Annotated in this window: 59 protein-coding genes and 7 pseudogenes (2 of these 66 cut by a window edge); 30 read left to right on the forward strand and 36 right to left on the reverse strand. The window is 61.0% G+C overall.

Translation table 11 applies throughout. The annotated features are described in order from the left end of the window. On the reverse strand, positions 1–543 hold the beginning of the coding sequence (locus QTH86_RS20085; protein ID WP_286647976.1) for a saccharopine dehydrogenase family protein. It extends 597 nt beyond the left edge of the window; 543 of the gene's 1,140 nt are visible here — the first part of the coding sequence; it begins with the start codon at positions 541–543; the stop codon falls past the left edge of the window. Between the two features lie 289 nt (positions 544–832). Between QTH86_RS20085 and QTH86_RS20090 the strand changes: the two genes are divergently transcribed. Further along, complete coding sequence (locus QTH86_RS20090; RefSeq protein ID WP_286539711.1) at positions 833–1,339, forward strand: winged helix-turn-helix transcriptional regulator; 507 nt, start codon at positions 833–835, stop codon at positions 1,337–1,339. A gap of 31 nt (positions 1,340–1,370) precedes the next feature. Here the strand turns inward: QTH86_RS20090 and QTH86_RS20095 are convergent, their stop codons facing one another. The 4 genes from QTH86_RS20095 to QTH86_RS20110 form a co-directional block, all read right to left on the reverse strand. Beyond that, positions 1,371–1,508 carry a hypothetical protein gene (locus QTH86_RS20095; RefSeq protein ID WP_286539712.1) on the reverse strand — a complete coding sequence of 46 codons (138 nt, stop codon included), beginning with the start codon at positions 1,506–1,508 and terminating at the stop codon, positions 1,371–1,373. Positions 1,509–1,717: 209 nt separating this feature from the next. Then, on the reverse strand, positions 1,718–3,283 hold the full coding sequence (gene tnpC / locus QTH86_RS20100; protein WP_286624988.1) for an IS66 family transposase: 1,566 nt from the start codon (positions 3,281–3,283) through the stop codon (positions 1,718–1,720). A gap of 71 nt (positions 3,284–3,354) precedes the next feature. Beyond that, the gene (gene tnpB / locus QTH86_RS20105; protein ID WP_286624978.1) at positions 3,355–3,699 is read right to left on the reverse strand and encodes an IS66 family insertion sequence element accessory protein TnpB; all 345 of its coding nucleotides are present in this window, start codon (positions 3,697–3,699) and stop codon (positions 3,355–3,357) included. Further along, a complete protein-coding gene (locus QTH86_RS20110; RefSeq protein ID WP_286624977.1) occupies positions 3,687–4,067 on the reverse strand; it encodes a transposase in 381 nt (126 codons plus the stop codon). The genes tnpB and QTH86_RS20110 overlap by 13 nt, the downstream gene beginning before the upstream one ends. Positions 4,068–4,123: 56 nt before the next feature. Here QTH86_RS20110 and QTH86_RS20115 point away from each other — a divergent pair. Then, a pseudogene (locus QTH86_RS20115) lies at positions 4,124–4,284 on the forward strand (IS3 family transposase); the annotation flags it as partial. Between the two features lie 144 nt (positions 4,285–4,428). Here QTH86_RS20115 and QTH86_RS20120 read toward each other — a convergent pair. The 8 genes from QTH86_RS20120 to QTH86_RS20155 form a co-directional block, all read right to left on the reverse strand. Further along, positions 4,429–5,481 (reverse strand): NAD(P)-dependent alcohol dehydrogenase, encoded by a 1,053-nt coding sequence (locus QTH86_RS20120; RefSeq protein WP_076196669.1) that lies wholly within the window; start codon positions 5,479–5,481, stop codon positions 4,429–4,431. A 374-nt stretch (positions 5,482–5,855) separates the two neighbouring features. Further along, complete coding sequence (locus QTH86_RS20125) at positions 5,856–6,674, reverse strand: acetoacetate decarboxylase family protein (protein WP_353506010.1); 819 nt, start codon at positions 6,672–6,674, stop codon at positions 5,856–5,858. A gap of 143 nt (positions 6,675–6,817) precedes the next feature. Then, a complete protein-coding gene (locus QTH86_RS20130; RefSeq protein ID WP_286539714.1) occupies positions 6,818–7,912 on the reverse strand; it encodes an enolase C-terminal domain-like protein in 1,095 nt (364 codons plus the stop codon). A 123-nt stretch (positions 7,913–8,035) separates the two neighbouring features. After that, positions 8,036–8,896, reverse strand: coding sequence for a fumarylacetoacetate hydrolase family protein (locus QTH86_RS20135; RefSeq protein ID WP_286647977.1), 861 nt, complete (start codon positions 8,894–8,896; stop codon positions 8,036–8,038). Between the two features lie 54 nt (positions 8,897–8,950). Then, positions 8,951–9,715: a 2-keto-4-pentenoate hydratase gene (locus QTH86_RS20140; RefSeq protein WP_286647978.1), complete on the reverse strand. Its 765-nt coding sequence runs from the start codon at positions 9,713–9,715 to the stop codon at positions 8,951–8,953. Positions 9,716–9,828: 113 nt separating this feature from the next. After that, positions 9,829–11,058: a CaiB/BaiF CoA transferase family protein gene (locus QTH86_RS20145; RefSeq protein ID WP_286539717.1), complete on the reverse strand. Its 1,230-nt coding sequence runs from the start codon at positions 11,056–11,058 to the stop codon at positions 9,829–9,831. A 2-nt stretch (positions 11,059–11,060) separates the two neighbouring features. Beyond that, positions 11,061–11,843, reverse strand: coding sequence for an enoyl-CoA hydratase/isomerase family protein (locus QTH86_RS20150; protein ID WP_286539719.1), 783 nt, complete (start codon positions 11,841–11,843; stop codon positions 11,061–11,063). 116 nt (positions 11,844–11,959) lie between these two features. Next, entirely contained in the window at positions 11,960–12,973 is a 1,014-nt protein-coding gene (locus QTH86_RS20155) for a tripartite tricarboxylate transporter substrate binding protein (RefSeq protein ID WP_286647980.1), read from the reverse strand. Between the two features lie 270 nt (positions 12,974–13,243). On the opposite strand from QTH86_RS20155, the pseudogene QTH86_RS20160 reads away from it, so the two are divergent. From QTH86_RS20160 to QTH86_RS20175, 4 genes and pseudogenes are all read left to right on the forward strand, one after another. Further along, positions 13,244–13,593 (forward strand): annotated as a pseudogene (locus QTH86_RS20160) (integrase core domain-containing protein); the annotation flags it as partial. Positions 13,594–13,861: 268 nt separating this feature from the next. Next, entirely contained in the window at positions 13,862–14,314 is a 453-nt protein-coding gene (locus QTH86_RS20165; protein ID WP_286539725.1) for a cupin domain-containing protein, read from the forward strand. 38 nt (positions 14,315–14,352) lie between these two features. Beyond that, complete coding sequence (locus tag QTH86_RS20170; RefSeq protein ID WP_286621144.1) at positions 14,353–14,748, forward strand: VOC family protein; 396 nt, start codon at positions 14,353–14,355, stop codon at positions 14,746–14,748. Positions 14,749–14,830: 82 nt separating this feature from the next. Then, positions 14,831–15,808, forward strand: a complete 978-nt coding sequence (locus QTH86_RS20175) for a helix-turn-helix domain-containing protein (protein ID WP_286621146.1) — start codon at positions 14,831–14,833, stop codon at positions 15,806–15,808. A gap of 248 nt (positions 15,809–16,056) precedes the next feature. On the opposite strand, the gene QTH86_RS20180 is transcribed toward QTH86_RS20175, so the two are convergent. The 5 genes and pseudogenes from QTH86_RS20180 to QTH86_RS20200 all read right to left on the reverse strand — a co-directional run bounded on the left by QTH86_RS20180 (position 16,057) and on the right by QTH86_RS20200 (position 19,675). Then, on the reverse strand, positions 16,057–16,488 hold the full coding sequence (locus QTH86_RS20180; RefSeq protein WP_286621148.1) for a nuclear transport factor 2-like protein: 432 nt from the start codon (positions 16,486–16,488) through the stop codon (positions 16,057–16,059). Between the two features lie 568 nt (positions 16,489–17,056). Beyond that, complete coding sequence (locus tag QTH86_RS20185; protein ID WP_286621150.1) at positions 17,057–18,061, reverse strand: aldo/keto reductase; 1,005 nt, start codon at positions 18,059–18,061, stop codon at positions 17,057–17,059. After that, positions 18,058–18,249, reverse strand: coding sequence for a hotdog family protein (locus tag QTH86_RS20190; RefSeq protein ID WP_286541502.1), 192 nt, complete (start codon positions 18,247–18,249; stop codon positions 18,058–18,060). Before QTH86_RS20190 ends, QTH86_RS20185 begins: the two co-directional genes overlap by 4 nt. Then, a pseudogene (locus QTH86_RS20195) lies at positions 18,191–19,128 on the reverse strand (acetyl-CoA C-acyltransferase); the annotation flags it as partial. The gene QTH86_RS20190 and the pseudogene QTH86_RS20195, both read right to left, overlap by 59 nt. Further along, the gene (locus QTH86_RS20200; protein ID WP_286539740.1) at positions 19,115–19,675 is read right to left on the reverse strand and encodes a PaaI family thioesterase; all 561 of its coding nucleotides are present in this window, start codon (positions 19,673–19,675) and stop codon (positions 19,115–19,117) included. The pseudogene QTH86_RS20195 and the gene QTH86_RS20200, both read right to left, overlap by 14 nt. Before the next feature lie 60 nt (positions 19,676–19,735). Between QTH86_RS20200 and QTH86_RS20205 the strand changes: the two genes are divergently transcribed. The 4 genes and pseudogenes from QTH86_RS20205 to QTH86_RS20220 all read left to right on the forward strand — a co-directional run. Then, entirely contained in the window at positions 19,736–20,239 is a 504-nt protein-coding gene (locus tag QTH86_RS20205) for a MarR family winged helix-turn-helix transcriptional regulator (RefSeq protein ID WP_286539742.1), read from the forward strand. Between the two features lie 65 nt (positions 20,240–20,304). After that, positions 20,305–21,045: a haloacid dehalogenase type II gene (locus QTH86_RS20210; protein ID WP_286539744.1), complete on the forward strand. Its 741-nt coding sequence runs from the start codon at positions 20,305–20,307 to the stop codon at positions 21,043–21,045. Between the two features lie 132 nt (positions 21,046–21,177). Then, positions 21,178–21,387: pseudogene (locus QTH86_RS20215) on the forward strand (helix-turn-helix domain-containing protein); the annotation flags it as partial. A gap of 63 nt (positions 21,388–21,450) precedes the next feature. Further along, positions 21,451–21,753, forward strand: a pseudogene (locus QTH86_RS20220) (dihydroxy-acid dehydratase); the annotation flags it as partial. Positions 21,754–21,813: 60 nt separating this feature from the next. On the opposite strand, the gene QTH86_RS20225 reads toward QTH86_RS20220, so the two are convergent. Continuing rightward, positions 21,814–22,437 (reverse strand): TetR/AcrR family transcriptional regulator, encoded by a 624-nt coding sequence (locus tag QTH86_RS20225; RefSeq protein ID WP_286539746.1) that lies wholly within the window; start codon positions 22,435–22,437, stop codon positions 21,814–21,816. Positions 22,438–22,569: 132 nt separating this feature from the next. On the opposite strand from QTH86_RS20225, the gene QTH86_RS20230 reads away from it, so the two are divergent. The 6 genes from QTH86_RS20230 (at position 22,570) to QTH86_RS20255 (ending at position 28,646) form a co-directional block, all read left to right on the forward strand. After that, positions 22,570–23,415 carry an alpha/beta fold hydrolase gene (locus QTH86_RS20230; protein ID WP_286539748.1) on the forward strand — a complete coding sequence of 282 codons (846 nt, stop codon included), beginning with the start codon at positions 22,570–22,572 and terminating at the stop codon, positions 23,413–23,415. Positions 23,416–23,513: 98 nt separating this feature from the next. After that, a complete protein-coding gene (locus QTH86_RS20235) occupies positions 23,514–24,602 on the forward strand; it encodes an alkene reductase (RefSeq protein WP_286539750.1) in 1,089 nt (362 codons plus the stop codon). 62 nt (positions 24,603–24,664) lie between these two features. Beyond that, a complete protein-coding gene (locus tag QTH86_RS20240; RefSeq protein WP_286621151.1) occupies positions 24,665–25,453 on the forward strand; it encodes an SDR family NAD(P)-dependent oxidoreductase in 789 nt (262 codons plus the stop codon). Positions 25,454–25,503: 50 nt separating this feature from the next. Next, positions 25,504–26,466: an alpha/beta fold hydrolase gene (locus QTH86_RS20245; protein WP_286539754.1), complete on the forward strand. Its 963-nt coding sequence runs from the start codon at positions 25,504–25,506 to the stop codon at positions 26,464–26,466. A 177-nt stretch (positions 26,467–26,643) separates the two neighbouring features. Next, positions 26,644–26,853, forward strand: coding sequence for a hypothetical protein (locus QTH86_RS20250; protein ID WP_286539755.1), 210 nt, complete (start codon positions 26,644–26,646; stop codon positions 26,851–26,853). A 1,121-nt stretch (positions 26,854–27,974) separates the two neighbouring features. Further along, positions 27,975–28,646 (forward strand): GntR family transcriptional regulator, encoded by a 672-nt coding sequence (locus QTH86_RS20255; protein ID WP_076196726.1) that lies wholly within the window; start codon positions 27,975–27,977, stop codon positions 28,644–28,646. 117 nt (positions 28,647–28,763) lie between these two features. Here QTH86_RS20255 and QTH86_RS20260 read toward each other — a convergent pair whose 3' ends face one another. Continuing rightward, positions 28,764–29,066, reverse strand: a complete 303-nt coding sequence (locus QTH86_RS20260; RefSeq protein WP_286622419.1) for a hypothetical protein — start codon at positions 29,064–29,066, stop codon at positions 28,764–28,766. A 177-nt stretch (positions 29,067–29,243) separates the two neighbouring features. Between QTH86_RS20260 and QTH86_RS20265 the strand changes: the two genes are divergently transcribed. From QTH86_RS20265 to QTH86_RS20280, 4 genes and pseudogenes are all read left to right on the forward strand, one after another. Beyond that, positions 29,244–29,843: a TetR/AcrR family transcriptional regulator gene (locus QTH86_RS20265; protein ID WP_076196730.1), complete on the forward strand. Its 600-nt coding sequence runs from the start codon at positions 29,244–29,246 to the stop codon at positions 29,841–29,843. An 89-nt stretch (positions 29,844–29,932) separates the two neighbouring features. Further along, positions 29,933–30,745: an oxidoreductase gene (locus QTH86_RS20270; RefSeq protein WP_286619662.1), complete on the forward strand. Its 813-nt coding sequence runs from the start codon at positions 29,933–29,935 to the stop codon at positions 30,743–30,745. 65 nt (positions 30,746–30,810) lie between these two features. Continuing rightward, complete coding sequence (locus QTH86_RS20275; protein WP_286621154.1) at positions 30,811–31,812, forward strand: NADP-dependent oxidoreductase; 1,002 nt, start codon at positions 30,811–30,813, stop codon at positions 31,810–31,812. Between the two features lie 34 nt (positions 31,813–31,846). Then, positions 31,847–32,537: pseudogene (locus QTH86_RS20280) on the forward strand (SDR family oxidoreductase); the annotation flags it as partial. Positions 32,538–32,667: 130 nt separating this feature from the next. On the opposite strand, the gene ggt reads toward QTH86_RS20280, so the two are convergent. Together ggt and QTH86_RS20290 are read right to left on the reverse strand one after the other, a co-directional pair. Next, complete coding sequence (gene ggt, locus QTH86_RS20285) at positions 32,668–34,254, reverse strand: gamma-glutamyltransferase (protein ID WP_286621156.1); 1,587 nt, start codon at positions 34,252–34,254, stop codon at positions 32,668–32,670. An 8-nt stretch (positions 34,255–34,262) separates the two neighbouring features. Beyond that, on the reverse strand, positions 34,263–34,727 hold the full coding sequence (locus tag QTH86_RS20290; protein ID WP_286539762.1) for an Lrp/AsnC family transcriptional regulator: 465 nt from the start codon (positions 34,725–34,727) through the stop codon (positions 34,263–34,265). Positions 34,728–35,006: 279 nt separating this feature from the next. On the opposite strand from QTH86_RS20290, the gene QTH86_RS20295 reads away from it, so the two are divergent. From QTH86_RS20295 to QTH86_RS27060, 8 genes are all read left to right on the forward strand, one after another. Next, complete coding sequence (locus QTH86_RS20295) at positions 35,007–36,086, forward strand: amino acid ABC transporter substrate-binding protein (protein ID WP_286539764.1); 1,080 nt, start codon at positions 35,007–35,009, stop codon at positions 36,084–36,086. Between the two features lie 130 nt (positions 36,087–36,216). Next, positions 36,217–37,338, forward strand: a complete 1,122-nt coding sequence (locus QTH86_RS20300) for an amino acid ABC transporter permease (RefSeq protein ID WP_286539765.1) — start codon at positions 36,217–36,219, stop codon at positions 37,336–37,338. A 49-nt stretch (positions 37,339–37,387) separates the two neighbouring features. Continuing rightward, complete coding sequence (locus QTH86_RS20305; protein ID WP_286541425.1) at positions 37,388–38,485, forward strand: amino acid ABC transporter permease; 1,098 nt, start codon at positions 37,388–37,390, stop codon at positions 38,483–38,485. Between the two features lie 4 nt (positions 38,486–38,489). Further along, entirely contained in the window at positions 38,490–39,269 is a 780-nt protein-coding gene (locus tag QTH86_RS20310; protein WP_436411625.1) for an amino acid ABC transporter ATP-binding protein, read from the forward strand. 14 nt (positions 39,270–39,283) lie between these two features. Next, positions 39,284–39,934 carry a LysE family translocator gene (locus QTH86_RS20315; RefSeq protein WP_286539768.1) on the forward strand — a complete coding sequence of 217 codons (651 nt, stop codon included), beginning with the start codon at positions 39,284–39,286 and terminating at the stop codon, positions 39,932–39,934. A 178-nt stretch (positions 39,935–40,112) separates the two neighbouring features. Continuing rightward, positions 40,113–41,345, forward strand: coding sequence for a diaminopropionate ammonia-lyase (locus QTH86_RS20320; protein ID WP_286539769.1), 1,233 nt, complete (start codon positions 40,113–40,115; stop codon positions 41,343–41,345). Between the two features lie 23 nt (positions 41,346–41,368). Then, on the forward strand, positions 41,369–42,805 hold the full coding sequence (locus tag QTH86_RS20325) for a M20 family metallopeptidase (RefSeq protein WP_286539770.1): 1,437 nt from the start codon (positions 41,369–41,371) through the stop codon (positions 42,803–42,805). A gap of 127 nt (positions 42,806–42,932) precedes the next feature. Next, on the forward strand, positions 42,933–43,226 hold the full coding sequence (locus QTH86_RS27060; protein WP_353505970.1) for a PLP-dependent transferase: 294 nt from the start codon (positions 42,933–42,935) through the stop codon (positions 43,224–43,226). A 135-nt stretch (positions 43,227–43,361) separates the two neighbouring features. Here QTH86_RS27060 and QTH86_RS20330 read toward each other — a convergent pair whose 3' ends face one another. From QTH86_RS20330 to QTH86_RS20370, 10 genes and pseudogenes are all read right to left on the reverse strand, one after another. After that, entirely contained in the window at positions 43,362–45,311 is a 1,950-nt protein-coding gene (locus QTH86_RS20330; RefSeq protein WP_286621158.1) for a DUF3363 domain-containing protein, read from the reverse strand. Between the two features lie 372 nt (positions 45,312–45,683). Continuing rightward, positions 45,684–46,190: a S26 family signal peptidase gene (locus tag QTH86_RS20335; protein WP_286539775.1), complete on the reverse strand. Its 507-nt coding sequence runs from the start codon at positions 46,188–46,190 to the stop codon at positions 45,684–45,686. Between the two features lie 23 nt (positions 46,191–46,213). Then, a complete protein-coding gene (locus QTH86_RS20340; protein ID WP_444812963.1) occupies positions 46,214–46,732 on the reverse strand; it encodes a DUF2840 domain-containing protein in 519 nt (172 codons plus the stop codon). Further along, positions 46,729–46,992: a ribbon-helix-helix protein gene (locus QTH86_RS20345; RefSeq protein ID WP_286621165.1), complete on the reverse strand. Its 264-nt coding sequence runs from the start codon at positions 46,990–46,992 to the stop codon at positions 46,729–46,731. The genes QTH86_RS20340 and QTH86_RS20345 overlap by 4 nt, the downstream gene beginning before the upstream one ends. Continuing rightward, entirely contained in the window at positions 46,989–47,738 is a 750-nt protein-coding gene (gene parA, locus QTH86_RS20350) for a ParA family partition ATPase (RefSeq protein ID WP_286539778.1), read from the reverse strand. The genes QTH86_RS20345 and parA overlap by 4 nt, the downstream gene beginning before the upstream one ends. 233 nt (positions 47,739–47,971) lie before the next feature. Further along, positions 47,972–48,790, reverse strand: a pseudogene (locus QTH86_RS20355) (replication initiator protein A); the annotation flags it as partial. Positions 48,791–48,810: 20 nt separating this feature from the next. After that, positions 48,811–49,107 carry a helix-turn-helix transcriptional regulator gene (locus QTH86_RS20360; RefSeq protein ID WP_286539780.1) on the reverse strand — a complete coding sequence of 99 codons (297 nt, stop codon included), beginning with the start codon at positions 49,105–49,107 and terminating at the stop codon, positions 48,811–48,813. Positions 49,108–49,199: 92 nt separating this feature from the next. Continuing rightward, a complete protein-coding gene (locus tag QTH86_RS20365; protein ID WP_286539782.1) occupies positions 49,200–49,796 on the reverse strand; it encodes a DNA -binding domain-containing protein in 597 nt (198 codons plus the stop codon). Beyond that, complete coding sequence (locus tag QTH86_RS27065; protein ID WP_338053085.1) at positions 49,753–49,998, reverse strand: transcriptional regulator domain-containing protein; 246 nt, start codon at positions 49,996–49,998, stop codon at positions 49,753–49,755. The genes QTH86_RS20365 and QTH86_RS27065 overlap by 44 nt, the downstream gene beginning before the upstream one ends. Before the next feature lie 104 nt (positions 49,999–50,102). Then, on the reverse strand, positions 50,103–50,444 hold the full coding sequence (locus tag QTH86_RS20370) for a DUF2958 domain-containing protein (protein WP_076196765.1): 342 nt from the start codon (positions 50,442–50,444) through the stop codon (positions 50,103–50,105). Between the two features lie 197 nt (positions 50,445–50,641). Here QTH86_RS20370 and QTH86_RS20375 point away from each other — a divergent pair, with 197 nt between their 5' ends. Beyond that, positions 50,642–50,932 carry a helix-turn-helix domain-containing protein gene (locus QTH86_RS20375; protein WP_076196767.1) on the forward strand — a complete coding sequence of 97 codons (291 nt, stop codon included), beginning with the start codon at positions 50,642–50,644 and terminating at the stop codon, positions 50,930–50,932. 45 nt (positions 50,933–50,977) lie between these two features. Here the strand turns inward: QTH86_RS20375 and QTH86_RS20380 are convergent, their stop codons facing one another. Beyond that, positions 50,978–51,325 carry a DUF2958 domain-containing protein gene (locus QTH86_RS20380; protein ID WP_286621167.1) on the reverse strand — a complete coding sequence of 116 codons (348 nt, stop codon included), beginning with the start codon at positions 51,323–51,325 and terminating at the stop codon, positions 50,978–50,980. 574 nt (positions 51,326–51,899) lie between these two features. On the opposite strand from QTH86_RS20380, the gene QTH86_RS20385 reads away from it, so the two are divergent. Continuing rightward, positions 51,900–52,568, forward strand: coding sequence for a DUF6988 family protein (locus tag QTH86_RS20385; protein WP_286556183.1), 669 nt, complete (start codon positions 51,900–51,902; stop codon positions 52,566–52,568). A gap of 51 nt (positions 52,569–52,619) precedes the next feature. Here QTH86_RS20385 and QTH86_RS20390 read toward each other — a convergent pair whose 3' ends face one another. The 3 genes from QTH86_RS20390 to QTH86_RS20400 all read right to left on the reverse strand — a co-directional run. Beyond that, positions 52,620–52,925 carry a DUF736 domain-containing protein gene (locus tag QTH86_RS20390; protein WP_076196773.1) on the reverse strand — a complete coding sequence of 102 codons (306 nt, stop codon included), beginning with the start codon at positions 52,923–52,925 and terminating at the stop codon, positions 52,620–52,622. A gap of 591 nt (positions 52,926–53,516) precedes the next feature. Continuing rightward, complete coding sequence (locus QTH86_RS20395; RefSeq protein WP_286539787.1) at positions 53,517–53,966, reverse strand: thioesterase family protein; 450 nt, start codon at positions 53,964–53,966, stop codon at positions 53,517–53,519. Positions 53,967–54,209: 243 nt separating this feature from the next. Then, positions 54,210–54,597 carry the 3' end of a ParB/RepB/Spo0J family partition protein gene (locus QTH86_RS20400; protein ID WP_286621170.1) on the reverse strand. It continues 1,619 nt past the right edge of the window, so the window shows 388 of its 2,007 coding nt (coding positions 1,620–2,007); its start codon lies off the right edge, out of view; its stop codon occupies positions 54,210–54,212.

A 54,597-nucleotide genomic window follows, 5' to 3' on the forward strand; every position in this document is an offset into this window, starting at 1 on the left:
AGGGCCGCCTTGCATGGCCCGCAGCCGAGCTTTCACGTGCGGCGCGGGGGCGCCCAGCGTCGCCTTAGCCGTCTCTTGGGCGTAATAGACTCCAAGCTCGAACACCAGCGAATCGAACCCGCATGAGAATAAGATCCGTGCGCCAGACGCCTTCGCCGTCGCCTCGTGCGTATCGATCATCTGACGAATCCAGGCGGGCTCGCCACACAAGTCTAAATAATCGACCCCAGCAGCCGCGCAGGCGGCCACCAAGTTTGAGCCGTAGAACTGATAGGGTCCGACGGTCGAGACAATCGCCTTGGTCCGCGCGATCATCGAGGCGAGTTGAGCCGGGTCGTTCGCGTTGGCCTCCACCAGCGGCATGTCCTTCGGCGCCCCGAGCTGATCGCGCACCTCTGCCAATTTCGCTTGGCTGCGACCGGCGATGGCCCACTTCACCTTACCGCCCACGCCATAGTGCCGCGCGTAGTGCTCCGCGACGAGTCGGCCGATGTAGCCGCTCGCCCCAAAGACAATAATGTCGAACTCCGCCGCCGGGTTCATGGCAGGCTCCCTCTAGCTAATCGCATGTGCTCTTCGCTCCAATTTGCCCGAGCTGGCAAGCATTCCTCGCAGGCGTCATCGGGGCGCCCCATCGCGAAATGCCTCAACAAATCGGTTTAACTTTACAACCACCGCCCAGATGGTACTCTGTCTGGTTTATTTTTGCAACCTACGGCTTGAGTACGAATCGATGCAAACCAGGACACCACAGTGACTGCGGCGCTGTCGGAACGTGGATCGTCTATAGCAACAAGCCACTGGCATGCACACATCGGCATGAAGGAGTGAGATGAAGGGCAAGCGTACAACGCTGGAAACCAGCACTTGCGCGATCGCGCGATCCCTCGAGTCAATTGGTGACTGGTGGTCGCTGCTGATTGTTCGTGACGCCTTGGCGGGAACGCGGCGTTTTGGGGAGTTTCAACGGAGCTTAGGACTAGCGAAGAACATCTTGACCACGCGTCTGCGGAAGCTGGTTGCCTGCGGCGTTCTCACCACGGCACCCGCCTCCGATGGATCGTCCTATAGAGAGTATGTCTTGACCGAGAAAGGTGAACGGCTCTACCTAGTGGTCGCCTCGCTTTGGCAATGGGGAGAAGAATTCTGTTTCCCTCCCGGGCAACTCTCCTATGATCTGGTGGACCGACAAACGCACGAAAAACTCCGCCCACTTGAGTTGAAATCACAGGACGGTCGCACGCTCGGCCCGCACGACTTCGTTTCGCGCGCGCTCGAACGAGAAGACAGAGATCCTTCTTCAACCGCGCTGAGCTCAGGGGATCCGCTAGGAAAATGAGCGCCTGACAAGCATCCACGTCAGCGTAGCTTCACTTCGCGAGATGTTGCGGGTCAACAATTGGTATTTTTGCTCGCTCGCGTATGCGAGCCACGCTCTTGCCCTCGCGTCTGGCCCGCTGCAGGTGCGGCTGCCAACGCTTCGGGTCGATCTTGGGGATGCTGGTCAATACGTGCTCCTTCATGTTTGATGAAGCTCGAACATCTATCGCCTTCTCGATCAATGCGGTAGGGCGTGGCTTATTGACGGCTTACGTATCACCTGCAGCATGAGCCGCGGAGACAAGGACAACTCGGCGATGGAGAGCTTCTTCAGTAAGCGCGCGGCGAACACATCTTGACGAGGGCCGCGCATGCGGCGGTGAGCGCGAGGGGGTGCTCAGCTCTGCTGCCAGCGATGCGGCAACAGTTCGTCGATCCGGCTGTGCGGCTGCGTTGGCAGGCGCAAGAACACATCTCTCAGATAAGCATGCGGATCGTGCCCATTGAGCTTGGCTGACTGGATCAAGCTCATGACGGCGGCAGCGCGCTGCCCTGCACGAAGGCTGCCGGCGAACAACCAGTTGTTGCGACCTACGGCGATCGGCCGGATCTGGTTCTCCACCCAGTTGTTATCGGCTGGCAAGTTGCCGTCGTCCAGGTAGCGCGTCAGCGCGGCCCAGCGCTTCAGGCTGTAGTTCAACGCCTTGGCTGTCCCTGAACCTTCCGGAACCTTGAGCCGCTGCGCGATCATCCAGGCTTGCAGCCCCTCGGCGATCGGTCGACCCCGCGCTTGGCGGATCCGACGCCGTTCATCGGAGTCCAAGTCTTTCACTTCGCGCTCGATCTCGTAGAGCCGAGTGAAGTACTGGATCCCGGCTTCGGCGACCTGGCTCTTGTTGGCCGTGTGCAGTTCGACGAACTTGCGTCGAGCGTGTGCGAGGCAGCCCGCTTCGACGACACCCTTGCCCAGCATGGCCTTGTAGCCGGAGTAGTCGTCACAGACCAGCGCACCGCGCCAGTCGCCCAGGAAGTCCTGCGCATGCTGACCGGCCCGGCTGTCGGCGAAGTCGTAGACCACCGCCTTCATGCCTTCGAAGGCGCCTGGTGTGTAGGCCCACAGATACGCACGGTGAGTCTTGCCGGTGCCGGGCTTGAGCATCGCTACCGGTGTCTCGTCGGCATGCAGAACGCGGTGAGCGAGGATCGCTTCCTTGAGTGCGTCCACCAGTGGTTGCAGGCGCACGCCACAGGCGCCGACCCAGGCCCCGAGCGTCGAACGCGGAATGGCCAGGCCAGCGCGCCCGAAGATCGCTTCCTGCCTGTACAGCGGCAGATGGTCGGCGTACTTGGCGACCATCACCTGCGCCAGGAGGCCGGCTGTCGGGATGCCCTTGTCGATCACCTGTGCGGGCACCGGCGCCTGGATCAGCGTCTGGCACTTCGCGCAGGCCCACTTGCCCCGAACATGCCGCTCGACGGTGAACACGCCGGGAACGTAGTCGAGCTTCTCGGCCACGTCCTCGCCGATGCGCTTGAGGGCGCAGCCGCATGCACAGGTGGTCGACTCGGGTTCGTGGTGAACGTCGACGTGCGGCAGGTCTGCCGGCAGCGCCGTGCGCCGCGGCTGCTGCTTGTCCTCGGTCTTGGGTGGCGAGCGAAGCTGCTTCAGCTCCTCTTCGATGGCGGCCAGGTCGGCATCGAGCGTTTCATCCAGTAGGCTGGCCTGCGCCGCGTCGAGCTTCTCGCTGCTCTTGCCGAAGCGCAGGCGCTTGTACTGCGCGAGTTCGTGGGTAAGCTGATCGACCTTGGTGGTCTTGAACGTGACCTCGCGCGTGAGCGTCTCGATCGAGCGATCCTTGGCCTCGAGCTGGCTTTGCTGCTCTGTGAAGTCCTTGATGAGCCGGAGGGTCACCTCGCGCAGTTGCTCTGCACTGAGGCCCTTCAATTGTTCGGCATCCACCATGAGCACGTATGGTGCCGCGCGACCGTGCGAATGTCATCGGCGTTTGCAGCAATTGCACCGCCGCCCTCCGATCACACCACGGTGATGACGCCCGCTGCACCGACGCGCTGCCAGGGCAGTCCGAGCACGAGTGTGTCGAGCTGCTCACGCGTCATCGCCATCTCCGTGCCCAGGCTTGCGTTAGCCCAGAGGAAGCGGCCGTGGTGCAGACGACGTGCGCACAGCCAGATGCCGATGCCATCGTGCACGAGCACCTTCATGCGGTTCGCCCGCCGATTGGCGAACAGGTAGGCATGGTGCGGATGCGCGGCACCGAACACCTTCACGACGCGTGCCAGCGCCGTCTCGGTGCCAGCGCGCATGTCGATCGGCTCGGTGGCCAGCCACACGGCGTCGACGCGGATCAACGCAGCCACTCGCGCAGCCAGGCTGCGCACGACGAGGCCGACTCGACTGGCCAGTGCACCACCGCAGTGGCGCTGCCCCTCTTAAGCTCGATGCGAATGTCGCGAATCGGTCTCTCGGCTTCGGGCTGCACATCGAGTGCGACGAAGGCTGGCGTCGGCAACTTGGGAACCTCGACCGCCTTCGGCGCCGCCGCCTTGCGATCGTCGGCGCGCCAACGATGCACCACGTTCGCGTTCAGGTTGTACAGCCTCGCGATCGCCGCGGCAGACGCATCCGGTTGGCGGCATGCCTCCAGAACCTCCGCCTTGAACCTCGCGCTGTGCTTGCGACGGGTGGCCCGCTTAACCACACCATCTATTGCGTCCACATCATTCATCGCGGACACGATGCCTGCCGACTCTCAGGCAATCAAGATGACTTCACCGCGCGCTTACCTTCTTCAGTTCATTGAAGACCGAGCGCCGAGCGCACGGCCAGGAAGGTGTACCGGTGTACCAGTCACGTGCGGACGTGTTCAACTACATCGAGCGGCTCTACAACCCTACTCGACGTCAATTGAAACTCGGCTGGTCAGTCCGATTGAGTTCAAGAAGCTTGGGTCGGTGTCCACGCAATCGGCAGCAGCCCATGGCGCAGGTAAGTTCGATCGAACCGGCCAATATGCTCGCAAGCTCTGACACGGTTGGTCCACCCGCCGATTCCACTTCAACTAACACAGCCAGATTGACTAGCGCGAGTTAACGCACCGTTGCCATGTCGATGACGAAGCGGTACTTGACATCACTTTTGAGCATCCGCTCATAGGCCTCGTTGATTTGCGGCATCTTGATGATCTCGACGTCAGAGACGATGTTGTGTTTCGCGCAGAAGTCCAACATCTCCTGAGTCTCAGCAATGCCGCCGATCATCGACCCGGAGATACTGCGTCGTTTGCTGATGAGGCCAAATGCGCCGGGCGAAGGATTCGGCGAACTCGGTATCCCAACCAAGACCAAAGTGCCGTTCATCTTAAGCAGTGTCACTAGCGGATCCAAGTTGTGAGCGACCGCGACCGTATCGAGAATGAAGTCAAAGCTGTTGCGATGGATCGCCAATGCGTCGGCATTCTCCGAAACAACGACTTCCTTGGCTCCCAACCGCAGCGCGTCCTCGGTCTTGCTAGGCGAAGTGGTAAATAGGACGACGTGCGCACCCAGCGCTGTCGCGATCTTTATCCCCATGTGCCCAAGCCCGCCCAGCCCAACAATACCCACCTTCTGGCCCGGACCAACCTTCCAGTAGCGCAGAGGCGAATAAGTTGTGATGCCCGCACACAACAATGGCGCTACAGCAGCTAGGGCCTTTTCGTGGTGTGAGATTCTTAGGACAAATTTTTCAGATACCACGATGTGGTCCGAGTATCCGCCCAACGTATTGGCGCGCGACACTTGTTCCTGGCTGTTGTAGGTCCCGGTCATGCCGTTGTCGCAGTACTGTTCGAGACCTTGAGCGCAAGGTTGACAATGCTGGCAACTATCCACCATGCAGCCCACGCCGACGAAGTCACCCACTTTGAATTTTGAAACGTCCGTTCCCACTTCACTCACACGTCCGACGATCTCATGGCCAGGCACACAGGGATATACCGACGGGCCCCATTCGCTCCTTGCGGTGTGCAGGTCAGAGTGGCAGACGCCGCAGTACAAAATGTCAATGGCAACATCCCGCGCCGTCAGAAATCTACGCTGGAAAGTGAACGGTGCGAGTGGGGTGGTGGCGGACTGGGCCGCATAAGCATGCGCGAGTGTCATAGCGTTTCCGATGTGGACGTTCTAGAAGGTGAACTCTATTTTTGACTTTATGAATGCCAGAACAAGCAGGATCCCCTGATATGCCGTTCTATTGAGAGTTTGATTAAAGATGGTCTGCGTAAGCTGCTTCAAGTTGCATCGATGTTCTGATTCGCATCGATTCGTATGCTCAGGCGCCTGGTATCAATTCGCCTGGCGAGTTCAATCTGCCTGCATTCCCATCAAACTGCACTGCGCAATCCAAAGGTTGGACAACGCAACCGCGTGTGCACCTGCATTGCGATCTTTGAAGCGGGCCAACTAACAAACCTGTCCAATAGTTCAAGCCGCGTTGGATACATCGCATGGGACTCAGAATGCACATGCCAAATCGATCATCCCAGTACTCGCTGCTCAGAAAGATCGGTAGCGCCTCGCACTTCGGCGATATAGCTAAAACGCGGTGAAAGCACCGGCAGACTTTCAAGTGCATTCACTATGTGAAACATAGTTGGAAGCTCCTCCCATGTAGAGCGGATAAATTTGACTTCTCCAATACCTGAAACAAAAGAGGTATATCGAGGCTTGGCTGAACTGACTTGTGGAGACAACACCATTTCGTCAACAGCCGCTTCGCCTACTTGGCGCAGGCTAGGGATGTAGCGATGGTGCAGAATTCCATCACTTTCCGGTGACTTCGGCGGCGCCCCGACCACCAAGTCGCTGAATGCCATCCGGATAAATTCGTGCCCTTCCCAAACGGCCGTGTGGAGTCGAGTCCCTTGTAGGATTCGGGGCTCTGGCAGCTCACAGTACAGCTTCGAAAATCCTAGTTCCTCACGGCCAGTAAGGATTGGTTCACATCGGTTTTCCCATAGGACAGACATGAATGACCCGCGAACTGATTCGCTAGCGCCGCGGTAGCGGACTGGATATGAAACCGAAAGCAGTGAATAACCGCGCCCGGCGAGCCACTCAAGTTCTGTCAACGTCACATGTTCCACAGTGACGATGGGTTCACCGTCGAGTTCGCAATTCGGCGGCAGCAATTTGCGAAGCTCAGCTTCATCCGTTAAAAAGCTGATTGAAGCGATAGTGCGCGGCGCATCACTAAGGTCAAATCTTTCTCCATTCGGTCCTTGGCGCGGTCCGGGACTGGGTCCAAACACCGTCGGCATTCTGTAACGCGAAGGAGTATCTATGCTATTTGTCATGATCAATTAAATACGAAAAGTGAAATATATGCTGCAGGCTCTAATCGTCACGGGATTAGGTCCAATTAGCGCTTTAAGTTGCAGCCGCAACCTGAGTGGGGAAAGATGTGAAATGATGTGTATGCAATGCTCCGCGTGGGCTGCTAGATTAGATAATGCTGAACAGCTTTTTCATCCCATTCCAATCCCACGCCGGGGACATCGGGAATTAGGAGATTTCCGCCCTTGACCTCATACGGGGTCTGCAATATTACGTTGTGCCAGTCATTCCACTCTAGCCAATGGGCGGTTTCCGACACTCGCATCATATGTGCTGAAACCTCGGGATAAACGTGGGACGATAAGGGCAACCCTGCGGCACCCGCAATAGCAGCCGCTCGCGTCCATCCAGTTACGCCGCCGATGCGCATTAGATCCAGCATGACTAGATCAGATGCCTTCTTTTGAATTGATTTGTACAGCTCCCGCGACCCGTAAATGTTCTCGCCCATTTGCAGAGGAGTTTTAAGATCTGCCGCTAGGCGCGCATATCCATCAAAGTTGTCATAAAGCAGTGGTTCTTCGATCCAGATCAGTCCATGATCGTCAATCAAATGACATCGCTGTAGAGCCTCGGCGAGGTTAAGACCCTGATTAAAATCAACCATTAAATCAACTTCATCACCAACCGCCTCTCGAACTGCATCGAGAGTGGCAAGGTCATCAGCTATCTTTTCTCGACCCAATCTCATCTTCAAGCTGGTGAATCCACCTTCATCCATAAGTTCCTTAGCTTCTTCGGCCGCGGCCCTTGGTTCCTGAAGCCAAAGACCGTTAGTGTTGTAGCATTTGACTGAGCCGACAGAGCCACCAAGCATTGCACACAACGGGAGTTGCGCGCTCTTTGAAAGCGCATCCCATGCCGCCATGTCGACACCTGAAGCAGCAATCATTGAGAAACCTTCATAACCAATTAAATGAAGCGATTTCCGGACTGCATTGAACAAGTCAATCGGCGACACAGCTTGACCTTTAAGCATCGCCCCGACATCTTCAAGAGCAGCTACCAAATAACGCATAGATTTAATGATGTAAGGCTGCAGATAGCTGCGACCAATCACACCATCTTCCGTCATCAAATCAACCAAGACAATGGGCCAATCAGCAAACGAACCCATTCGCGTAACAATGGGTCGTTTGAGCTTGATGACGATTGGCCTGGCGGAAATGCTTCGGATTTTCAAAGATCTGTTGATCATTGCTTTAACCTCAAGTCTGGTGTTCAAAAAGGAAGTAGAGATTACCGGGCGATGCGTAGATCTCTTCGCAGGAATATTCCCCTCGCTAGGTGGAGCGACCTCTTATCGGTCAGCGTCATTCCTTTAACGCGCAGCGACAATCGGATTTCGAAGAGTTCCTAGCCCGCTTGCACTGATCTCGCAAACATCGCCAGGGACCATCCACAGCGGCGGCTTGCGTGCAGCGCCCACGCCAGCTGGCGTTCCTGTGACGACAACATCACCTGGGCGCAAAGTCATAACCGCACTCAATTCGGCGATCAGCGTAGGAATATCGAAAATCAGATCGTCCGTGTTTCCGTCTTGCACCAGATTGCCATTTAGGCGAGTTTGCAGCGACAGTCCCTTTGCACCTTCGGGCAACTCGTCAGCTGTCACGAGATACGGGCCAAAAGCACCTGTTTTGTCGAAATTTTTGCCGATAGTCCATTGTGGCGTCCGGGTTTGATAGTCACGCAATGACGCGTCATTGAACAATGAATAACCAAAAACATGTTTGAGCGCTGTCGATTTTGAAATGTTTCGCCCGCCGATTCCAATCACAAATGCAATTTCACCCTCGTAGTCAAGCTGCTCTGACGTCTGAGGCCTTTCAATCGGATCTCCATGGCCGATCAAACTTGAATTGAAACGAGAGAATACAGTCGGATAAGCTGGCGGCACAAATCCACTTTCAGCCGAATGATCCACATAATTCAGACCAATACAAATGATTTTTTCTGGCGAGAGCAGCGGCGGTCTAAGCGAAACCTGCGCCAAATCAACATCTTCGCCAAGTGAAAGAGTGCGCGTCAATTTTCGGATGGCGTTCGGGCCACCTTCCAGCGCGGTCTGCAGATCGCCAGCGATGCCCAATTTATCTAAGAAAAGTCCTTTAAAGTCCATTCCATCAAGGGCTACGGCCAAGCCTTCGCGACCGTGCTCTGAGAAGCGCGCAATCTTCATATTAATTCCAATTTCGTAAGTATTTAAAACAATTCACCCGTGGAAAAATTTAATCTAATTAACCACATTAACGTCCACAACACCGAGCCCGGAGAACTCGGCTCGAATGTGATCTCCCGATGAAACAGGAAGCTGACGCAGAAATGAACCAGTCATGACGACCATGCCTTCAGTAAGCTGACGCTGGTATTTCTCCAGCCGCTGCTTTAGCCACAAGATCGAATTCAGCGGATTTCCCAACACAACCTCACCGGGAGCGGAGTCAATCAGTGATGTGTTTTTGAACAACGTACAAACGACTTGCCTGTAGTCTCTATCGATTTGATGCCTGACGGGCTGGCCTAGAACGATTCCCGTGTGTTCCGCGTTGTCAGCAAAAGCCACGCCCATATCGAGAACCGTTACACGCTTCTCGATGTATTCGAATGCTGGGTATACAAAATCAACAGACTCAGCCATGTCTTCAAGCGTACGGGCAGATTTGATATTTTTGTTGAGCAAAAATGCCAGCTCGCATTCAATGTGCGGCTGAATAAGCTGGCTCGAAGCTAAGGCAGCCCCAGACCAAAGCACTTTATTTTCATAAATCGATCCGAATCCAGGCTCGGAAACTCCGAGTTGTTGCTGAACAGCCTTGTTGGTTGCTGCAACCTTCCAACCAAATCGGCGAATTCCGTGGGCTTCATAGCGATCTCCCACTTGAATCTGAATAAGACTGCCTTCATCAACAGAAAGTTGGCCAGCCCATTGCATAGGCGTAGGCGTTCGTTCCCAAGCGGATCTCCAGAAAGATTCAAGTACTTCGTGCTTTTCAGTCATGATGCTGGATCCTGTAAAAAATCTGACAGAGCTATCTGGTTATGTGACGCGGCATGTACGATGCCGTTGCTTGGAGTCAGTACTCTCGGCTGGGCCGCGGCATTCAAGAATTCTCAATTTATTTGCGAGAGGTTTTCTGAGTCGATGAGTAGTGCGCCAGCATCAAAGAGCGAATTAACATGCTCCTCTGACACTCCGATACTCGAAAGTACCTCTCGGTTGTGCTCGCCTCGGAATGCAGGCGATCCAGGAGGCGTTAGTTCATCCTTGGAAAACCGCCACGGACGACCGGGCAATATGTACTCTCCGCCGCGGCGGTTCGGCACACGCTCTACTGCGCGCCAATGTTCAGCCCACACTGAGGTAGTCAAGGCAGACGCCGTACGGATCACACCCATCGCGATTTTCGCTTCGTCCAATTGGCAATCGAGAGCTGCAATGCCCTGAAATGTGTAGAACCATGTCTGCACTATCCGATGCAAGTCGGCCACATTCTGTTTTCGAGCGGTCGCCGTTGCAAAGCGCACGTCAGACGCTAGGTCAGGTCGACGCATCGCTTTAAGAAAGAATGGAAACGTAAGAGAGCCAACCAAGCTCGCACTCAACACGATCTGCTCACCGTTCGGTCCTTCAAAGAAAGGACAATCCGCCGCGCCGAGAATGGGTGGTTCGTCGTTAAGTTCCTCCGGATTCAGATCGAAATGTGCACGCTCACTCGTTGCGAGCATCGTGGCAGCCATCGGAACATCGACGTGCTGACCAACACCGGTCAGGGACCGCCGGTTCAACGCCGCCAATGCGGCGATTGCGCCTTGCAAGCCGGTATACACATCAGCATGCGAGAGACTGTCGGTCATTGACCGCTCTAACGCTGCGCCGTAATGGTCCAGACTATTACGCGTAAATCCGGACTCTGCCTGAATTACAGGTGCGTATGCCATCCTGCTGGCCCAAGGTCCGAGTTGGCCATACCCGGAGATGGATACATAGATCAAGCGCGAATTGCGCGCTGCCAAGGTCTCATAATCCAATCCCAGAAACTTCATCGTTCCGGCGCGGAAATTCTCAACGACAACATCTGCTTCGTCACATAGCTTGAGGATGACGTCGAGTGCTCCCGGCACGTTGAGATCAATGCAGACGTTGCGCTTTCCAGCGTTCTGCTGCGCGTAGTATCCCGACATGCCCGAAGTCCTTGGGTAGGCGAACCGGGAAAGGTCTTGCCGTGGCGGTTCGACCTTGATCACATCGGCACCCAGATCCATCAAGGTTCGGGCACACAATGGGCCGGCGAGCACACGTGAAAAGTCAACGACTCTGATTCCACTTAGTGGGCCGCTCATGGCTAAACCCCCTCGTATTTGGTCGAGCCCAAGTCGCCTGCTTTGTACGCAGCAAGCCCGAGCACGAGGTCCTTGGAAGCCCAGATTGAGGCCTGAAGCTGCGTCATCGCCGCGTCTGCGGCGGCTACTCCCTGACTCACAGAAATGCGAATTAGTTGCTTTGATGCGGTGTGAGCGACAGTGGGGCCGGCAGCGATTTCGTTAGCAATGCTCAGCGTGGCCGACTGCAATCGGTCGTCTGGGACCACCAAGTTAAGCAAGTTCCATCGCTCCAGAGTAGAGGCGTCGTATCTGCGTCCAAGAATCGCCATCTCACTTGCGCGCAATGCACCGGCGCGTTGGGTAATCCGCTGGACTGCACCCATCAACGGATGCAAGCCGACGACCACTTCAACACATCCCAGCTTCGCCGACTCGGATGCAATGATGTAGTCGCAAGCGATTGCCAATTCCAATCCCCCCCCCACGCAGATGCCGTGCACGCTAGCGATTACTGGCAATCGACATGATTCGAATCGAGTGAGAAAGCCGGGAAGGTCATACGGATGTGCACGACCCGCGATAGCGGCGTTTCGCACTTCATTCAAATAGTCGACGTCCGCGCCTGCAGAGAAATTCTTGAGACCGCTGCGCAGAATGACCGCTCGTGACCCTGCGGACTCAGCTGCGGACAAACCATCCAGTACCGCGTCCAAAAATGCAATACTCATAAAATTGTGCGGGCGTGCTTCCATCGACAAAATGGAAACTGGGCCGTCAACACTATGCTTAATCAAATCATTCACAATTCCGCCTCTTTCTGTCATACGTTAGATACTTTGGGTCACATAAAATTTGGAGCCAGCCGCGGTGCACTCCGAGCTACAAAAATTTCTTTCGGCAAAGACCGCGCTTCTAGAGATCACTGCGGCTGCAATTTGAACTTGACCGCCATATCTGCGTACTGCTTGATAGCTGATGCGTAAAAGACATCAGCTTCTTTCAGCGACATACCGAATGGCTTGGCGGCACTATCTTTGGCAAATCTTTGGAATTCAGGCGTTTCAATCGCCTTGCGAATAGCGATGTTTAGCCTTTCGGCAACGCTCTCAGGCACATCCCGCTTCACCATAATCACACTCCAGGAGGCGTATTCAAACGTGCGATCACGCCCCTCCGCGAGAGTTGCTACATCGGGAATCTCTGCGTTGCGCTGCGATGCAGCTAGGCCGACTGGAATGATCCGGCCTTCTTTGATCATAGAAATGCTGTTGGCTGCAATAGGCAAAAAGGCTAAGTCGACATGGTTCCCGAGAAGATCCTGAATGATTGGCGCCCCTCCCTTATAGGGCACTCCTGTGATTTGCATTCCGGCGAACGAGGCAAAATCTTCACTGGCCAAATGCGATAGCGATCCAAGACCCTGGTGCGCGATGGATAGCCCCCCCTGCGCTGTTTTACTCATCTCAACTAAATCTTTGAGCTTTTTTCCTGCAAGCCCTGGCCGAGCTACAAGAATGAAGTCGCTGCGAGATAATGGGGTGATCAGCCTAAAGTCGCTCGCCTTGTATTGGGCGGACGACAACACAAGTGGCGCGAGAATCAGATCGTTCGCGTGGGCAAGCAGCGTGTATCCGTCCGACGACGCTCTCGCGACGTTCATGGCGCCAATAGCACCACCTACGCCCGGAAGGTTTTCAACTACGACGGGCTGACCAAGCGAACTTTGAAGCGCTGCGAGAATTTGCCTGACAACCCCGTCTACTCCACCTCCGGCCGGAAACGCCACCTTGACTACTATTGGCTTTGACGGATATTGCTCGCTACCAGCGCTGTATTGCGGCAGAGAGAAAGCCATTGCGATCAGACTGAATATGACCGCCTTCCAACATGCGGAAATTCTCTTGACCGAAGTGAGCGGATGATGGATTAACACTTTTGTCTCCTGGGCGTGTTGGATTGCGAGGCTTGACCCAAAGGGTCAAGCCGCCGGACCTCGACTAACGATCACCTTCCACTCATCCAGCGTCGGACAATGCTCGGTTGCGTCAGCCGTTTGTCGATATTACACAGAAAAATTTATTTTTTCAACAGGCTTGTGGGTGCGGCCATGAACTTCTGTTTTGCGAGGTCGCCGGCTCGCCATGTCAAACGCATGAGGGTGTGCGCAGCCAACGTGCACGACAAACACCCGCTGCCCGATCTGCTGGTTGTGAAGCCGTCGTACTCCAGGCCGCGCGTGAGCGATGACAACGCCTATGCCGAGTCGCGGTTTCGCACCGCCAAGTACCGCCCTGAGTTCCCTGCCAAGGGCTTTGGCGACCTGCACGCTGCTCGCCGCCTGGGCCAGGGCATTCGTGCGTTGGTACAGCGTCGAACATCGCCATCGCCATAGCGGCATTCGCTACGTCACGCCTGCACAGCGCCATGCTGGCCTTGATGCGGTGATCGCACGCGCTCTATACCCAGGCGCGCGAGCGCCATCCGGCGCACTCGGCGCGCAGCACGCGCAACTGGACGCCAGCGGGCGCGGTGACACTGAATCCGAAGCGTGACAACGTGGTCGCGGTCGACGTGGACCGCTTACCCCCCCCCGGTATTCGCGTTAACCCGGAGACCTTCAATCCGTGGAGTTCGCGCGCAGTCAAGCAGTACTTCCTGCAAGCCCCAGTCGTTCGCGCCCGCGCCGCCTATCGTTTGTGTGAGCGTGTTCCAAGACATGCCTTCGCGCAGTCCCAGGGCGCGCGTTTCGTCGGCTCGTCGTTGCGGGGGGCCGATGCCCGAGTAATCACTTGAAGCTCTTGCGAGCAAGGAGACAGAACAAATGGCCAAAATGAAAGCCAAGGAAGAGTACGTCCAGATAGACGACATGCCGTGGGCGCCTTTTCCTGACGCCTTTTCAAAGGGGGGCATCACCTGGAGGTTGCTTTACGTCTCGCCGGAGGCTGGCAGTTGGACGGCCGTGTTCGAGTGTCCGGAGGGCTCGTCCTTCAATGCGCACTTCCACACCGGGCCGGGCGAATATTTCCTCTACAAGGGCCGCATGGACGTGCGCGGGGGCAAGGCCGAAGGAGGCGATACGGCGCTGGCGCCGGGCTACGGCTTCGAGTCTTCCGGCGCGCGCCACGACAAGACCTACTTCCCCGTCCCGAGCGCGTTCTACATGACGTTTTCCGGGCCGCTCGCGTTCATCAACCCCGATGCAAGCGTGATTGCCAACATCGGCTGGGAAGAGGCGCAGGGCGCCTGGCAGGCGCACGTCGACGCGCATAGGTAGACGATCGAGTGCCTTGAATTCGGGCTCCAATTTCCCTCATGTCCAAGATCATCCACACCATGATCCGGGTAGCCGACCTGGATCGTTCAATGCGCTTCTACGCCGACCTGTTGGATCTATCCGAGTCCCATCGGCTGGACTTTCCGGATTTCGCGCTGGTTTACCTGCGCAGCGGCGAGTGCGAATTCGAACTGGAGTTGACGCTGAACAAGAGCAGGGAGGAGCCCTACACCCACGGCAGCGGCTACGGGCACATCGCCGCCGTGGTCGACGATGCGAACGCCGAAAGGGCGCGCCTATTGGGCATGGGTTATCAGCCCGGAGATGTGAAGGAATTCAAGCGCGGGGAGGAACTGCTCGCGCGCTTCTTCTTCATCCAGGACCCGGACGGGTACAAAATCGAAGTGCTAGAGCGCCACGGTCACTACCACTGAGTGCAAACCCCCTCGGCACCCGCGCTGCTCCCGGATATTCTGCATCGCGACCCATCGGGGTCACATGCACAACGGAGACAACATGCAAGCAAACGCCAGCATGAAGAGCCCCTTGACGGTACAGCACTGGTCGACCGCCGGCATCCGCAGGTCCGAGGCCACTGACGCGTGGCAAGCCGCCCTCACGCAGAACTACGGCCATTGGCAGGTCACAGAATCGGTCGCCGACGGTTTCTCGGCGAGCATTCGGAGCCGCGACATCAACGGCCTGCGCGCGGTCGAGTGCGTGTGCGACCCCTGCTCGGGAAGCCGGCTGCCGCAATTTGTCGGCCGTGAGCCCGTCCCCTACATCGGCGTGCAGATTACCAAGGCTGGGCGCGAGAGATTCCATTTCGCGGGAGAGGACATCAGCCTGGGTGCGGGAGACCTGGTGATCTGGACGAGCGCGCAGCCAGCCGAATTCACGGTGATGGAACGTCTGCACAAGGTGTCGCTAGTACTGCCTTGGGCGGAGGTCAAGGAGCGACTTCCCCGTGGCACGGGATTCACCGGTACGGTGATCGACAGCCGCGTCGGAATCGGTGCGGTTCTCTATTCGCACATCGACAGCCTCGCACATCAACTGGAACTCTTCACCGAAGGCGACAATGCCGGCGTACGGCGTGCCACGCTGGAGTTGCTGACCGCGGCGATGTGCCATCGCGTCGAGGCGCCACAGCGCGGACTGTCATCGCGCTACCTGAAGCAACTGCAGGACTACATTCTCGCCCACCTGCAGGACGACCACCTGTCGCCGACCAGTATCGCGGCAGCCAACAACATGTCGCCGCGGTACGTACACATGCTCTTTGCTCAGATCGGCGTGAGCGCTTCAGTGTGGATCAGAACGCAACGACTAGAGCGATGCAGGGACGACCTTCGCAGCCGGACCTATCGGGACTGCAGCGTCGCGGAGATTGCTTATACCTGGGGATTCGCGGACCCTTCGCATTTCACGAGGATCTTCAAGCTGCAGTATGGCGTCGGGCCCCGGGAGTTTCGCGTGACGGCTCCGCGATAGCTCGTGCGGGCCCCTTTCAAGACACGGCTGGCACGCAACTCGCGGTTCCACCGCGACTCACGGCTACCTAGCTCCTCGCTCAACTAGGCTGAGCGACAACCCGCTCTCATCAGAGTGCGCGCATCCGGCGCAAGTAGGTCCGGCGTGGGCGCCGCAGCAGCAGATGGAAATCTCGCCCGACGCGCATGCATCGCTGTTTCACTGGAAAGACCGCTATCGATTCAGTCCTTCAAAAGTTCGAGCAAGACCTAGCCGGCAGTGAACGTCTGAGCCGCGATCTTGCCCTTGCGCACCACCAGGGTGTCAGTCGCGATATTCACGAAGGGCTTCGCCTCCCAAACAAGATAGGCCACGTCGCCGTCGATCGCCTGCGCATTGATCTTGAAGGCTTCCCAGAAGCCTGGCTTGACCGACTTCAGGAAACCGTCGAAGAAGCCTCTGATCTCCTCCTTGCCGTGATACTTTTTGTCATGCGTGAGGAGGATCGAAGAGTCGGAATAGTCTTGCATGATTTCGTCCAAGCCTTTGGCAAACGCACCAAGGTGATGTTTCAGCACAGTTTCGGTAGAGGCATAGGCTGCGGCAGCCTCGCCGGAAAGGATAGCCAGCGGGGCTGCGGCAAGCACCAGCGCGCCTTGATGGAATGCGCGCCGCGGTGATGATTGAATATGTAGGGGCATCGTTGTCTCCTTTCGGCTCAGGGCCGTGAACTTATGAACCGAAGAACGATACGCAGCGCAACCGGGATGGACTGCGTTCAAAGGGAAGTCGTGCTTGACTGGACGCGCAAAGAGCGGGTTTTCCCGAGCAAAGGTCGGTGCGCCTCCTGGGACGCAGTGAACTGCTTCGAGAGAGCGGCTTCACGTCGTTGAAGCCCTGCGCAGTTGCCCATGTGCATCAATCTGATTGTTGGGCTAGGCGCCGATCGGGGTCGGGATCGAGCACACGCATCTGCCGCAACTGCCATGGTCGATCGGGCGGGTCCGGACTCATGACGGACCAACGGACCAAGAGGCTCTGGACGACGCTGGTCGGAGCGGTGCAAGAGGTCTGCGTCGAGCACGCCCAGCAGCAAAGCCACGAACGAGGAGGCTCTAGCGGCTCGACGGACGGATGGTTGGGCGATACCAGGCGAGCGCCAAGTTCTGCAAAAGCGAACGGCCACGCGATTGCACGTGGCCGTTCGTTGGCAGCGACCTCCAGGATGGATCGCCGACTATTGCTGCTATCTGCAGCGGCAGGCTCAGCTCAGGCGACGACTTCGGTGAGTTCTCCGGCCCAGGGAACCGGCGACCGTGACGGCGCCGATGGCACGAGGCTGCTTGCGGTATCAAGGCGATGGAGTTGTTCGGCCGAGAGGTCGACCGTCAGCGCACCGAGGTTGTCGATCAGTTGGGCAACCGAGCGCGGTCCGATGATCGGCACGGCCCCATGCGTGCCGGCCCAGGCAATAGCAACTTGGCCTGCGCTGACGCCCAACTCGCTTGCTACAGCCAGCACGGTGTCCAGAACCTGCGTGCGCTGCGCCGAGTTCTCCGGCTGGAAGACCCGGCCGCCAAAGCCTTCAGCCCGGCCCTTTTCTCCTTGCCGGTACTTGCCGGTCAACATGCCCCCGCCCAACGGTGACCAGGTCACCACGCCCAGGTCCAGGGCGCGCGCGGCCGGGAACAGGTCGGCCTCGGGCTCACGGCGCACCAGGCTGTGCTCGAACTGGGCCGCCGCAATGGGTACCGCGTGGGTCAGTTCAGCCAGGGTGACCGCACGGGCCAGGCGCCAGGCGGGGAAGTTCGACAAGCCTGCATAGAGGATCTTGCCCGTACGCGCCAGATCCTCGAAGCCGCGGACGATCTCCTCGATGGGCGTGACGCCATCGGGATGGTGCGCCCAGTAGATGTCGATCCTGTCGGTCTTGAGGCGCTTGAGGCTCGCCTCCACGGAAGCCACCAGTGCTTTGCGGCTGTTGCCGGTGACCAACCGGTTCGCGTTCGGCACGGCGCCGTTGGTGAACTTGGTGGCCAGCACAAAGTCCTCGCGCCGCCCCTGCAGCAGAGTGCCGAGCAGTTCTTCCGATTGGCCGAACTGGTAAACGTCTGCCGTGTCGATGAAGTTGCCGCCGGCCTCGGCATAGGCGTTGAAGACGGCCTCTGCGGCATCGGGGTCGGCACCATAACCCCAGCCCGTGCCGAAGTTGCCCGTGCCCAATGCGACTTGCGACACACGCAGGCCGGTTTTTCCAAAGACGGTGTATTTCATGCTTCGCTCCTTTGAGAAATATCGTGCTGCGGCTCACCCGACGATGCCGACCGGCGCGGAACCACCACATTGCCGACGGAAATCTGCACGACGCCCCCGTCCTGATTCAGGCTGTTCCTCCGCACCTTGACCAGCCCTTGCTCGGGCCTGGACTTGGACTGGCGAACTTCCAGCACCTTGCTTTCCACGTGCAACTAGTCGCCTGCCGGGCTCGACCCCGGCCACGCCCTGCGCGACGAGTCGCGCCCAAGGCTGGAGGCCTTGCTTCTCGGCAAAGCCGCGTTCCGCAAAGATCACCGCAGCCGCGCCGCTATTGAGTCCAGACGCGTTGCCGGCGGTAATGCTGCCGTCCTTGCGGAAAGCGGGCTTGAGCTTGGCCAGCGTTTCGATGGTCGTGTCGGGGCGGTTGGCCTCGTCGCGGTCGAAGCGCACCGGCCCCTTGCGGCCGGCCAGTTCGATCGCAACGATTTCCTCGTCGAACTTGCCTGCCCCCTGTGCCGCGCTGAAACGCTGTTGCGAGCGCGCTGCCCAGCGGTCCTGATCTTCGCGGGTGATCCCGTACTGGCTGACCAGGTCTTCGGTATGCCAGCCCGAATGCTGTCCGCTGAAGGCATCGTTGAGACCGTCTCGCAGCAGGCTGCGAGCATGGCGGCGTCGCCCATGCGACTGCCCCAGCGCGCACCAAGCGAGAGATACGGGGCTTGATCCATGTTCTCCATGCCGCCAGCGATCGCCGCCTTGGCGTACCCGGCGGCCACCTTCAGCGCAGCGCTGGCGATGGCCTGCGCACCAGAACCGCAAACGCGGTTGACGGTCACTGCGGGCACCTGCAACGGGAGGCCGCCGCCAATGGCGGCTTGACGTGCAGGGTTCATCTTGGCCCCGGCCTGGATCACCTGACCCAGCACCACGGTATCGACAGCCTCAGAAGGCAGGCCGGCGCGCCGGAGGGTTTCGCGCACTACAGCCGCGCCCAGCGTGGTTGCAGGGGTGTCTTTCAACGCACCACCAAAGGTGCCGATCGGCGTGCGCAACGGCGCACAAAGAACGATTTCAGGCTTGCTCATCGGAACTCCCTGTCGTGAGAGCGGGTTGGTCGAAGATGAGGCAGGTCGTGGTTGCATGCGCATAGATCTTTCCGTCGGGGCCGACGATCCGACCTTCGGCCACGGCAACTTGCCGTCCGGCGTGGATCAACTTGCCTTCCGCACGCACCAGCGGCACTTGATCGTTGAGCGCGCGAAGCATGTTCACCTTGAGTTCCAGGGTGGTGAAGCCTTTGCCGGCGGGTAGCGTCGAATGCACGGCACACCCCACGGCAGAGTCCAGCAGCGTGGCGAACCAGCCGCCATGCACGGTGCCGAGCGGGTTGTAGAGGCTCCTTTGCGGTCGCCCCTGGAAGACGGCGACTCCGGGTTCGATGTGGATCGCCAGGATGTTGACCGTGTCGTTGATCGGCGGAGGGGGCAGCTCGCCCGAGAAGATTGCCTCGAACATCTCCATGCCCGAGCGGCCAAAGACCTTTCCCTTGGGCTCTGCGCCCGGAGCACTTTGGCGCGCGCGCACGCGCGCTTCGTCCGCTTCCCAGCGGGCTACTACGTCGTCGACTTCCATCCGGCACTCCTTTCGCTCGACACGATTGCACATACAAAGGTTGCATATACAATGTAGCACATGAAGAACGCCGCCAAGCCGCAAGGGTGTACGAACCTGAAGCTCCGCCAGCTCACTCGCATGGTGACGCGTCACTACGACTACCACGTCAGCGAGACGGGACTGAAGAACACGCAATACGCGCTGCTGTCACACGTCGTCAGGCTTGGGCCTATCCGTCCGGGCGAACTGGCCAAACGCATGCACATGGATGCTTCGACGTTGACGCGCAACATGCAGCCGCTGGTGGCGCATGGGTGGCTGCAGATCGGTGCGGGTAGCGATGCGCGCAGCCGCTTGGTGGAGGCCACAGAAGCGGGTCGAGCCAAGCAGACCGAGGGGCAACGGGCCTGGAAGGCGGCGCAACTGGCGCTCAACGAGCGTCTGGGAATCGCGCGCGTCGCCGCGCTGCACGAGCTGCTGGACGCCTGCATCGAATGCCTCGATGACGATCCCCAAAGTTCCGCCGAAGACAACGCTGAATCAGTTGACAGCTGTAATCGCAGCAGGCGCTCCCGGAGATAACCCATTTCTATCTCCGGCATGGTGTGGCGCTGGCCTATCAAGAACACGGATCAAGGAGAAACTACATGAAGCTGCCAAAAGCGTTGGCGTTCGATGTCTTCGGCACAGTGGTCGATTGGCATCAGAGCATTGCTCGCGAAGCCCGCTCGTTCGTTGCGAACCATTTACCAGGCGTCAGCGCTGAACGGTTTGCATTGGAGTGGCGGATGCTCTACCAACCGGCGATGCAGCGCTGCCGCAGTGGCGATAGGCCGTTCGTGCCACTGGATGAGCTTCACCATGAAATGTTGCTGGAGCTGCTTGAGCAATACAACTTGCCCGCGAGCCGATTTGAGCCGTCAACGCTCCATGGTCTTTCCAGCGCATGGCGTCGGCTCGATCCCTGGCCCGACGTTCCACTTGGCTTGAGCCGACTGCGAACTCACCTTCCCGTGGTCACACTGTCGAATGCCAATGTGTCACTCATGGTGGCGATGAACCGCTTCAATGGGTTGCAGTGGGATGCCATCCTCGGCGCAGAACTCGCCAAGGCTTATAAGCCCCAGCCGACGGCATACCTCGCCACCGCCGGTGCACTCGGACTCCCGCCCCAGGAGCTGTGCCTGGTGGCCTGCCACCATAGCGACCTGGCGGCGGCAAGGGCTTGTGGTTTGCAGACGGCGTATGTGGATCGTCCGCTGGAGTACGGCGGCGCGCCCGCTCCCGATGCGTCTTCCCAGCAAGCATGGGATTGGCAGGCAGAGAGCCTGATCGATTTAGCCGACCAATTCGAACGTGCCGCCGCGAAAATTCACGATGGTGGATAGTATGCATACCGTTCTCAGTTACTCCGATGCCCCGGAGGTGCCGAGCTGAGTTCTGGCCCCGCGAGTCCTTCGGAGGCTGGGTAGCTATTCGACCGGGCTATTTCGCGCCTGATGGCTGCACAGTTTCGGGCGATGGCGCAAAACTACGAATGCGCCAGTTTGGACAGCCTTCCGGTACGTGTGGCGAGGCAGCTCTTGCTTTCCGGAACCATGCAACTGCGCACCGCAGAGCAAGACGATCCGGATCAGTCGCAGATACAGATGTCGCAGTCAGACCTGGCGGCGATGGTTGGCGCTTCGCGACAATCGGTGAATCGGGTTCTCCAGCAGCTGCGCGAGAAACACGTCATCGAAATCAGCTACCTGCCCAAGTACGCCGGCAATCTGGACATCATGGCTGCGGCGGCGAGCCGAACGGCCTACGGCACCGTGGGTACTGCATTCGGCCCCGAGGCCGCTGCCGGCGGCCCTCTCGCGGCCGTTCGTGATGGGGACCTCATCGAGCTGAGCGTGCCGCAGCGCCTGCTGCGCCTGCATGTCAGCGCCGAAGAGCTGGTCGCACGTCTCACCAAGTGGAAGGCGCCCACAGCGCCGCTGGAGAGCGGCTACTGGCGCCTGCATGTCGACCACGTCTTGCAAGCAGATGAGGGCTGCGACCTGGACTTCCTCGTTGGTCCACGAGGCGCATTCGTCCCGAGAAACAATCACCGAACACTGCGGATGGGCGCTCGCAGGCCGGCGACCGCCCATCCGCTCAAGGCCCGGAAATCAACTCGCGCTGCGCTCTCGCGCTGATGAGCGCGTTTTCGCAGACGGGCTCCCAGGCAGGTCGACCGACGCGAGGATCGCATCGCGGCACACCGTCAGGATCTCGTCGGCCAGCGGCGAATCGTCCGGGCAGGCGCGCGACAGGACGATGGCGCCCACCACGTGGGTCAGGATGCCGAGCGACCGGGCTCGCGCCTGTTCCGGATCTGCACCATCCAATGCAGTGCCCGCGCGGCTCAGCTCAGCCAGCAGGCTCTCGATGCCAGCCACGAACGTCGACCGGACCGCTTCGGGCTGACGGGCGGCGTCCCCGCCCAGCGCAGCCATCGTGCAACCGCTGGCGCGGGCGTCGCGATGCTCGCGCGAGACGTAGGCGCGCACGAAATCCGGGGTGTCTACTCCCGCGGTCAGCGCCGCTGTCTGCGCGATGCCGCACGCTGCGGATTCCGCCATCAGATCGGCCTTGGAGCCGAAGTGCTTGTAGAAGCCGCCGTGGGTGAAGCCCGCAGCGGCCATCAGGTCGGCAACGCCCACGCCGTCGTAGCCACGCTCGCGGAAGAGCGCCGAAGCTGTTTCGACGATGTGCGCCCGGTTCGCCTGCGCTTGTGCCTTGGTGACCTTCATATCGGAGTTGAGTTGATTTTTCGCTGTGCCAGGAGATCTCACTATACATTGATGTCGTTCATCATCAAACCCCTTGACAAGTTAGATTATGACCGTCATCATTGATGGGTCTCACTTGAAAGGACCCTGATCATGAGCAACACGCACCTGACCGCACCCACCCAGTTCGTCGAGGTCGATGGCGACAAGTTCGCCTACCGCCGCTGGGGCAACGCCTCGAGTTCGCAGCCGCCGCTGTTCTTCGTGCAGCACTTCCGCGGTGGCATGGATCACTGGGACCCGCTGCTGACCGATGGTCTCGCCACTGGCCGCGAGGTCATCCTCTTCAACGGCCGTGGCATTGCCTCGTCGAGCGGCACTCCGCGCAACCGCATCGAGGACATGGCCGACGACATTGCGCTGGTAATCCAGGCGCTGGGTCTGTCGCAGGTGGACCTGCTGGGCTTCTCGCTCGGGGGCTTCCAGGTGCAGGAGGTGACGCTGCGCCATCCGCAGCTCGTGCGCAAGTTGCTGCTGCTGGGCACCGGGCTGCGCGGCGGCGATCCGAACATGGAGCCCAAGGTGCTCGAAGTCGCGCCCCGACCGGTGCCCACGGTGGAGGACTTCCTCTACCTGTTCTTCGGGCGCTCCGAAGCCGCCAAGCAGGCTGGGCAGGCCTTCTGGAAGCGCCGCCACCAGCGTGTCGACCAGGACCCGCCCAGCTCCGCAGCGGTGGCCCAGGCGCAGGCCGAAGCACATGGCGCCTACCTGCCGCCGCTGGCTGGCGAGAACCCCTACGCCTACCTGAATGCCATCCAGCAGCCCACGCTGGTGCTCAACGGGGTCAAGGACGTGATGATCCCCACGATCAACTCCTGGCACCTGGCGCAGAACATCCCCAACGCCCAGCTCCTGGTCTACCCGGACGCCGGCCACGGCGCGCAGTTCCAGGACCCCGAGCGCTTCCTCAAGCACGCCATCCAGTTCCTGGCGGAGTGACGGTGCGCACGAGTACGTGCGCCACCAGCCATTGACTTCACTCTGCGGCCGCATCGCATCGGCCGCACGTCCATCCATTCAAGAGAACGTATACCGACATGAGCAAGAAAGCGCTCTTCGAGCCATACAAGCTGGGACCTCTGACCCTCGCCAATCGCATCGTCATGGCGCCGCTGACCCGCAACCGCGCCGGCGCCGGCTTGGTACCCAGCGAACTGGCCGCGACCTACTACGCCCAGCGCGCTTCGGCCGGCCTGATCATCACAGAGGCCACCCAGGTGTCGGCCCAGGCCCAGGGCTACCAGGACACCCCCGGCCTGTACACGCCCGAGCAGATCGCCGGCTGGCGCCAGGTCACGGACGCCGTGCACGCCCAGGGCGGGCGCATCTTCGTGCAGCTCTGGCACGTGGGCCGCGTGTCGCACGTCGATGTGCAGCCGGGCGGTGCCGCGCCGGTCGCGCCCTCGGCCATCCGCGCGGCGACCAAGACCTTCGTCAACAACGGCTTTGCCGACGTGTCCGAGCCCCGCGCCCTCGAATTGAACGAGCTGCCTGGCATCGTGAACGACTTCCGCCAGGCCGCTGCCAACGCCATCGCCGCCGGCTTCGACGGCGTGGAGGTCCACGGCGCCAATGGCTACCTGCTGGAGCAGTTCATCAAGGACGGGGCCAACCATCGCACCGACGCCTACGGCGGCTCGGTCGAGAACCGCGCCCGCCTGCTGCTGGAGGTCGTCGCCGCGGTGGCGAAGGAGATCGGTGCCGATCGCACCGGCGTGCGCATCTCCCCCGTATCGCCGGCCAACGGCATCTCCAGCAGCGACCCGCAGCCGCAGTACGGCTACATCGTCGAACAGCTCAGCACGCTGGGCATCGTCTACCTGCACGTGGTCGAAGGTGCGACGGGCGGCCCGCGCGACGTGGCGCCATTCAACTTCGCCGCGCTGCGCAGCAGCTTCAAGCAGACCTACCTCGCCAACAACGGCTACGACCTGGAATTCGCTGCCGCCCAGCTCGAATCGGGCAAGGCGGACCTGTTTGCCTTCGGTCGGCCGTTCATCAGCAACCCCGATCTTGTCGAACGATTGAAGAGCGGCGCGCCGCTGGCACAGCTCAACCCGTCCACGCTCTACGGCGGAGGCGCCGCGGGCTACACCGACTACCCCACGCTGGCCGAGGCCAGGTAAGCAAACAGGCGCCGGGCCCAACGCTGCGGCCCGGTGCCCTCTGATCTGCGGAGAACGTCCATATGACCACCCAATCCACCGCCCTCATTACCGGCGCTTCGACCGGCATCGGCGCCACCTACGCCGAGCGCTTCGCGCAGCGAGGCCACGACCTCGTGCTGGTCGCGCGCGACAAGGCACGCCTGGACGCGCTTGCGCAGCGCCTGCGCGACGAACACCAGGTTGCCGTGGACGTGCTGCAGGCCGACCTGACGAATCAGGCCGACCTGGCTACCGTCGAAGCCCGCCTGCGTGACGACGCCCGTATCGACATCCTGATCAACAACGCCGGCATGGCCCAGTCGGGCGGCTTCGAGCAGCAGACGGCAGAGAGCATCGACCGTCTGATCGCGCTCAACATCACGTCGCTCACGCGGCTCGCGGCAGCAGCCGCGCCGCGCTTTGCGCAGGCAGGCGCTGGCTCGATCGTCAACCTCGGCTCCGTGGTCGGCTTCGCGCCCGAATTCGGCATGTCGATCTACGGTGCCACCAAGGCGTTCGTGCTGTTCCTGTCGCAGGGGCTGAGCTTGGAACTGGCCCCCAAGGGGGTCTACGTGCAAGCCGTGTTGCCAGCGGCCACCCGCACCGAAATCTGGGAGCGCGCCGGGATCGACGTCAACACGCTGACCGAGGTAATGGACGTCGGCGAACTGGTCGATGCGGCACTGGTCGGTTTCGACCGCCGCGAACTGGTCACGATCCCGCCGCTGCACGTGGCCGAGCGCTGGACTGCGTTGGACTGCGCGCGTCAGGGACTGTTGGCGGACATCCGGCAGGCGCACGCTGCCGACCGCTATCGACAGCAAGCCTGATTGCCCCCTCAGTTCTTCATCACTCCATCACTCTTTCCATCGGAGACACCATGCTTTACCTGTCCCGAGTCGGCCTGTGCCTGCTCGCTCTCTCTGCCACGCTGCTGTCGGCCTGCGCCACGGCCGACAAGCCGCCTGTGGCCGCAGCCACATCTGCCAAGGTCGCCACGACGCAGGGCCTCACATGGAACAGCGTGCCAACGCAGGCCCTCTCTGCGGGCGGCGTTGACTTCGCGTACCGCGAGCTGGGCCAGAAGAACGCCGGCACGCCGGTGATCTTGCTCACCCATCTGGCCGCCGTTCTGGACAACTGGGACCCCCGTGTGGTGGATGGCATCGCCGCGAAGCACTACGTGGTCGCGTTCGACAACCGCGGCATCGGCGCCTCCACCGGCTCGCCGGCTAACACCATCGAACAAATGGCGGACGACGCCATCACCTTCATCAAGGCCAAAGGCTTCAAGCAGGTGGACCTCTTCGGCTTCTCGATGGGCGGAATGATCGCCCAGGAGATCGTGCTGAAAGAGCCGCAGCTCGTGCGCAAGCTGATCCTGACGGGCACCGGCCCCGCGGGCGGTCCAGGCATCAGCACCGTGGCAGGCGTGGCGAACTACGACCTGCTGCGCGCGACCTTCACCGGCCAAGACCCGAAGCAGTACCTCTTCTTCACCCGCACGCCGGATGGGATCGAGGCCGGCAAGACTTTTCTGAAGCGCCTGCAGGAGCGCACCGTGAACCGCGACAAGGACATCGCCGCGGGGGCGTATCTGGCGCAGTTGCAGGCGCTCAGCGCATGGGGACAGAAGCGGCCCGCTGACCTTTCGGTGATCAAGCAGCCGGCCCTTGTGGCCAATGGCGACGACGACCGGATGGTGCCGACCAGCAATACCTACGACCTAGCCAAGCGCCTGCCCAACAGCGAGCTGATCGTCTACCCCGATGCAGGTCACGGAGGCATCTTCCAGTACCACGAGGACTTCGTGCCCAAGGCACTGGCCTTCCTGGCCAAGTGATGCGTGACCTAGCTGCTAACGCGAGGCCTGCATCTCAACCCTCCCATTCAAGGACAACCCGATGTCTCATACACATCTGACCGCATCCTCGCATGGCTCTGGAAGTTACTGAGCAATCCTGTCCGGGCGCTGCGCGCACATTTCCCGCCGGGCTTTGCCAGTCAGACGATGCTTTTCGTGGTGATGCCCACCGTAGATGTGCACGTAAATCTGCGGCTCAAGCGCCGCTGGTACTGGCCTTTCGGCAAGCTGCTAAGCACTGAGGGCAATCACATCCCGGCATTCATTCCGAATGCCAATTCATTCATCGAGAACGGGGCCAAGGCGCTGGGCGGTATAGCGGCATTCGTTACGTCATGCCTGCACAGCCATGCCTTGATGCGGTGATCGCACGCGTTCTACACCCAGGACGCCCAGGCGCGCGAGCGCCATCCGGCGCACTGGGCGCGCAGCACGCGCAACTGGACGCCAGCGGGCGCGGTGACACTGAATCCGGAGCGTGGTCGCGGCCGACGTGGACCGCTTACGTAAACAGCGCTTGGCTGCATGACTCAGGCGACAACTATCTTGACACGGGCAGGAGCCGCGAAGCCTGAGCTTCAAGCACAGGGGGCAACTGTGGGAGCAGTGGACTGCGCGGGGCCTGGCGGCAACCACCGCGGCCGACCCGCAGCTGCTCACGCTGATTGCCCAATGCAAGGTGGGTCACCCGAGAAGTGGCGCAGGCTTTCGCCCAAAATGGCAACCAAGTCGCCCTTTCCGTCGAATTGCTCGGGATTAGCGGCACCAAATGATGGTCACGCCGTCTCCGGCGCTTTGGAAACCAAGGCGTGAGTAAGCCGATGGGCACTCGAAAACCCTAAACCCGCTCTCGCCCGGGTAGAAACGATAGTTCAGCCCGATGCAAATCCGCCACACCTTCTGAAAGGTGACGGCGACAGCCGTTTGAACTCGAGGCGCACATGACCCGAGGCAAACAGTTCGCGTGCCGAGCTACCCAAGCCGTGGAGGCGACTGGGTCCGAGGCGGCTCGGAAATCCTGAACTGTCCTCCTGTAGGACACGCGAATCTTCGGCTCCCATCGAGGCACCCAGTCCATACTGCGCGCCACTCTGAAGCCCGAAAAGTTCCACCTTACCGCCATTTGTACGACATTGTGATATAAAGTCGACAAACTTATAGAATATCCTATATTCCTTGAAAAGAGTGAGGCGATGCAGGGTCTTGGTGGTGAGCCTTTTGTGCGTTCACCCGCTCCCGGGATCTGACTTTGGCAGCCGGGCGCCTATGTCGGCTGGCCGCACATGATCATCCTGAAGCTGGCTTGGAGTGCGGATGCCATAAGGAACGACGTCGATGACGGCCACAGCCCCTTCCTGAGCACCATCTGAGGCCCTCTCGCGAGGGGCGCCTCGCGAGACGACCAGTCGTCCAGAATAACGTCAGCTTTCTCCTGTGGGTCAGCATCGGCACGGCAGCACAATTTCTAATTCGGCGCAGACAAAGATATGGGTATCTCACCAAGCAACAGCAGCATCACTCATTCGATTTATCAGGTCTTGCGCGCCGATTTGCTTAAAGGTCGGTACGCACCCGACGTTAAGTTGAAGATCGCCGATCTTGGTGATGCGCTCTCCGTGAGCTCTGGGGTCATCCGAGAGGCCTTGTCGCGGCTATCCGCGGAGGGGCTAGTTGTCGCGGAGCCGCAGCGGGGCTTCCGCGTCGCGCCCGTATCTGCTAGCGAGTTCATTGATCTCGCAGGTGCGCGAGTCGAACTGGAAGGGATTTGTCTGCGAAAGGCGATCGAATTGGGCAATGTAGAGTGGGAGAGCAGAATCATGTCTGCGCTTCACCGCCTTAAGCGTTTGTCGATTCTCGGGCCAGCCGAGGCAGAAGATGTACTGGCGGTCACTGACGCGCATTCTGAATTTCATCGCGCGCTTATCGATGCTTGCGGCAGCGACTGGCTACTTCGGGCCCGCGACCTTCTTTTCACACACAGTGAGAGATATCGATGGCTATCGTTGCTGCATGCGAACCGTGAGCGTGATCTCAACAGTGAGCATGAAGAGTTAGCGAAAGCGGTTGTTGAACGGAGGCCGCAGCTCGCGTGCGAGCTACTAGGCACTCACCTCAATCGAACAGTAGACTATCTGCTCGGTACAGACTTTCTCAGATAGCGTACCAAGCACCCCGAAAGTTTGGGTTGCGCGTTTCCGTTGGCCACCCCGATTCGCAGCGGTGCGTGGAAGCGGGCATGTTCGAAGAGCGCTTGCGGGCAGATGGAGCGATGGAGTTCAGAAAAGCAAAGCTGTCTGTGTCCCGCACAACGAGACTTCCACCGAATGCCCAGCCGCGCGGCGACGGTCCAGGGCGTGGTCGCCTGTCGCCGTCACGATTCGCAGGCCCGCCGCATGCAGCACAGCCAACGCTTCGGGCGTGCCGGACTTGACCGGATCAGACAGCCAGCCGGCGCTCGTCAGCGTGCCCGTCTTGCTCACGATGAGCGTGTCGACGCGGCGCAGGTTGTCGATGGCGGCGGCGTCGCGGAACGACGCGCCCTGCGTCGCGCCACGTCCCGTCGCCACCATGATCGACATCGCCAGTCGACACCGCATTGATGTTTCCGGAAATGAAGCACAACTCTCGGGTGAGCCTTTGGTATTTGGTCATGTCCTGACGTTAATTCGGCTTCCGTATTCGCTCGTCTCATTGCGATGCGTTGCCGCCTAACGGCATCGCCAAGAACGTCACAGCGCATGTTTCGCGAATCATGTATGATCATCGTCATGCGAAAGACGAACCACAACGTCAGAACTGCGGCTAAGGAAGCCTCGCACGAGCGCATCGTTTCCGCAGCTGCGCGGGCGATCCGTCGTAGCGGCTACGACGGCACCGGAGTCGCCGACATCATGAAGGAGGCCGGCCTGACCCATGGCGCCTTCTATGCTCATTTCACGTCGCGCGAAGCCATGCTCACCGAAGCAGCGAGTCGGGCGTGCGCTGAGTCAGCTGCCGTAGCGGCGGAGGTTGTCGCCAGCGTGCCTTCCGAGCAGGCTTTGCCATCCATGCTTCGCGTCTATCTCTCGCGCGAGCACCTGGAACAAGTTGAAATGGGGTGTCCCCTGGCCGCACTGGGCTCGGAGACGCCTCGCCAGGCACCCGAAGTACGCCGGGTGACCACCCGGCACGTCAAGGAAATGATCGATCTTGTCGCCCGTCAGTCGCCTGACTGGGGGCAGCCCGGTGCCCACGAACGGGCACTCGTGACCGTCGCCACTATGGTGGGCACATTGTTGCTGGCCCGTGCGGTCGACGAGCCTGCACTGTCGGACAGTCTGTGCGCGGCCGCATTGAAGCATCTACCCCCCACCTAAGCCAACTGAAACATGCAGCCTAGCTGCTCGCCAGAACATATGATGAACATCATTTCAATAGCACAATACGCAGTTCAAGGAGAAACATGATGAACATGGCAAACAAGGTTGCGCTCATTACAGGGGCCTCTTCAGGCATCGGTGAAGCGACTGCGCAGCGGCTTGCGAAGGCTGGCTACAAGGTTTACGGCACCAGCAGACGTGGAGATCAGGCGGGTCGACGATCGTTCGAGATGCTGCCCCTTGATGTGACCAAGGACGAGTCGGTCGAAGCTGCGGTCCAGAAGGTGATGCAGTTGGAAGGCCGCATCGACCTTCTCGTCAACAACGCAGGCTTCGGGGTTGCAGCAGCCGGCGCTGAAGAAAGTTCGATCGAGCAGGCTCAGTCGATTTTTGATACCAACTTTTTCGGGCTGGTGCGGATGACCCGGGCCGTTGTGCCGCATATGCGCAGCCAAAAGGGTGGGCGCATCATCAATATCGGCTCCGTGCTGGGTTTCCTACCCCTGCCCTATATGGCGCTGTACTCCGCCACCAAGCATGCGGTCGCGGGCTATTCGGAATCGCTCGACCATGAACTGCGCAAGCAGGGCATTCGCGTCTCGGTGGTCGAGCCTGCCTACATCAATACGCCTTTCGACGCGAACCTAATGCAACCCGATGCGCCCCTCGACGTGTATCGAGAGATTCGCGAGGGAGTGGCGAAACGCGTCAAGGAAGCGCTAGTGGGCGCGGACGGGCCCGATGTGGTCGCCGAAATCGTGTTGAAGGCGGCAACGGTGGCGCATCCAAAGATCCACTACACCCCGGGCCTTGCTAGCCGCATGCGGCTGCTGCGTAGATTTGCGCCCGCCAGGGTGTTAGATGCAGGGGTTCGAAAAGACCTTCGACTCGAAGCTTAGGCGGCTATCCGCGTGACCGTCTTGGACCCTCCGCAAACCTCGGCGCAAAAATACCAAGGAAAGACATGCAAGCTTTTGTTCTCGGTCGATATGGGAAAAAGCTCGCATGGCCCTTGGCAGACGTGCCGACACCGGAACTGCGCGACGACGAAGTCCTGGTGCAGGTCCACGCCGCTGGCGTAAACCTGCTGGACTCCAAGATCAGGGACGGAGAGTTCAAGCTCATACTGCCCTACCGTCTGCCTCTGATCCTCGGTCACGATGTGGCCGGGGTGGTGGTCAAAGTCGGCCCACGCGTGCGCCAGTTTAAGCTGGGTGATGAGGTCTATGCGCGGGCGGACGACTTCCGCATCGGTACGTTCGCCGAATTCGTCCCCGTCAAGGAAGCCTCGCTGGCGCTCAAGCCCAAGGGCCTCACGATGGAAGCCGCCGCCTCCATTCCTTTGGTGGCTTTGACGGCTTGGCAGGCACTGATCGAGAAGGCGCGCCTGAAGAAGGGGCAGAAGGTCTTCATCCAGGCTGGCTCCGGCGGCGTGGGCACCTTTGCCATTCAGCTGGCCAAGCATCTGGGCGCCACCGTGGCCACGACGACGAGCACGACCAATGTCGCTCTCGTGAAGAGTCTGGGCGCAGACGTCGTCATCGACTACAAGACGCAGGACTTCGAGGATGTCTTGCGGGACTACGACGTGGTCCTGAACAGCCAGGACAACAAGACGCTCGAAAAATCCCTTCGCGTGCTCAAGCGCGGCGGAAAGCTCATCTCCATCTCCGGACCGCCCGATCCCGAATTCGGCAAGGACATCGGGGCACCCGGCTTCGTGAAGCTGGTCATGCGGCTGCTGAGCTCGGGAATCAGGCGGAGGGCAAAGAGCCGTGGCGTTGGCTTCTCGTTCCTCTTCATGAAGCCGAACGGGAGCCAGCTGCGCGAGATCACCCGTCTCTTCGATGCTGGCGGTATCCGCCCCGTGATGGATCGGGTCTTCCCGTTCGAGTCGACCAACGAGGCCCTGGCCTATGTCGAAGCAGGTCGCGCCAAGGGCAAGGTCGTTATCAAGATCAAGTGAGCCTAGTTCTCCACCCCAGCTTTTGGGGACTCCCATCAAGATTGCAAACGCTATTGCCCTCGTCACGGGTCAACCGCGGTGTCGGCCTGGCCTTCGCGCGCGAGCTGCTCGCCCGCGGTGCCCCCAAGGTCTACGCCGGCGCACGCGACCCTGCGACCATCACCCAATCCGGTGTGGAGGCCCTGCACCTGGACGTCAACAAGCCGGAAGACGTGGCGGCCGCCGCAGCGCTGGCGTGCGTCCGATGTGACGCTGGTGATCAACAACGCCGGCATTGCGCAGCCGGGGAGCTTTCTCGCAGCCGATAGCGAAGACTTCGCACGGAGCATCTTCGAGACCAATTACTTCGCCGTGCGCATGAGCAATGCCTTCGCGCCAATTCTCAAGACCAACGGTGGCGGCGCGTTGCTCAACGTCCTGTCGGTCGCCTCGTGGGTGAACGACGGCGAGCTGCCGGCCTATTCGGCAAGCAAGTCCGCAGCCTGGTCGCTCACCAATGCCCTGCGCAATGAACTGGCGGCTCAGAAGGCGCAAGTGCTGGGGCTGCACATGGCGTACGTCGACACCGACTTCACGCGCGGGTTCGATGTCCCGAAGTCCAGTCCCGAGGAAATCTTCAGGCTCGTGCTCGACGAATCAAATCGGGCGTCGATGAGGTGCAGGCCGATGAACTCACCCAGCAGGTCAAGCACGGGATGAAGGCGGCAGGGCCCAGCTACCTTCCGCCGGTGCCGAGATGGGTCTGCGCATTGCGGGCGTCGAGCTCGCTGGCAACAGCGTGCAGGCAGCGATGGACTACTTCTCTTCCAACCGCAGCGGAATTCAGCGCTGACCGCCATGCCCGCAACGGCTTCATCAGAAGCCGATCGCGAGACCGTCCCGTCGACCGTCAGAGCCACCCATATAGACACCCGATCCCTGATCGACCCAGATTGCATGGCAGGTACCGAGCGGGCTCGGCGCTGCTACCGGCTCGTGGCCTCGCTTGCGAAGGCCCGACCACACCGCGTCAGGAACCGTCCGCTCGAGCTCCAACACATCGCCTCTGGCGAACATCCGCGCATGATCGATAGCTTGCTGCACAGACATGCCGTAGTCGACGATATTCGAGAGTACTTGGAGCTGGCCCGCCGGCTGGAAGTGGCCACCAGTAACTCCAAAGCTCATGACGGTGTCTGCATCCTTGGTGACCAACGCGGGAATGATGGTGTGCATGGGCCGCTTGCGTCCCTGCAACTCGTTGGGATGACCTTCCTCAAGTACGAAGCCTGATCCTCGGTTGTGCATCAGGACTCCTGTGCCAGGTGCCACGATCCCGCTGCCAAAATCGTCGTATATCGAATTGATGAATGAGACGAGCGTGCCGTCCGAGTCGGCGACTGACACGTAGACGGTGTCCTTGTGTTCGGGCAACGCAACAGGCGTCCATCCATCGGACTTCGTGTCTAGATCGATCCCTCGGGTCAAGCGTTCAATCGTGTCGTCGGAAAGCAGCTCATTCACATCTACTGCGTTGAACCGCGGGTCGCATAGGAAAGCGTTACGTTGTGCATAGGCGATGCGCGATAGCTCTGCCTGAAGATGGAACCTTTCTGCACTGAGAGGCCCCATTGCACTGAGATCAAACGCCTCGAGCATCGCCGCAATCTGCAGCGCCACGACCCCTTGCCCGTTGGGCGGGCACTCCCACAATCGATAGCCACGGTAGCTCGCCGAAATCGGCGTCACATACTCCGGCTTGAATTCAGCGAAATCGTCGAGGCTCAACAGGCTTCCCTTCTTTCGCAACGAGGTCACGATGTTCTCGGCAACCCAGCCTTCGTAGAACGAGTCAGCGCCGGACTTGGCGATGGCGCGCAGCGTCTTGCCCAACTGAGGATTGCTTCTGCGTTCGCCTAAGGCAGGCGCTCTGCCTGCGGGAAAGAACAGGGCTTTCGCTTCTGCCGTCGCCATCATTTTTGCCGCCTGTCGCGCCCAATCGTGCGCAAGGCGTTCCGTGACCAGATAACCCAATTCGGCGGCACCGATCGCGGGCTCGAGCAGTTCTTGCAGCGAACGCGTCCCGTAGTCTTCGACCAATCGATTCCACGCGCGAACCGCACCTGGAACGGTCAGGGCATGGACGCTATCGACCGGGATGGAGGCCATTCCGCGCCCGCGCAATTCTTCCGCGCTCGCTGCCTTGGCAGCCCAACCCGATCCGTTGAGCGCGACCGGCGCCTGGCCACGTTTTCTAAGCATGACGAAGCAGTCGCCGCCGATTCCAGTCTGGGTCGGTTCGACGACTGCCAGCATTGCCGCAGCAGCGACTGCTGCATCGATGGCATTCCCACCGGACCGCAGGACGTCCAGTCCAGCCAACGCTGCCTGCGGGTTGGAGGTCGCCACCATTCCCCTGCTGCCGACCGCGACGGACCGGCCTGGGGCTTCAAAATCTCGCATCGAAATTCCTAAATCGTTAACGGCACGTTGAGGGATACCTTGATCCGCTGCATGGCAACGTAAGTCTTGAACGTCTTGATGTTTCCTGCCGAGAAAAACAGCTCGCGCGTGAGCTTTTCGTATTCGGACATGTCCTTGACGTTGATCACGAGCATGAAGTCGAAATCACCAGTCACGTAGTAGACCTGCTGCACCTGCACACAGTTCGCGAAACTCTTCTTGACTTGATCGAGCAGATCCAGCCGCTCGCTCTCCAGCTTCACCTCGACCAGGATGGTGATGGGGCGACCCACCGCCGTTGGATCGACGACGGCTACCGTCGTCATGATGACGCCGGCCGCTTCAAGCGCAGCAATTCGCCGGTTTACCGCCGACGGCGACAGGTTCACCTCTTCCGAGAGCTGGCGTTGGGAAGTCTTGCTGTCCGCCTGCAGGAGGCTGAGGAGCTTGATGTCGTAGTTGTCTAAAAGCATGGTTGTTATGCGTCAGCGCTGGCTAAATTCTGGGCCGCAAGAAGCGGTTTTTTGACGCGTATGTGCGCTGGCAACCGAAACATTGTTGCACCAGGGGCTCAAAACGAGGAAAAGCGCCCAATTTTGTGCATGCCACGCGCCCTCTTAGGGGAAACCCTCGGCTGAATGTTTCACGAACGCAATAACGGCGCGCTTTCGCTATCCAGATTCAACCATTCGTGCGAGGGGTCACTTTTACGATTTCCTATACCACTCCACCTACCTGAAGGAACAAACTCCATGTCCACGAACGGTCATCGCCCCCGCAACATCTTCAACGCAGTTGCCTGCGCGGCAACGCTTGTGGCCAGTGTTGCCATCGCACAACCGCGGCCGGCCTCGGCGCCTGTGGCCGCAGCGGCGCCATCGGTGGCTTCGCCTACGCTCAACGCCATCAAGGCACGTGGCCAGCTCATTTGCGGCGTCGGCGGTGATCGCCCCGGCTTCGGCTTCCCCGACGCACGCGGCGTGATGCGCGGCTTCGATGCAGACGTGTGTCGATCCATCGCGGCGGCGATCTTCGGCAATCCGGACAAGGTTCGCTTCGTCTCTCTGACCAGCCTGACGCGCTTCCCGTCGCTTCAGTCCGGCGAAGTCGACATCGTGGCTCGCTTCACCACCTGGACGCTGACCCGCGAAGCGCAGCTTGGCTTGGAAGTGCCGGCAATCCACTTCTATGACGGTCAGGGCTTTCTTGTAAAGAAAAAGGACGGCATCAAGAGCGCGCATGATCTCGGCGGCGCCTCAGTGTGTTTCCAGCCCGGCTCCACCGGCGAAGTGAATGCCGCCGACTTTTTCCGCGCAAACAAGCTCGAGATGAAGCCGGTCGTCATCGAGAAGATGGAGCAAATGCGCGACGCTATCGTGAGCGGCCGTTGCGACGCCTATACAAACGACACCGCGCAACTTGCTTCTTTCAAGGCATCCATCGGTAGCGCTGGCAACGACTACCAGGTCCTGCCCGAAATCATCTCCAAGGAGCCGCTGGGAGCTTTCATCCGCAAGGGTGACCAGCGCTTCTTTGACATCGTTCGCTGGACCCACGCGGCCATGCTGAACGCCGAAGAATTCGGCATGACAGCCGCCAACATTGACAAGTTCAGGAACAACTCGAATCCGGCTATCCAGCGCTTCATGGGTGAGACCGGCGACCTCGGCGCCGCGCTCGGCCTCGACGCGCAATGGGCAGTGAACGTCGTGAAGGGCGTTGGCAACTATGCTGAGATCTACGAGCGCAGCATCGCGCCCCTGGGCCTGCCGCGCGGCCTGAATCGTCTACTGAAGGACGGCGGCATCCAGTACGCCGCGCCGATGCGCTAGTCGCGCTGATGTCGCCGGCTCAAATCGAGCCGGCGAATCCCTTTCCCCTAGTCAATGTTTAAGCCCGCCATCTGGTCGGGATGGCGAAACTCCAATGTCCTCAAACAGATTGTCCCGCTCCAAGGTCCCCATGCGTCGGGTCGTATGGCAAGTGCTCGCTGCGCTGATCGTGATCGGCGTTTTCAGCTGGCTGATCGGTAATGCACAGGCGAATCTCGGCGCACGTAATGTTGCCTCAGGATTCGGCTTTCTGCAACGCGAAGCAGGGCTTCCCATTGCGGAGCACCTGATCCCTTACACCCCGGCAGATAGCTATTTGCGTGCGCTGGTCGTGGGCATGCTCAACACGCTCTGGGTTGCGTTTTGGGGCATCGTGCTCGCCACAATCCTGGGCACCGTAATCGGAGTTGCCCGCCTATCGAAGAACTGGCTGCTCGCAAAGCTGATGTCGGCTTACGTCGAGTTCTTCCGCGATCTGCCCCTGCTGTTGCAACTGTTCCTCTGGTACGCCCTTCTTCAGGGTCTGCCGCCGGTTCGCCAAGCGATCCACCCCATCGCGGGCGTCTACCTGTCCAACCGCGGCTTGAGCTTCCCGGTTCTCGACTGGCAAACGGCCCACAGCTGGACGCTCCTCGCTTTCATCCTTGGTTTGATTGCCACTGTGATCTCCGCAAAGCGAGCCACTCGCAAGTCACTGGACGATGGGCGCCAACGCGCCACTTGGCCGACCGCGGTCCTGCTCATGGCGGTCATGCCCGCCACGGTCGTGATTACGCTGGGCGCTCCGTTCGCCTTGGACATGCCTAGCCCACGGAGTTTCAACATCCGTGGCGGCGTCACCGTCTCGCCAGAATTCTTCGCGCTGTTGTTTGGTCTGGTGATCTACAACGCGGCATTCATTGCCGAAATTGTTCGTTCCGGCATCCAGTCGGTTAGTCATGGACAGATAGAAGCATCCCGCGCCCTTGGCTTGAAATCATCAAACACGTTGAAATGGATCGTTTTTCCGCAGGCACTCCGAGTGATCGTTCCGCCGCTAACGAGCCAATACCTCAACCTGGCCAAGCAATCCTCCCTGGCCGTTGCCATTGGCTACCAGGACATCGTCTCCATCGCCACCACGGCGATGAACCAGAACGGTCAAGCGGTGGAACTTGTGGCAATCATCATGGGCGTCTACCTCACGATCAGTCTCTCGATCAGCGCGCTGATGAACCACTACAACGCCCGTATTGCACTAGTGGAGCGCTAACGTGACCATCCTATCCGTGAAACACTCTGTCCATTCCAGCACCACCGTCATGCGTACACCCCCGGTGCAGGAACGCAGCGGCCCGATTGCGTGGCTGCGCCAAAACCTCTTCTATTCGTGGATATCGACGCTGACGACGATCGTCCTTCTGGTTGTGCTGGCGAAGTTCTCTGCATTCGTTTTCCAGTGGGGAGTCGTCAACGCGATCTGGAGTGTCCCAACAGGTTCGCAGGGGCCTAACAGCGACGCCTGCAAGGCCGTTCAAGGCAGCGGCGCATGCTGGGCCGTCATCACGGACAAGTATCGCTTCATGCTCTTCGGCATGTACCCCTTCGAGGAACAGTGGAGAGCCTTGATCGTCGTCTTGCTGTTCATTGGTCTCTACGTCATGTCCGGAATGAAGCGCTTTTGGCGACCCGCCTTGGCCGGTGTGTGGACACTGGCGCTTATGGCCATTGGCTTACTCATGTGGGGCGGAGTTTTCGGCCTGCAGTTCGTGCCGCAGACGCAATGGGGCGGCTTGGCATTGACTCTGATTCTGGCGACGGTTGGCGTTGCAGTGGCTTTCCCGCTGGCGATTCTGGTGGCACTGGGACGCCGTTCGAAGCTGCCGTTTATCCGATGGATCTGCGTCGCATATGTCGAGATGATTCGCGGCGTTCCACTGATCACGCTGCTGTTCATGGCGAGTGTGATGTTCCCGCTCCTGATGCCAGAAGGCGTCAACCTGGACAAGCTCTTGCGCGCTCAGGTTGCCATCATTCTCTTTTTTGGCGCCTATCTCGCCGAGGTCATCCGCGGCGGCTTGCAGGCGCTGCCGAAGGGACAGTACGAAGCGGCGCATGCGTTGGGTCTCTCCTACTGGTCGACGAACCGCAAGATCATCCTCCCACAAGCGTTGCAGCTCGTCATTCCGCCGCTCGTCAACAACTTCATTGGCTTCTTCAAGGACACGTCGCTGGTGCTCGTCATCGGTCTCTATGACTTGCTCGCGGCCTCGCGCGCTGCGATCGGCGAGCCCGCTTGGCAGGGCTTTGCGGTCGAAACGTACATATTCGTAGGCTTCATCTACTTCGCGTTCTGCTTTGCCATGTCCAAGTACAGCCAGAAGCTTGAAGTCCACCTCAATCAGCATAGAAAGCGCTAAACCTATGACTATCGCAACGACAGTAGCACCGGCCGCTCGCCAGCAAGGCGTCGCAGTCTCGATGCAGAAGATCAACAAATGGTACGGCGCGATGCACGTGCTGCGCGACGTCAACCTTGACGTGGCGACTGGCGAACGCGTCGTGGTTTGCGGTCCGTCCGGTTCGGGTAAATCGACCCTTATCCGGTGCATCAACCAGCTTGAAGAGCATCACGAAGGCCAGATCGTCGTGGACGGCATCAGCCTCGACAGCGACGCAAAGAACCTCGATGCCGTTCGCTGCGAAGTAGGGATGGTCTTCCAGAGCTTCAACCTCTTCCCGCACTTGACGGTGCTGGAGAACTGTACTTTGGCGCCCATGCTGGTCCGGCATGTGCCCCGCCGGGAAGCTGAATCGCTGGCAAGGTCATACCTGGAGCGCGTGCGGATTCCAGACCAGGCCAGCAAATATCCGGGGCAGCTCTCCGGTGGCCAACAGCAGCGTGTTGCGATCGCACGAGCCTTGTGCATGAAACCGAAGATCATGCTTTTCGACGAGCCGACCTCCGCGCTCGATCCCGAGATGGTTAAGGAAGTACTCGACACGATGGTTTCCCTCGCGAAGGACGGCATGACGATGATCTGCGTAACGCACGAAATGGGCTTCGCTCGCGAAGTCGCAGACCGCGTAGTCTTCATGGACCGCGGCGAGATCGTCGAGTCCGGAAGTCCTGACGAAATGTTCAGCACCCCGAAGTCGGACCGCCTGCGGACTTTCCTCGGTCAAGTCCTGCGCAATCAATAATCGATCACGCTACGATGCCAGACGCTTATCACCTCCTCCTATTCGTGCTGGCCGGCTGGCTGCTGAACGTCACCCCAGGGCCTGACGTCCTGTACATCGTCACGAACTCGCTACGAGGCGGCTGGAAGTCTGGCGTTGTCGCTGGTCTTGGCATCACAGCTGGCTGCTTTGTGCACATCTTTGCTGCTGCGTTGGGAATGGGCGCACTTCTGGCGGCCTCTGAGACTGCCTTCACTGTCTTGAAATGGATCGGCGCTGCGTACCTGTTGTGGATCGGCGGGAAGATCTTGCTTGCGCGTGCAGCACCGGCGACAACAGACCTTCAAGCGGTTGCTCTATCGCGGCCTCTTCCCAGTTCAAAAGAGATTTTTCTCGGCGGCTTCTGGACCAACGTCCTCAATCCGAAGGTCGTGCTGTTCTTCCTGGCTTTCCTGCCCCAGTTCATCAGCCCGGAAACGACAGGAAAGACCAGTGCGTTCCTTGCTCTTGGTGTACTTTTCAATGTGAACAGCATCCCGGTCAACGCGGGCTGGGCGATCGCGGCTGCGTGGATGGCCAGAAGACCTGTCGTTCAACGCGGAATGCACTGGCTCGACAAGCTTGCTGGCTCGATGTTCATCGTCTTTGGGGTCAGGCTTGCACTGGTCGATCGACCCGGCGCCTAGCTACCTCAAGGAAAAAAGCGTGCTGCACGTGGGACCTGAGCGTTGCGATCGTGCGAACACAACGTGCAGCCACAGTGGTCCTGCACATCGCACAGATGTTGTGTTTTCCAGCCTCAAATTGCGCCAAGCAACACAGCTTCAAATCTTAGGATTGCAGCATCACACACGGAACAACCAAATGCTCATTACCAACACGCGTGCTACGCGCGAAACGTACCCCAATGATCTGCGTTCAATCATGTCTGTCGACAATGCTGAGCAAAGCAGGAAGTGGCTCTCGACATGGGGTGGCATCTATCCAGGGTCAACACCGCTCTACGCGCTGGACGGACTTGCCACTGCACTGGGCGTGGGACAGATTCTCGTGAAGGATGAATCGGTTCGTTCCGAACTTGGCAGCTTCAAGGCACTCGGTGCGCCGATCGCATTGGTTAGGTTAATTCTCCGCCTGTGGCCAAACGACGGCCTGGATCCGCAGGCGCTACTTTCCGGCGCCTACAAGACAAAATTCAGCGACTTCACGGTTATCAGTGCGACGGATGGGAATCACGGCAAAGGCTTGGCTGCGGCAGCGCAGAGTGCAGGTTGCCGCTGCGTGATCGTGCTGCATGCCAACGTCAGCGCCGAGCGGGAAGCGGCTATCGCGGCCTATGGCGCAGATATCGTTCGCATCCAGGGCAATTACGACGAGTCGGTGGAGGAGGCCGCGCGCCTGGCTCGTGAGAATGCCTGGCATGTCGTCTCGGATACGTCATATGACGGCTATGAAGAGATCCCGCGTGATGTGATGCAGGGATACGGCACCATCGCAGCCGAAATCGTTGAAGGGTCGGCGCGGTCGAAATCGCCCGTGACCCATGTCTTTCTGCAAGGTGGTGTGGGCGGACTCGCCGCCGGCATCGTCAGCTATTTCTGGGAAACCTACGGCACCCGCCGTCCGACGGCAATCATCGTTGAGCCCGAGCAGGCGGACTGTCTTTTCCAGAGCGCCCTCAGCGGTGTTGCAGCAAAGGCCACCGGTTCCGTGGACTCCGTGATGGCGGGCCTGGCTTGCGGTGAAACCTCGCCACTGGCCTGGCGCTTCCTGGTATCAAGTGTTGACTACTTCATGACCGTGAAGGATGAGGATGCGGTTCAAGCCATGCAGGTGCTGGCCAAGGGCAATGAAAGTGACCTCCCCATCGTTTCCGGGGAATCTGGCGCCGCTGGTCTGGCCGGCCTGATCCAGCTGATGCGCGATCCCAAGCTCGCACGGCAAGCTGGACTGGACCACTCGTCCACGGTGCTGCTGATTAGCACAGAAGGTGCAACTGCACCGGCGGTTTATGAGCAACTGGTGGGCGAATCCGGCTTGGGCGTGCTGGCGCGGCAAAAAGAGTTTCTCGATCGCAGAGCGAGCCACTACGCGTAACCGGTTTCAACATAAAAGTAAACATGAACACCAGCGCCGCCACACGTGAAGCCGCAATCGCCAGCGCCGTCGAAACCTACGACTCAGGCCGATTCCTGACGGACCTTGACCGCCGTGTCGCCTATCGGACCGAGAGCCAGGAACCGTCCCAGGCGAAACACCTTCACGCCTATCTCGAAAAGGAAATTTCGCCACTGCTCCATCGGCTGGGATTCGAGACGAAGCTTGTGCCCAACCCGAGCGACATCGACGCGCCGGTTCTCCTTGCCAGTCGCATTGAGGACATAAACCTCCCGACGGTCGTCACCTACGGGCACGGCGACGTGGTCCGCGGTTACGACGACCAGTGGCACAAAGGCCTGGAGCCGTGGAAGATCGTGGTCGATGGCGATCGCTGGTACGGCCGCGGCATTGCTGACAACAAGGGGCAGCACTCCGTGAATTTGGCCGCGCTCGAGGCTGTTATGAACGCGCGAGGTGGCAAGCTCGGATTCAACCTCAAGATCATCATGGAGACCGGCGAAGAAGTGGACTCCCCCGGACTAAACCAAATCTGCGGAGCAGAACGCGACTTTCTAAGTGGCGACGTCTTCCTGGCCTCGGACGGACCTCGAGTGTCGGCTGAGCGACCCACAGTTTTTCTTGGGTCGCGCGGCGAGCTGAATTTCGATCTGGAGCTTGATCTGCGAAGTGGTGGGCACCACTCCGGGAACTGGGGCGGCGCGCTGCGCAACCCCGCAGTTGTCCTATCGCACGCGATTGCCAGCATGGTGGACGTCAACGGCCGCATCCTCGTCAAGGGGCTCATGCCGCCTCCAATTTCTGCAGCTGTCCGTGAGGCGTTGTCGGACATCGAACTCGGCCGGGACAGTAGCGCTCCCGAAGTGGACATCGACTGGGGTGAGCCCGGCCTGACACCTGCTGAAAGAGTGCTGGGCTGGAACGCGCTGGAAGTGCTGGCATTCAAATCGGGCAATCCTGACGCGCCCGTCAACGCGATTCCTCCGACAGCGCGTGCGCATTGCCAGTTGCGCTTTGTGGTGGGAACCGACTGGGAGAACGCCCAGAACTATCTCGATGAGCACCTCGCCAGGAACGGCATCAAGCATGTGAATGTCATTGTCAAGCCTGCGGTCACGGCGACCCGCCTGGACCTTGACGACCCTTGGGTCAAGTGGACGCTCGATTCGATTCGTAAGACCACGGGCAAGAAGCCTGCACTGCTGCCGAACCTCGGCGGCACCGTGCCCAACGAAATCTTCGCGAACACGCTCGGCCTTCCCACGGTTTGGGTTCCACATTCCTACCCGGCGTGTTCGCAGCACGCGCCCAATGAGCATTTCCTGGGCTCCGTTGCCCGCGAATCGCTGGCGCTGATGGCGGGCCTCTGGTGGGATCTTGGGGAAACGGCTTTGAATGTGATCTCCGCACGGAAGCGTGCAGGTACTGGCTCCGCCTGACTTCACTCCATCGAACGCCTAGCGCTCATCCGTGAAGTTGCCCCCTTTTCGCGGACACCTTCCGTACGGTAGAAGTCGAAGTGCCCAAATCAAAGCGGCCATACCCGGCGGACCAACATGGGACGCTATGTCCAAAGACATCAGCACCAAATTAATTCACCAAGATTACCAGGTCCCCAGTGGATACGAGGCCGTTCCCCCGGGGGTTTCCAAGGGGTCGACCGTGCTATCCCCAAGCGTAGCGGACGTCCGCCAGCGTCTCCGTGCATTTGGCCACCGCGACGGCTACAGCTATGGCCTTTACGGTACACCCACGACAGATACCCTCGAGCAACGTCTGTGCACGCTTGAAGGTGGCCGTCATTGCCTGCGAGGACCCAGTGGCCAGGCGGCAATCACCGTGGTCAATCTTGGATTTTGACGGCGGGCGATGATGTGCTTCTTCCCACGAATGTGTGCCAAATGGCATCTGTCGAATTTGCTCGGCAGCTCATGCGGTAGGTAGACTGCCAGTTTCTGTCAAAGGCAAGTTGCGCTGGAAAGTTCGGGCGGCGGATTAGATAGAGATGCCTCTCTGTGTACTGAACTGCCAGGTGACGGATGATCCTCGAACCACAGCGGACGCGGTCTGACCTAGCCGCTGTTCGACCACCGGCCGCCACGGCACCAAGCTAAAGCCCAGCCCCTCATTCAATATGGCAAAGCGGCCGCTAGCCAACTGAATCGAACGACTGTAAACGCCGCTCACAGAATGGCCATCACGTAGCGGCCGGTACGCTAGTCCGGTTTGCTGGTGGAGCGCCTTGCCAACTGCAGCCAGCTCACGATGTTTCAAGGTGGCCAGCAGGTTTCGCGCGAAAACTACTCGCTGGTCATGCCGTTCGGCCAAGCCCCGTTCCGCAAGGAAATCGACACGGTCGCGCATTGCATCGCGTGCTTCAACCCCAAAGCCTTGTCCGCCCACGGCCGAGTCGCCGCCCAACAACTGCCTATCCAGCCAGGTGGCGCCCATGGTGCGCACTTGCTGTTCAATGGAGAGATGCGACCGCAGCTCGATCACCAGCCCATTATTTTTCTGTATGTCATGCGTTCGAGCTTTCTCCAGAAGGTCCGGCGGCACTTTCCAGACGCCATCAGCGATGCGCTCAACAATGCCGGCGCGGCGCAGCGCTTCGAGCCGGCGCACGTGTGCATCGACAGTGGCCTGCGGGTCGGAATCGCGAGCTTGCTTCAGTTTCACCACGTGGTCGGCTGCCTTGTAGAGGCCGTCTCTGGCGATGGTTGCGATGTGGCGGTCCACCGGCTTCTCCTGATCGGGGACTCTAGCCTCCACGATGCCATTCATAGGCAGTTCTGCGAGGTCGGCACCGGGTGGCAGCTTCAGGTAGTGCGCCCGTCCGTCAATGCCATCGACCACCAAGTAGCTGCGGTCGTGCAGTTCGTCGGCCAGCCCCTTGCCCGCGATCCGACCGATGACAGAGGAGGTTGGACGATCATCGATCACACATTCCCGCCGCTGGCCCTTGAGCGCACGGCGTACCGTCTCCAGCGCATCCTCGCGCTGGCCCATGGCGTTAAGTGTGGCCGCCATCTCGGGCTGGAGCTTCCAGTGGTTCGCGTCAATCCTCTCGACCAGGCCCATGCCTTCGAGACGCTGCAGCCGTGCCCGGAGTACGCTCTGGCGCTGCTGGTCTTGCGGGGTAGCCGTCAGGTCGATGCCATCGGCGCCAGCTTGCCGGATCAGCGCCCGATCCAAGCTGGTGAGTCGCTGCTGGTTGACCTCCCGCAGCAGGCTCTGACGGATTTCCGCCTCGGTGCGCGGCCCCAGCCGTTCGGTCGCGATCTCGCTGGCGCGCAAGCGCATGCCGTGCGCCATGTAGTCAGGGGCGATCACAAGATCTTCCCGGCCGCTGGCAGGCCCGCCCGTGTGGCCGTTCAGCACGATGTGCGTGTGCGGGTTGTCTGTGTCCCAATGGTCCACGGCCACCCAGTCAAGTCGGGTCTCGAGGTCGATCTCCATGCGGCGCATGAGCTGACGAGTGAAGCCCTTCAGGTCTTCCAGCTCTAGGCCGTCCTCGGCCGAGACGATGAAGCGGAACTGGTGGCGGTCGCTCTGCCCGCGTTCCTGAAAGGCCTTGAGGTCGGCCGCATCGGCGTCGGCGCCGTAGGCCTGGCCCTTCTGTCCATTGCGTGTAACGCCGTCGCGCTCGATGTAGCGCAGGTGTACGGCCACAGAGTTCGGGCTGGCACGCCGCAGCACGACGAAGCGGGACTTAATGACCACACGCCGCGCATTCGGCCCCAGACGCTGGCCGGCCAGGGAGGCCGCGACGCGGCCACGGCCGAACGTGTTGGCGGATCTGCCAAGGCCCTTGCCGGAGGGCTTTGCGCCGGTCTTCGACATCTGCTTGAGAACCTGTGAAACGAAGCGCTGCGAGCGCGGCCCGCCCCGCGACTTCGGTGCCGCGGGCTTGACCCGAAAGCGATCCTCGTCATTGCCAGCCATGAAGACTCCAGCGCACAGTGGCGCAGCGCATCGGAAACGGCACGCGGCAGACGCCACTGCCATGCGGATTCCAGTCTCTGCGCGGCACGCGCAAGACCCCTTGCGGTGCCGCCGCAAACCCACGTGCAGACTGGCCTGGAGGGGCGCGACGTGCCACCCCTTTTATCTGGCCCTCCGTCTCCGCCTTCCGCATCCGCTCCCGGCTCCGACCTGCCGCCAGCCGCGCACCGGGTGCGCAGCGCTGCTCGAGGGGCAGCAGCGATGCAGCGCGAGCTGCACGCTGGCGGCGGGCTCCCTGCACGATGGAATGAAGCGCGGGCGCATGCTCGGCTGCATTCCAGTGGCATGTTGCGTGATGCGATAAGGCAGACTTCATGGCGCGTTCCAGGTCCACAGCGGCCGCGCGATGCCGAGCACGGCGAAGACGGAGATGGGGCCAAAGTAGCGGCTGTCGAACGACGCCGGGTTAGTGTCGCTGAGCAGGAACAGTTCGCCGCTGGCGAGGGGGCGGCAATGCTGCCAAGAGTGCAGTGGCCGGCGCGCGCCGTCATGGGTGAGTGCGGTCGTCGCCACTGCGCCATCAATCAGCACGACCTGTTCTCGAACGCACACCGACTGCGGTGAAATGGCGCCGATACGCTTGAGGATCGGAACACCGCTCGGCAGGTAGCGGCGTTGTGCTGCGAAGGCCGCCACGTCGATAGGAAGCCGGGCGAGCACGATGCTGCCGACGTGCAGCGCAGCTGCGCTGTCGATGCTGCCGACCTGGTACCAGCCGCGCGGCACACTGTCCGTCGGGTTGTAGACCAGGAATACACGTTCCTGCACCGACATCGGCATGAAGGCCGGCGCGCACAGCGCAGCCAGGCCGATGCCCATGCCGGCAAGAAGTACCCGCCGGCTCATCGCAGCGCCCCGCGCGCAACATGCGCCGCATGGCGCTCGCTGGTGTACTCCGGCAACGACTGGCGCGCAGCCAGCCGGTTGCCGACGGTCTGCCAGTATGTGGAGGCAACCATAGCCGGTTCGATGCCCAGCGCTTCGACGGCGTCGATCCTTTCGAGCACTGACTTGACCTGCTGTTCGCCATCGGCGCGCAGCAGGATGCGCGCGCCCGGCACCACGCCGGCGATGCGCTGTGCACCATCGAACGGCATCGGTGCTTGCAGGACCGTGAGCTGCCAGAGCGCCGTGCCGTAGTCGTTGCCGATCCATTTGACGCGACAGCACACCGCATTGGGCTCGAAGATTGCCACGCGCCGCCATCGGTCGAGCACCGTCTCGCGCACCGGCTGGCCGAAGCGCAGCCAGACGTTCACGCGATGCTCGACGAAGGCGAGCGAGACGCGCATAGGGGTAGGCTGTGGCGGCAGCGCTGCGTGAGGCCAGGTCTGCGCGCCAATGGGCGACGGCTGCGTCATGACTGGCCTCCACCGTATTCGCACTCCAGCAGCGCGCGCAGCATCTCGGCCGCAGTGACGCCTCGTTCGAAGGCGATCACCTTGATGCGGCCCCGCAGCGCCGGCGTCACGTCGATGGTGAGGCGCGCGGTGAAGATCGACGCCTTCGCGACGTTCTCCGGTGCATCGGCCTGGCGCACCCAGGTCGATGCCGGGTCAGCGGCAGGTTTGCGGCCGATGGATGCCCGCTTCGGCGTTGAGGATGACGATGGACCCGTCATCGCAGCATCTCCTGCACTGCCTGCGCCAGTGCCGCGATCTCGCGCGCGGCGGCGCACTTCGGCGCGGCCTCGCATGCGAGCCGGCCGGCGGCCACGCTATCGGCGAACACGATGCGCTGCGAGACTTCGGTCTGCAGCGCGGCAAACGGTTGGTCGGCCAGGGCGGCGCGCGCTTCGCGGCCGATCACCGTGCCGACCACACGCCGGTTGATCACGAAGGCCGCGCGAAGCTGCGGCCTGAACACCCGGGCTTCGGCGATGAGCGTCACCATCTCGTGGCTGGCCCACACGTCGTAGGCGCTGGGCTGGACCGGGATCAGCACCAGGTCGGCGGCCAGCAGCGCGGAGCGCGCAAGGGCCGCAACGCGGGGCGGCCCATCGATCACCACGTAATCCGCCTCTCGGGCGATCTGCGGCGCCTCCTGGTGCAAGGAGTCCCGCGCCAGCCCGAACACGCCGTAGAGCCTTCCCTGGCCGTTCTGAAGGCGCCGCTGCGCCCAGTCAAGGGCCGAGCCCTGCGGATCGGCATCGAGTAGCGTCACGCGGCTCCCTGACATCGCCAGTTCGCCGGCCAGGTGCGTGGCGAGCGTCGTCTTGCCCGCACCGCCTTTCTGGTTGAGCAATGCGATCACCTTGCCGGGCCGGGTTTGTCTTCCTGGCAAGCGGTCTTCGGATGTTCGGACTGCCTCCCACGAGGCGCTGCCCGCTTTTTGGGCAGCTTCGGTTCGCGCGCGCGTGACTTCCATTTATGTATCCCTTTAGATGTTTAGGGAGGCCCGAAACCGTTGCTGGGCGCGGGTTGCGGGCGGTTTTGCGCCGGTGATCCACCGATGTTTGCGCCGGCGATCACCCGAGTCGCGCGCCGGTGATCCACCGAGCCCGTCCCCATGAAATCCACAGGTTCTTCAACAGAAGCTGTGGATAAGTCCCGGTCGACACGAACAGTGGATAAGTCGGTCTTCGGGCAGTTGTCGATGCAAGGGTGAAAGGCGAACCACTCGATTCCGCCGGTACGTTCGACGGACAAGCGGTAGCCCGGAAGCGCCTGGCGCAGTGCGAGACCGCGCACGTGCGCGGCGAAGTCGCGCGAGCGCTGGAGCGCGCCGGACTTCAAGTACAGATGCCGCATCTCGAAGCGCCAGCCATTCGGCTGCCGCCCGCCGTGCTTCCGCACGAGCCGGTACAGCCAGCGTTCGATGCCGCCTGAGAGCCGGAAATACGTGGGATCAAGCGTGAGCACGAGCGCTTCTTCCATCACGCCGGTGAAGAACCAGTCGGCCAGGATCAGCTCGATGCCCTCCGAGCGCCCATCCGGGCGGATGTACTCCTTCCACTCGTTGATCCATGAGAAGCGGTGCACCCGCTTGCCACCGTTCGGGCGCTCGCGCTGACGCAGCGTGGTCGCGACGGTGGTGGACTGCAGGCGGTCCAGCGCGGCGCGCAGCGCGAGGTAGTCGCTGCGCCCGGTGCCCCGCTGCGCAAAGCGCAGGATCTCGTAGGGCGTAGCCACCATCAGCCGCGAAGGCGGGATGCCTTGTTTCTTGGCCTGGATGATCTGGCTGGCAGCCCAGATCAGCACGTCGGCGTCCCAGATGGTGGCGATGCCGTGCTCGGGCACACCCTCTACGGTGAGCGAGATGCCACCGGCCTCGAAGCGGATCGGCACGATGCGCGGCGTCTTGGCCAGCGAGAAGAAGGGGTAGGCCATCAGGTCCTGCGCATCACGCAGCGCCATGCCGTCGTGCGGCAGCGCGCGGAACAGCGAGAGCTGTTCGCGTTCGCTCATGCGCTTGGACATACGGCGTTGCCCAAGGTAGGTCAGCGGACGGAGTCGCGCTGCACGTAGCCCGGATCCGAGGTCATGCCGTAGGTGTGGCTGTCAGCCCAAGCGCGCAGATCGGCGGCGGCGTAGACCACGCGCGCCCCGAATTTGCGAAAGCGCGGACCCCCGCCGAGCACCCGCTGCTTCTCCAGCGTCCGCGGCGACAGCCGCAGGAAGGCGCCGGCTTCGTCGGTGGTCAGGAACTCGGGATTGGGCGGCGCAGCCGGAACCGCAGCAGGCTGCGGCGCAGCCGCTGCGGTCGTGCGGTGAGGAAACGAACTGCCAACTGCCATGACGGACTCCATCGCTGTCGATGGGCCGCAAACCATTCGCGGCCCGATGGAGGCAGTCTCGGGAATCAGGCCCGATCAAGGCAGGGAGAGATTCAGCGCACCGGCTCGTCTCCGGGGTGGTCTGCTGTGGTGTGCGGCACGCCGGCGAGAGCTAAATAGCCGCCGGTCACGTATCCCTGCGCACGCCGCAGCAGGTGGCGCACCTGCGCGCGCAGTTCGCCATCCTCGTGCCAGCGCAGGACGACGGCTTCGAGGCCGAACAAGGCTTGGGCGATGTCCCGGTGCGATGCGCCCGCCTGCGCGGCATCGAGCGCCTGCAGAGCGCGCAGATGCAGCAGCGCGGCGCGGGTGACCGCCCGCGCAGGATCGACCCGGGGTGCATGACCTTCCAGGGCCTGTGCCTGCGCATGGAAGGCATCGAGCTGGCCGCGCAGGCGCGGCGTCAGCGGCGCGGCACCCGTGTACACCGCGCCGTCTGCGAGGGCCCCTGACAGCGACAAGCGCATGCGCTGGGCGTTGAGGTCGGCAGTCAGCGCCAAGTCGGGGCCGTCAAGCGCTAGGCGCTTGCGGCCGGGGATGCGCCACAGGTCGAATCGGCGAGCTACTGCATTGTTGGCGTGCGCAGCACGCACATGCAGCAAGCCGTCAGAGGACGACAGCCAGAGTGGCTGTGCGTTGCGACCATCCATGTCCGGATCTTCGGCGCTGTCGCAACCCCCAGCGTGCGAAAGACACTACGCGCTCGCGGCATGTCCAATCCGTGCGGTAGCCTGGATTGCGGCGCAAGTATTCCCAGGCGAGGGCTGGGTTGTCGAGGTCGAGCACGTAGAGGTAGGCGGCAGAGATGCCCCATGGCGCGCCGGGCAGATCTTCGAGATTAGGGTTGGTCACAGAGTCCTCCTTTGGAAGAGGAACGCTGCCACAGGGAATGAGGCGCGAGGTCGCTTTCGAGGCGACGCTGGATCGCGCAAACGGCGACCCGGCCGGCGATCGCGTCAGTCGTTGATTGATCCGTCTCGCTGGGCGTCTGCCAGGTAGCCCGAGAGCGGCTGACGCGGCTTGAAGTGCGGATCGGCCACGATGCGCATGCCGCGCGGGCCGCGGACGCCTTCGAGGGCCGAGAGGCTGACTTGCCCCAGCTCTGGGCTGCCCGTGCCGGCGTCGCACAGGCCGAACGCCTTGTCCCCCTCGGCGTCAAGCTCAGTGAGCAGCCACGCCGCACCGGCGTCCAGGGTGTAGAGCTTGACCACGGGCAGCGGGTCGACGGTTTCGCCATGCGCCCGCGCTGCGCCATTGGCCAGCAGCCGGATTCGCTGTTCTTCGGTCAGGAAAGTCATGGTTCTCGCGTGAGGCCGTTAAATACTAATTCGCAGGTGGCATAAAGCAAGTCCCAGAAGCGACGCCCAGACGCTTCCTACCGGCCGGTAGGAATTCGTCTTTTTCAGCACGCCAAACCGAAAACGCTGCTGGCAAGCTATTTTATGAGTTAAAGATAACGTGGTTTTAATTGCTTTAAAACGTAACGCTTCTGTGTATGCAGAAGCAGGGAATACAGCGCGGGCGGCCGACCGGCGCGACGACATTCGAGGCAGGCCCGGCACGGGCCTTTGGTGATGCGGTGCGCGCCATGCGTACCGAGGATGGCGTTGCCCAGGAAACCCTGGCGCACCGGGCCGGCATCGAGCGTTCGCACATGGGCAAGATCGAGCGCGGCGAGCACATGCCGACCTTGGCGATGATCCTGAAGATCGCGCGAGCGCTCGAACGCAGCGCTGGCGAATTGATGCTGGAGACCGAAGCACGTCTGCCCAAGAAAGAGGGTTAGGACGAGATTGGCCGCCGACCGTCGCCGGCGGCCAATGAACCGCGGCTAGACCACGATGCGCCCGGCGACACGCGCCTCTCGCGCATACGCGCTCAAGCGTTTCTGTGCCTCGAAATGCAGGTCCTGTTCAACGGGCAGGCCCAACCGGCCGCGCACGGTGGTGACCTCTGCAAGACTCACCCACCCCAGTTCGGGAAACCCCAGTCCGAGGTCGCAAAGCCCGAACGCATGGTCGTGGTCGTCCGGGTCGATCTCGGTCAGCAGCCAGGTCGCCCCGGCGTCCGGGGTAAACAGCTTGACCACCGGGGCGGGATCGAAGTTTTCCTGTTCGAGGGACTGCCGGCCGTTGGCCAGCAGCAGCGCGCGTTGTTCATCGGTAATGAGCTTAGTCATGGTCTTCTCCTTGGAAGGATTCAGGGCGGGATTGCCCGAGACCGGAAGCAGCACGGCGCAGCGCAGCCGTCAGGGTTCGACAGACGGCCGCAAGGCCGCCAGCGTGCACAGCACGCGCAGACCTTGACGGTGAGAACGGCGTGATACGGTGCAGGGAACAGCAAGCCAGCCCTCCCCTCGCCCCTGCTCCTGCAAACGCAGTGCGCAGCGCCGACAGGCGCGAAGGCGTCAGCGATGAAAGCCCGAAGGGGCGAGACGCCACCGGCGGCTCGATGCGCAGCACGACAGCGCGGCCGGCATCGCCGGAGACGCACAAGAACGCTTGGGCTGGATGACGGATATGTGGAGAGTCGTAGAGCCAGCGATCCGGCATTCAACAAACCCTCTGAAGCGCAAAGCCGCCTTCACGAATCGCCGTTGACCCGTGGAACCGCAAAACCAGGAAAGCGGATCGGCGAGTAGACGCAGATACGGGTTTACTCATTTGGGAACATCCGCAAAGCCGCTAGGCAGGTGCCTGCCTGCGCAGATCTGCTGTCGCTCAACAGCAGCACCGAGCGAATACGATGTCTGCATGGAAGCTGCTCAACAAGGAACCTCGGACGATCCCCTGGAAATCATGCTCCGTCGTTCCGACGAGCTGCACGAAGCCCTGCTGCACCTGCTCGACGGCGCCGATTTCGATCCCTCTCCTCGTGGCGAGGCTGCCTTCGGCATGTGCTCCGTGGCGCTCGAGCATGGGCTCAGCCTGCGCGCCTTGATGGCGATGGGATTGGCCACGTCGGCAGTCGGCCTGATGCGGCTTCAGTTCGAGGCCTTGACCCGCGCCATGTGGCTGCAATATGCAGCCAGCGATCTGGCCATCGAGAAGCTCAGCGCACCGCTGACCCTGCAGAGCGAGCAGGCCGCGAAGAATCTCCCCTCGGCCAGCGAGATGATCGAGCAGATCGGCAAGCGCGTCGGACCCAACGTGCCCGCGGCCGCGCACCAGATGCTGGCGCACTTCAAGGACGTGTCCTGGCACGCCATGAACTCTTTCGTGCATGGCGGCATCCACCCGCTGCGCCGACAGTCCGAGGGCTTCCCGGTACACTTGGCCCTGCAGATCCTGCGAAATTCCAATGGCCTGCTCACGATGACCGCCATGACCCTGGCGGTGCTGACGTGGGATGAAGCCGTCGCCAAGCCGATGAGCAAGATCCAGCCCGCGTTCGCCGACTGTCTGCCTGACTTGTTGAAGTAGCGGCCTTGCAGGGAACAGCGCCCCGCTAAAGCGGGGCGCCGAGGGCGACGCTCAGTCGCCCTTGCTGCGCGACCAGATCAGGTTGTGCGCACCGTCCTCGCCTTCGACCAGGCGGGCGTAGATCGTTGCCGGGAACGACGGATCATCGAGGGTCACCGAGAGGTAGGGGCGTTCGGCCCGGCTGAGCTTCTTCCACGCCGCGCCGATCTCGAAGTTGCCGGCGACGATGCGGTAGTCAGGAGCGTTCTCGCTCTCCTTGTCGTTGGGAACGATCTTGACCTTGACGTTGAGCGTCAGGGTGCGAACCGTGCCGGTGTAGCTGTCGTTCTGTGCGGTGAAGGTGCCGATGTTGGCCATGATGAAGTCCTTTTGAAGTTGACCAGGTCGCGCCCATCGCGGCCTTGGCGTGATCCGATGGGTGAGGGTCCGGGCGCGCCGCATCCCATAGCGAAGCGGAGGGGCCGCAACGCAGTGAAGGATCGGGAGGCCCGAGAAATTTGCCTCGCGAGGAAGACCGCAGGTCGGGGAAATTTGTCGGGCCGGACGGTTGCGGCGAACAAGCCCGAGGCGGCGCGAAACAAAGTGCAGCGCCTCCGTGCCCTCGCCAGGATTCACGACAAATACAAGGCCGCTGTGGGTGTGATCCTGTCGCGAAAGGACGCATGGCCCCAGCACCGTCTCCGCCGCAACAGTGTTTCCGGCACGACCCCCGAAGCGATCCCAGTCCATGTCAGCCGCGCAACGAAAAGGAGGAACGATCCCACCGCATCCGCGCTGCCAGTAGATCCGGCATTTGTGGCGCGGAAGGAGCTGCGCATCGGAACGCTCTCTGTGAGCCACCGTCGTCTGGCGGACTGTTAGCCCGCTTCCTTCAGGACGGCTCGCACGACATTCGAGCGCAGCAAGTTGCGTCGTGTCCGCGCTCCACCACTGGCGGGGCGCGCATTTCTAGGTTCCAGGGCATTGGAGTGCCAAAACCTTTGTCGCGATGCGCGACTCCATCTGTGCCCGCTGGACAGCCACCAGCGTGACAGTGGCTTCGCAGACGACCTCGTGCGCATCGTGGGCCTGAACGCGGAATGTCGCGCTCCGGTCCCCCAGCCGTTCAAGCCATCCGCGCAGTCGCAGCGGCGACCCTGGCGGAATTGGTCCTCGATGCTCGATACGGATCGAACGGCCGACCACCACTTCAATTGCGACATCGACGTGCTGCTGCATCTCACGAATGCAAATGGATTCGACCACCGCAACCAGGTACCCGGTGGCAAGACATTCGATCAGTCGCTCTGCATACCCGCTTCCGTGCGGAAGCCGCGAGAAAAGCGACTTCGCAGTCTGGTCGGCCGGCACGGTGTATGACTCTTCAAAGAATATCTCGCTGACGCCTTGGTGGTTCATGGGGTATCCGGGTGGGGTTGTCGAAGGCTCGATCAGCGCGCTGGATTGCAGGCGATCGGTGCTGTTCGATGCTCCTGTGACCAGCAGGCATCCCCAACCCACCGCAGCGAGCGCTGGCGTAGGGTGGCACGCAGGGAGCGTTGGGCTTGTGCGTTCCGGAAGTTAAAACGCGCGCGGCAAACCTGCCGCGCGCGTCGCGCCGATTTCTCGATCCCCGGCCTCGCGGCCGGGGATTCATGAGGATCACACCGTTGCGTGCGCGTCCTCTTGGGCTTCGGCATCAGCCTGCCCCTCAGCAAGCGGTTCAGCGCCTGCAACGTCAACTGCCACTGCCTCCTGGGCGCGGAACATCGCGGGCAGCCAGCCTGTACCCGCCGCCAGCCGCTCGGCCTCGCTGGCGATCTGCGCCTTCTTGAGTTTGCCGAGCCGGTTCACCTCACCGCACGCGAAGGTGTGCACCCCTTCCAGTGCCTTGGCCTTGGAAACGTGATCGAAGTAGCCCGCTGCGGTCGGTGTCCACCACGCGTGCATGTCCAGCCCCACGGCCTGCGCCAGCGCAGCAGCCGGGGCCTCGTCCTCACGCGAGGCGATGGCCGTTACCGTAAAGCCCACGCACACCGCCAGCAACGAC

Origin of the sequence: Variovorax sp. J2L1-78, from assembly GCF_030317205.1 — a bacterium.
Lineage (GTDB): Bacteria > Pseudomonadota > Gammaproteobacteria > Burkholderiales > Burkholderiaceae_C > Variovorax > Variovorax arabinosiphilus.

What these genes read in the sequence shown, in the direction of transcription:
- QTH86_RS20090 (WP_286539711.1), top strand. Translation starts at nt 833, where the DNA reads ATGAAGGGCAAGCGTACAACGCTGGAAACCAGCACTTGCGCGATCGCG.
- tnpC (WP_286624988.1), bottom strand. Translation starts at nt 3,283, where the DNA reads ATGGTGGATGCCGAACAATTGAAGGGCCTCAGTGCAGAGCAACTGCGC.
- QTH86_RS20110 (WP_286624977.1), bottom strand. Translation starts at nt 4,067, where the DNA reads ATGAATGATGTGGACGCAATAGATGGTGTGGTTAAGCGGGCCACCCGT.
- QTH86_RS20120 (WP_076196669.1), bottom strand. Translation starts at nt 5,481, where the DNA reads ATGACACTCGCGCATGCTTATGCGGCCCAGTCCGCCACCACCCCACTC.
- QTH86_RS20125 (WP_353506010.1), bottom strand. Translation starts at nt 6,674, where the DNA reads ATGACAAATAGCATAGATACTCCTTCGCGTTACAGAATGCCGACGGTG.
- QTH86_RS20130 (WP_286539714.1), bottom strand. Translation starts at nt 7,912, where the DNA reads ATGATCAACAGATCTTTGAAAATCCGAAGCATTTCCGCCAGGCCAATC.
- QTH86_RS20135 (WP_286647977.1), bottom strand. Translation starts at nt 8,896, where the DNA reads ATGAAGATTGCGCGCTTCTCAGAGCACGGTCGCGAAGGCTTGGCCGTA.
- QTH86_RS20140 (WP_286647978.1), bottom strand. Translation starts at nt 9,715, where the DNA reads ATGACTGAAAAGCACGAAGTACTTGAATCTTTCTGGAGATCCGCTTGG.
- QTH86_RS20145 (WP_286539717.1), bottom strand. Translation starts at nt 11,058, where the DNA reads ATGAGCGGCCCACTAAGTGGAATCAGAGTCGTTGACTTTTCACGTGTG.
- QTH86_RS20165 (WP_286539725.1), top strand. Translation starts at nt 13,862, where the DNA reads ATGGCCAAAATGAAAGCCAAGGAAGAGTACGTCCAGATAGACGACATG.
- QTH86_RS20170 (WP_286621144.1), top strand. Translation starts at nt 14,353, where the DNA reads ATGTCCAAGATCATCCACACCATGATCCGGGTAGCCGACCTGGATCGT.
- QTH86_RS20175 (WP_286621146.1), top strand. Translation starts at nt 14,831, where the DNA reads ATGCAAGCAAACGCCAGCATGAAGAGCCCCTTGACGGTACAGCACTGG.
- QTH86_RS20180 (WP_286621148.1), bottom strand. Translation starts at nt 16,488, where the DNA reads ATGCCCCTACATATTCAATCATCACCGCGGCGCGCATTCCATCAAGGC.
- QTH86_RS20185 (WP_286621150.1), bottom strand. Translation starts at nt 18,061, where the DNA reads ATGAAATACACCGTCTTTGGAAAAACCGGCCTGCGTGTGTCGCAAGTC.
- QTH86_RS20200 (WP_286539740.1), bottom strand. Translation starts at nt 19,675, where the DNA reads ATGGAAGTCGACGACGTAGTAGCCCGCTGGGAAGCGGACGAAGCGCGC.
- QTH86_RS20205 (WP_286539742.1), top strand. Translation starts at nt 19,736, where the DNA reads ATGAAGAACGCCGCCAAGCCGCAAGGGTGTACGAACCTGAAGCTCCGC.
- QTH86_RS20210 (WP_286539744.1), top strand. Translation starts at nt 20,305, where the DNA reads ATGAAGCTGCCAAAAGCGTTGGCGTTCGATGTCTTCGGCACAGTGGTC.
- QTH86_RS20225 (WP_286539746.1), bottom strand. Translation starts at nt 22,437, where the DNA reads ATGAAGGTCACCAAGGCACAAGCGCAGGCGAACCGGGCGCACATCGTC.
- QTH86_RS20230 (WP_286539748.1), top strand. Translation starts at nt 22,570, where the DNA reads ATGAGCAACACGCACCTGACCGCACCCACCCAGTTCGTCGAGGTCGAT.
- QTH86_RS20235 (WP_286539750.1), top strand. Translation starts at nt 23,514, where the DNA reads ATGAGCAAGAAAGCGCTCTTCGAGCCATACAAGCTGGGACCTCTGACC.
- QTH86_RS20240 (WP_286621151.1), top strand. Translation starts at nt 24,665, where the DNA reads ATGACCACCCAATCCACCGCCCTCATTACCGGCGCTTCGACCGGCATC.
- QTH86_RS20245 (WP_286539754.1), top strand. Translation starts at nt 25,504, where the DNA reads ATGCTTTACCTGTCCCGAGTCGGCCTGTGCCTGCTCGCTCTCTCTGCC.
- QTH86_RS20255 (WP_076196726.1), top strand. Translation starts at nt 27,975, where the DNA reads ATGGGTATCTCACCAAGCAACAGCAGCATCACTCATTCGATTTATCAG.
- QTH86_RS20260 (WP_286622419.1), bottom strand. Translation starts at nt 29,066, where the DNA reads ATGTCGATCATGGTGGCGACGGGACGTGGCGCGACGCAGGGCGCGTCG.
- QTH86_RS20265 (WP_076196730.1), top strand. Translation starts at nt 29,244, where the DNA reads ATGATCATCGTCATGCGAAAGACGAACCACAACGTCAGAACTGCGGCT.
- QTH86_RS20270 (WP_286619662.1), top strand. Translation starts at nt 29,933, where the DNA reads ATGAACATGGCAAACAAGGTTGCGCTCATTACAGGGGCCTCTTCAGGC.
- QTH86_RS20275 (WP_286621154.1), top strand. Translation starts at nt 30,811, where the DNA reads ATGCAAGCTTTTGTTCTCGGTCGATATGGGAAAAAGCTCGCATGGCCC.
- ggt (WP_286621156.1), bottom strand. Translation starts at nt 34,254, where the DNA reads ATGCGAGATTTTGAAGCCCCAGGCCGGTCCGTCGCGGTCGGCAGCAGG.
- QTH86_RS20290 (WP_286539762.1), bottom strand. Translation starts at nt 34,727, where the DNA reads ATGCTTTTAGACAACTACGACATCAAGCTCCTCAGCCTCCTGCAGGCG.
- QTH86_RS20295 (WP_286539764.1), top strand. Translation starts at nt 35,007, where the DNA reads ATGTCCACGAACGGTCATCGCCCCCGCAACATCTTCAACGCAGTTGCC.
- QTH86_RS20300 (WP_286539765.1), top strand. Translation starts at nt 36,217, where the DNA reads ATGCGTCGGGTCGTATGGCAAGTGCTCGCTGCGCTGATCGTGATCGGC.
- QTH86_RS20305 (WP_286541425.1), top strand. Translation starts at nt 37,388, where the DNA reads ATGCGTACACCCCCGGTGCAGGAACGCAGCGGCCCGATTGCGTGGCTG.
- QTH86_RS20310 (WP_436411625.1), top strand. Translation starts at nt 38,490, where the DNA reads ATGACTATCGCAACGACAGTAGCACCGGCCGCTCGCCAGCAAGGCGTC.
- QTH86_RS20315 (WP_286539768.1), top strand. Translation starts at nt 39,284, where the DNA reads ATGCCAGACGCTTATCACCTCCTCCTATTCGTGCTGGCCGGCTGGCTG.
- QTH86_RS20320 (WP_286539769.1), top strand. Translation starts at nt 40,113, where the DNA reads ATGCTCATTACCAACACGCGTGCTACGCGCGAAACGTACCCCAATGAT.
- QTH86_RS20325 (WP_286539770.1), top strand. Translation starts at nt 41,369, where the DNA reads ATGAACACCAGCGCCGCCACACGTGAAGCCGCAATCGCCAGCGCCGTC.
- QTH86_RS27060 (WP_353505970.1), top strand. Translation starts at nt 42,933, where the DNA reads ATGTCCAAAGACATCAGCACCAAATTAATTCACCAAGATTACCAGGTC.
- QTH86_RS20330 (WP_286621158.1), bottom strand. Translation starts at nt 45,311, where the DNA reads ATGGCTGGCAATGACGAGGATCGCTTTCGGGTCAAGCCCGCGGCACCG.
- QTH86_RS20335 (WP_286539775.1), bottom strand. Translation starts at nt 46,190, where the DNA reads ATGGGCATCGGCCTGGCTGCGCTGTGCGCGCCGGCCTTCATGCCGATG.
- QTH86_RS20340 (WP_444812963.1), bottom strand. Translation starts at nt 46,732, where the DNA reads ATGACGCAGCCGTCGCCCATTGGCGCGCAGACCTGGCCTCACGCAGCG.
- QTH86_RS20345 (WP_286621165.1), bottom strand. Translation starts at nt 46,992, where the DNA reads ATGACGGGTCCATCGTCATCCTCAACGCCGAAGCGGGCATCCATCGGC.
- parA (WP_286539778.1), bottom strand. Translation starts at nt 47,738, where the DNA reads ATGGAAGTCACGCGCGCGCGAACCGAAGCTGCCCAAAAAGCGGGCAGC.
- QTH86_RS20360 (WP_286539780.1), bottom strand. Translation starts at nt 49,107, where the DNA reads ATGGCAGTTGGCAGTTCGTTTCCTCACCGCACGACCGCAGCGGCTGCG.
- QTH86_RS20365 (WP_286539782.1), bottom strand. Translation starts at nt 49,796, where the DNA reads ATGGATGGTCGCAACGCACAGCCACTCTGGCTGTCGTCCTCTGACGGC.
- QTH86_RS20370 (WP_076196765.1), bottom strand. Translation starts at nt 50,444, where the DNA reads ATGACTTTCCTGACCGAAGAACAGCGAATCCGGCTGCTGGCCAATGGC.
- QTH86_RS20375 (WP_076196767.1), top strand. Translation starts at nt 50,642, where the DNA reads ATGCAGAAGCAGGGAATACAGCGCGGGCGGCCGACCGGCGCGACGACA.
- QTH86_RS20380 (WP_286621167.1), bottom strand. Translation starts at nt 51,325, where the DNA reads ATGACTAAGCTCATTACCGATGAACAACGCGCGCTGCTGCTGGCCAAC.
- QTH86_RS20385 (WP_286556183.1), top strand. Translation starts at nt 51,900, where the DNA reads ATGGAAGCTGCTCAACAAGGAACCTCGGACGATCCCCTGGAAATCATG.
- QTH86_RS20390 (WP_076196773.1), bottom strand. Translation starts at nt 52,925, where the DNA reads ATGGCCAACATCGGCACCTTCACCGCACAGAACGACAGCTACACCGGC.
- QTH86_RS20395 (WP_286539787.1), bottom strand. Translation starts at nt 53,966, where the DNA reads ATGAACCACCAAGGCGTCAGCGAGATATTCTTTGAAGAGTCATACACC.